Here is a 54,439-nt window from a genome sequence, read left to right as displayed (position 1 = left end):
TAGCGCGAGGGTATCATCTGTCACCTCGATCCCGCGTACACAGCGTTGGGCCTGACCGATCAGATCATCACTGAGGATCAGGCTTTCGAAACAGAAACCCAGCAACGAGGCGTGCATGCCCGCCGCTTCGTACACCATGTTCAGACCGGACAGACCCGCCATCACGTTTGAACACATCTGTTCCCAACCGGCCTGCATGTCGGGAAGTTTCGAATCCGATGCCCCTGCGGCCGCACCGCCGGGCAGGTCGTAGAACCGGTGCATCTGTGCGCATCCAGCCGTCAGAAGGGCCTGTTCTCCAGACCCGATGGACATCGCGCCTGTCCGTAGGTCCAGACCAAAGGGCCAAGTGCCAAAAACGGCTGGTGCTCCGGGACTTACGGCGTTTACGTAAACCAAACCAGCAAGGCATTCGGCGGTTGCCTGAGTGATAGCTCCGGCTATTGTCGAGGGCGCGGTGGCACCGGCCATCCCAGCCGAGAGCAGCAGAACAGGCATTCCGGCCTTGATGCATTCCTCCATCACTTCGCAGCTTTCCGTTGCGAATTTCATTGGCGGAACCACAAAGCAGTTCGAATTCGATACAAAAGGCCGCTCGCGGTACTTATCCTCACCACCCGCGATCATATAGATCATCTCCATCGCGGGCGCGACGTGGCTGGGTTCCGTGAACGAGGTTCCGATGTGTTTGAAAGTGCCGGAACAGCTGGCGTAGATCGTGTTCAGGTCCATTTCCAGATTGTCCGCGATGTCGCGGCAGACCATAGGGCGCTGAACAAAGTGAATGTTATCAAGTTGTTGACAGATTCGCGCGGCATCGTGCAGGTCCTGCACAGTTGAATCGCGGTATTCCCGTCCGTGTACGTCGACCATAGACACGGCAGCGCCCGCAGTGCCGTAATGAACCTTGGTTCCCATCAGCTCGAGATCGGTTTTCCCGTCGCGACTGTAGAGTGTGACCGAGCGGTTTGCTTTGGCGATTGTATCTTCGACCAGCGCACGCGGAAACCGGATGCGTCCGTCGTCGCCAAGGGTGCAGCCGGCGCCCACAAGGTAGTCGATGCCGCTTTGCGGGGCATCCGCCAGCCCAATGGTTTCAAGCGCGGTCAGGGCGGCCTCATGAATGCGTTCAATCTGTGCCTGCGTCAGAACATTCAGAACGCCGCCTTCCATTCCAGAGCGTATAGGGCGCAAATGGTCAGGCAGGGCTGAGGCTCGGGCGGCACGGCGTGCAGCGCGGCCACCGCTGCGTGAAGTGTTGCGGGATTGGTCGTTCATTTCAAAATCCGGTCGTTGTGTGATGCGTTGGGGTGAGGGTAATCCCCCTTACGGTCGCCCCCGCGCGGCACGGCCACGATCCGCACCGATGGTGCGGCTAATCAGGCTGATCTTCCAATCGTGATCTGTCATGTGGCCTCTCAACAACTTCTCAATGCTTTCCAAAATGCTGCGACACAATCTGTCCTGTTTACGACCTTTGTTGGAATTTGCTGACGATTGTGCCGGTAATCTGCCGAGTGGAAGAGTGTTGGTTAGATTTTCTCCCGTTTTGGAAGAATTCTGTTATACTGCATTCACTTACTTTTGAGCGTTACGCTCCTGAAATTGAATTCTGAAGGAGTGGATCACAGATTAGAATTCGTTTGCGTCTTTGGATCGAAACAAGAGCGACATAGCTTTGAACCCGTGTGCAAAACCTCTTTCTGTCCTGTTTGCTGCGACCTTCATCGCAAGCGCAAGCCCGGTATCGGCCGAGGATTGGACAGGTGGGTATGTCGGCCTTAGCTTTGGATATGCAGATGCGGACGGACCGGGGGGTGCCAGCGGTGACGATACCGTTTTTGGGGCGCATATCGGGTATGATCAGGACTTTGGCAACTTTGTGCTGGGGGGCGAGTTTGAATACAACCGCCTCTCTCTGGATTTAGGGTCAACCCAGGGTAGCCTGGACAGCATGACTCGTCTGAAGCTGCGCGGTGGATACGATTTCGGCAGCGCTCTTGGGTATGTGGTTGTCGGCGCGGCGCGCGCCGAAACCTCGGTCGATAACGACACCGCAGCCGTTTACGGCATTGGCGTTGCCTATCCGATCGGCGAGAATTTTGTTATCAGCGGCGAGGCGCTGCGTCAGGATTTCGACGATGTCACCCGGTCCAATGGCCGTCTGGATTCCAACGTTTTCAACCTGCGCACCACGTTCCGCTTTTGAACTCTATTCAGCTGCGTGGCGCTTTGCGAGCTGTTCGGCAAATGAACATAGCGTTCTCAGGGCACTCGCAAAACGATCATCATCAACCGTCATGGCCACCCGAATGTGCCCAGCGGCGGCCGCCCCAAAGCTTTCGCCCGGCATGACGGCAATGGCGTGCGAATCGAGCAGAGCGTTGGCAAACCCTTCCCCTGACAATCCGGTCTTGCGCACGTCCAGCATCAGGTACATCGCACCTTGCGCCGGCACCAGGCCAACGGTGTCCTGCGTCTGAAGTATCTTCATCGCCATCGACCGCCGTCGGCGGAACGGGGCGGCGATCTTCTCCTCCAACTCGGACCCTGCGGTCAGCGCAAAACTCGACGCGTCCTGAATGAAGCCCGGCACGCCGTAGGTCGTGTGGGTGGCCAGGTTGATCAGATGGGTGATGACTTCTTCTGGACCGACGATCCAGCCACAACGCGACCCCGTCATGGCATGAGATTTGGACATGGACCCTACAACCAGCGTCCGTTCCTTCATGCCGGGTAACGCGCGCGGCGACAGGTGTTCGCCTTCCCAGACTTGCGTGTCATAGACCTCATCTGAAATCAGCCAAAGTCCACGCCGTTGGCAAACTTCTGCGACTGCTTCAAGTGACTGACGGGAATAGACAACTCCGGTCGGATTGTTGGGTGTATTGATCAAAAGCGAAACGGCACCGTCAGCGGCAGAATCAATCCTTTCGGCGCTGGGTTGAAAGGCATCTTCTGCCGCGGTCTGAACCGCGCGGGCAACCGCTCCGACCCCGCGAATCGTGCCCGGGTACGTGGCGTAGTAGGGATCGAGGAACAGGCCTACATCGCCCGGATCACAGACAGCCATATGGGCTGCAAACAAGGCTGATTGCCCACCGGGGGTGATCAGAACATTGTTGCGCGTTGTGGGTACACCCGTATGCGTTTGCACACGTGCAGCGACCGTATCGCGTAAAAGATCCGTGCCGGGCACCATGGCATAGCCGGTGTGCCCTTCACGGGCAGAAAGATCCATCGCATGTAGGATCGATGGATCGGTCCGAATGTCATGTTCGCCAATCGTCAACTCGGTGACGGCCTGACCTTCGCTCAGCATCCTTCGGGCGCGATAAAACACGTCCCAGCCGTCGCTGCCACCGCCGGTGATCTGCGTGATGCGTTTTGACAGGTTCATTGGACCGCTCCCGGATTGCCTTTCGCTGAATGGGGCAGAGCGGCACGCCTTTGTCAATCAGCTTCGCGGCGGCAAGGTCGCCTGCAGCTTTTTTGTTAGCGATGCGCGGACAAGGTCGTAAGAAACGGTCAGTCGATGCCGCAGTTCCTCAGCCTCTGCATCGAACGGAAGGCGGACCCAACTGCGGTGGAAATATGGGGCTTTTACGCCGACACCAGCGTCGATGACCATCTGAGCCGTTTCCACGTCCGGTGTTTTCACGGACACCCCATCATTTGCGATGCCAATACAGGCGAACATCTTGCCACCGACTTTCCATGCATCATGGCCGCCGCCCCATGGGTCAGAAAGCTCGGCCCCCGGGAACTCTTGGCAAATGGAGTTGATGTAGTCGCGGTCCATATCGGGGACTGTGCCCGAGGGGGTGCGCAAACTCAATGCTTGGCTTGGACCTGATCCCGTGCTAACCGATGCACATGAACCCGGTGACCTGCATCATTATCTGCTGCATTACCTGCTGATTTATCAAGCGGGCCGGTTTCTTTCGTTTTCATCCCTGAGACAAGTTGCTAAGCCCGCGCCAACGCGCAAGCACATGCTGTTTCTGAGGAGCCCGACCGATGACGACGATCAAGCTGCACAACACGCGGACGCGGACGAAGGAAGACTTCGTGCCGATCGACCCTGAAAATGTGCGGATGTATGTCTGTGGTCCGACGGTCTATGACCGCGCGCATCTGGGTAACGCCCGCCCGGTGGTGGTGTTTGACGTGCTGTATCGTCTGCTGCGCCATGTTTATGGCACGGATCACGTGACCTATGTGCGCAATTTCACTGACGTGGACGACAAGATCAACGCCACCGCGCTGGCGCGTAAACAGGCGGGCGCGGAAGGCTCGTTAGAGCAACTGGTGCAGGAGCGTTCCGATGAGACCATCGGCTGGTATCTGCACGACATGGGTGCTTTGGGAACTCTTGAACCCAACGAGATGCCGCGTGCGACCCAATACATAGACCAGATGATTGTGATGATTGAGGGTCTGATCGCAAAGGGCCATGCCTATGCCGCCGAAGGCCATGCCCTGTTTGCTGTCGACAGTTGGAAAGAAGGCTATGGCAAGCTGTCGGGCCGTTCGGTCGATGACATGATCGCAGGCGCGCGGGTCGAGGTGGCGCCCTACAAGAAGAACCCGATGGATTTTGTGTTGTGGAAACCCTCGACCGACGAACTGCCGGGTTGGGACAGCCCGTGGGGGCGGGGGCGTCCGGGCTGGCATATCGAATGCTCGGCCATGAGCTATGAGTTGCTGGGCGAGAGCTTTGACATTCACGGCGGCGGCAACGACCTGATGTTCCCGCACCACGAAAACGAGATCGCCCAGAGCTGCTGCGCGCACCCGGAAGGTGAGTTCGCGCGATACTGGTTGCACAATGAGATGCTGCAGGTCGAAGGTAAGAAAATGTCCAAATCTCTGGGCAATTTCTTCACAGTGCACGATCTGTTGGAGCAAGGCGTGCCGGGTGAGGTGATCCGGCTTGTGTTCCTGCAGACCCATTACCGCAAGCCGATGGACTGGACCGAGAAAAAGGCGCGAGAAGCCGAAACGACGTTGCGCAAGTGGCGGGCGCTGACAGCGGGCGTCGAGCCCGCCGCCAGCGCGGCACCTGAGGTGATCGCAGCGCTGAGCGATGATCTGAACACAGCAGGTGCCATGACCGAGCTGTACCGTCTTGCCTCGGACGGTGACGCAGCGGGTCTGTTGGCGAGCGCGCAGTTGCTGGGGCTGTTGCTGCCAGAGATGGGCGCCTGGGCGGACACGGCATCTGTTGACCTGACTGCTCATGCGGACCGTTTGGCGAATGCACGGGCGTCAGCCATGCAGAACAAGGATTTCTCGGAAGTTGACCGCCTCAAGGCCGCATATGTTGCCGCAGGGCTTGAAGTACGCATGAGCAAGGAAGGTGTGGAACTGGTGCCCGGTGCGGGGTTCGATGCCTCCAAACTGGAGGAGGTTTGATGACCAAAGAACGCTTCTACCTTTACGACACCACCCTGCGCGATGGGCAACAAACGCAGGGCGTTCAGTTCTCGACCGCCGAAAAGGTGCAAATCGCGCAGGCGTTGGACGCTTTGGGTGTGGATTACATCGAAGGTGGCTGGCCCGGTGCTAACCCAACCGACAGCGCGTTTTTCGAGGCTGCGCCTAAGACCTCGGCCCGTTTGACGGCGTTTGGTATGACCAAGCGGGCAGGGCGCTCGGCTGAGAATGACGATGTGCTTGCGGCCGTGATGAATGCGGGTACGCAGGCCGTTTGTCTGGTGGGCAAATCGCACGATTATCACGTGACCCATGCGTTGGGGATCTCGCTTGAGGACAATGTCGAGAACGTCCGCGCCTCGGTTGCACATATAGTGGCACAGGGTCGCGAAGCGCTGTTCGATGCCGAGCATTTCTTTGATGGCTACAAGGACAATCCTGATTATGCGGTCGCGGTTTGTCGCGCCGCGCTGGACGCGGGCGCGCGGTGGGTGGTGCTGTGCGACACCAATGGTGGTGCTTTGCCGTCCGAAGTCGGACGGATTGTGTCAGAAGTGATCTCGGCAGGGCTGCCCGGTGATCGGTTGGGTATTCACACCCATAACGATACTGAGAACGCGGTGGCTTGTTCCCTTTCTGCGGTCGAAGCAGGCGCGCGGCAAATTCAGGGTACGCTGAACGGCTTGGGAGAGCGTTGTGGCAATGCCAACCTGACGGCTTTGATTCCGACGCTGCTGCTGAAGGAACCCTATGCTTCTCAGTTTGAGACCGGAGTTAGTCTGGATGCTCTGGCAGGGTTGACCCGCATCAGCCGGATGCTGGATGACGTTCTGAACCGGGTTCCCAGCAAACAGGCGGCCTATGTGGGGGCCTCGGCATTCGCGCACAAGGCGGGGCTACATGCCAGTGCGATCCTCAAGGATCCGTCGACCTACGAACATGTTGAGCCTGCAAGTGTGGGCAACTCACGCATCATTCCGATGTCGAACCAGGCCGGGCAGTCGAACCTGCGCAAACGTCTGACCGAAGCCGGGCTGAGTGTTGAGGCGGGTGATCCCGCGCTCGGTCGGATCCTTGAACGGATCAAAACGCGCGAGGCGGATGGGTATTCCTATGACACCGCACAAGCCAGTTTCGAACTTCTGGCGCGGGACGAACTGGGGCAACTTCCCGAGTTCTTTGAAGTCAAACGCTACAAGGTCACGGTTGAACGGCGGAAGAACAAGTACAACAAGATGGTCAGTCTGTCCGAAGCCGTTGTTGTTGTGAAAGTGGATGGCGAAAAGAAACTGTCCGTCAGCGAATCCATGGATGACTCTGGCAGCGACCGGGGCCCGGTGAACGCCCTGTCTAAAGCCTTGGCCAAGGATTTGGGGCGGTATTCGCAAGTGCTGTCAGATATGCGGCTGGTCGACTTCAAGGTGCGGATCACACAAGGCGGGACCGAAGCGGTTACGCGCGTCATCATCGACAGCGAAGACGGGCAGGGTCGGCGCTGGTCCACTGTGGGCGTCAGCGCGAACATAGTCGACGCATCGTTCGAAGCTTTGCTGGATGCGATCCAGTGGAAACTAGTGCGTGATTGCGACCCGCAGAAGGCAGCGGCTGAGTGAGCGTGGTCTTTGACGACGACGTCAAAGCCTGTGCCGCGCTGGTACAACGGGCTGATCCTGACCGATTCCGTGCCGCAATGGCAGCCCCAGTGGCGGCCCGCGCCCTTCTGTTCCCGATTTATGCGCTGAATGTCGAAGTGGCGCGCGCGCCCTGGGTCACACAGGAACCGATGATAGCCGAGATGCGGCTGCAATGGTGGCGCGATGCCCTACAGGAAATTGCCGAAGGTACCACCGTTCGACGGCATGAAGTTGTAACACCTTTGTCTCGTGTGCTGTCGCCGCATCTGGCTGGCGTCTTGGATGAATACGTGGCCGTAAGGCGTTGGGATATATACCGTGATCCGTTTGAAGATCAGGGACACTTTGATGCCTATATCAACCACAGTTCAGGGTCTTTGTTTTTGGCTTCCGCTCAGACGCTGGGGGTGGCGGATGAAGATGTTCTGCGCGACTTTGGTTATGCGGTCGGTGTTGCAAACTGGCTTCGCGCGATCCCCGAACTGGAAAACAGGGGGCGAGTTCCCTTGTTGGATGGCACTCCTGATGGGGTGCGTGCCCTTGCACAAACTGCGCTGGAGCGATTGAACAAGGCCAGAGCAAACCCGGCTGCGATTTCTGCCGAAGCCCGTCCAGCACTGACCGCAGGGTCGCTGGCGGGCTGGGTGTTGAAACAAGCTGCTGCGCGGCCTGAGCGTGTTGCGTCTGGCACTTTGATACCGGGCGAAATGCGGCAACGCTTGTCCCTGATGTGGACGGTCAGCAGCGGGCGCTGGTGATCAGGCCCGTTCCGGGTCGGCGGGACGCAGCACCAGCCACAGCAACGCGCCGCCCGCCAGCGTGAGAAGTGGCACCATAGCCAGATTCACGGCCGTCCAGCCTTCGATCGCAGAGCCGCCCGAGCAGTTCATCAACCCGCCTGAGGCCAGCGAAGCCAATGTGACACCTCCGAAAACCAGCAGGTCGTTCAGGCCCTGCATCCGGCCACGCTCTTGCGGGTCATGCGAGTCTGCCAGCATCGTGGTTGCGCCGATGAAGCCAAAGTTCCAACCGACGCCCAGAAGAACCAGCGCGAGGAAGAAGTTCCCAAGTTCAACCCCTTGCAAGGCAACAACCCCGGCGCTTGCCAAAATGGCAAGGCCCAGCGCCACGATCTTCTCAACCCCGAAACGGGCGATCAGATGACCGGTAAAGAAACTTGGGATGTACATGGCCAACACATGGCTTGTAACGATATCCGCTGCGTCGTTGGCCGAGAATCCACACCCAACGACGGCCAGCGGGGTCGAGGTCATCACAAGATTCATCAGGGCGTAAGACACCATCGCACAGATAATCGCCACAGCGATACGCGGCGTTTTCAACAACTCAAGCCGAGAACGTCCTTTGGGTTCGTTCTCAGTGGGTTTTGGCGGCGTTGGGATGTCGAGAAAGAAGAACAGGGCAGAGCCCAGAACGTTGATCCCGATCACAGCCAGATAGGTGCCGAGAAACGGGATGACATAGGCCTGAGAGGTGAGTTTCACGATTTGCGGACCAATGATCGCCGCAGCCAAGCCACCGGCCATGACATAGGAGATAGCCTTGGGGCGATAGGCGTCCGACGCTGTGTCCGCAGCGGCGAAACGATAGAACCCGTGTGCGCTCATGTAGATGCCAGTCAGCAGACTGCCGACTAGAAAGACGGGGAAAGACCCAAGGAACAGGCCATATGCGCCCACAAGCCCCCCCAATGCGCCCGCAGTTGCACCGACAAGGAACCCCGCGCGCCGGCCCCAGCGCTGCATTATGGCTGAGATCGGCGTCGCCGCCAGCATGGATCCCAGAACAATCAGGGAAATGGGCAACGTCGCAAGGCACGGGTTCGAGGCCAGCGACTGGCCTGCCAGCCCGCCGACAATGAACATCATCGGCATTTGTGCGCCCAGAACGGCCTGTGCGGCCACCAAAACGGCCACGTTACGCTTGGCCTGACGGTCATCTGGAGCTGTTGAGGTCATTGTCATGGGCGAATGGTTATCGGCTAAGCGTTTGGGGCACAAGCGACTTGCATCTGCGGCACATGCGCCTAACGTGCCGATGAACGCCGAGCAGGGAGGTCGCATGTCCGAAGGTCGTATTATCGAAACCAACGATTGCGTGGCAGAAGGGGCCGAATGGTTGGCTCAAGCCTGCCCGCGCATGGCGTATGCGATCGAACAGACTGGCCCTTTGCCCCTGCGCCGCCGTCCGGATGGCTTTGCGCAATTACTCAGTGCAATTGTCAGCCAGCAGGTCAGCGTGGCATCGGCGCGTGCGATCTGGAAAAGGTTGCAGGACGCGAAACTGACCGGTCCGCGCAAGATCATGTGGGCCACGGATGAGGATCTGCGCGCTGCGGGCTTGAGCCGCCAAAAGATCCGCTATGCAAGGGCGCTGGCTGAGGCGCGTATTGACTTCAAATCGTTGCGCGAAGCGTCTGACGCCGAGGTTGTTGAAACTTTGACACAAGTGTCCGGCATCGGCGTCTGGACGGCCGAGATCTATGCAATGTTTTCCCTGGGCCGCGCCGACGTGATCGCACCCGGCGATCTGGCGCTGCAAGAAGCCGCGCGTGTCCTCTATGACCTGCCCAAACGCCCGACGGACAAGGAACTGCGCCAATTGGCCGAAGCGTGGTCACCCTGGCGGTCGGTTGCGGCGCGGGTTCTGTGGGCCTATTACCGGGTTGATAAACAAAGAGAAGGGATCAGATGACACGGGTTTTGAATGCGCTGAGGAAAGAGCCTGTTTCGGGTGACACGCGATCAGTCGTGGTGTTCGTGCATGGCTATGGCGCAAATGGCGCTGACCTGTTGGGGTTGGCCGATCCGCTGGGCGAGCATCTGCCTGACACACTGTTTGTGGCCCCTGATGCGCCCGAGCAGATTCCGGGAATGCCAAATGGGTTTCAGTGGTTCCCGATTCCGTGGATTGACGGCTCGTCCGAAGAAGAAGCGCGCCGTGGCATGGAAATGGCAGTTGAAGACTTCAACGCTTTTCTGGACGCCCTAATGGTGGACGAAGATGTGCTGCCCGAGCAGGTTGTGCTGTTTGGCTTCAGCCAGGGCACGATGATGAGCCTGCATGTTGCACCACGCCGCGAGGACCCGGTTGCGGGCATCGTCGCCTTTTCTGGCCGGTTGCTGGAACCTGATCTTTTGCCCGACGAAACTGTCAGCCGGATGCCGGTCCTGCTGGTGCATGGAGATGCGGATGATGTCGTGCCGCCACAATCGCTGCCCGAGGCCGCCGAAGCCCTGCAGGCTGCCGATTTCAAAGAGGTCTACGCTCATGTCATGAAAGGTACCGGCCATGGCATTGCCCCGGACGGGCTGAGTGTCGCGCTGGCCTTCATGCGCGACAAGCTGAGTCTGTAGGCGTGATTGCGGTCCGGCCGATGATGCCTGAGGATGTGGCCGCGTCGTGCCGCATCCTCAACCAGATAATCGAGATCGGAGGCACAACGGCGTTCGAAGTTCCATTTTCGGAACCGTTGTTCGCGCAAAGCTATCTGAAGGGCGCAGATAGAATCTGCTGCAATGTCGCGTTGGATGATCAGGGCGAAGTTGCGGGCTTTCAATGGTTGGGTACCCATGACACGTTGCCCGGGTATTGTGCTGACATCGCAACATTTACACGGCGTATCCCCGCACTGCGCGGAGCCGGATGTGCGCTGTTCCATGAAACGGCTAAAGTGGCGGCCTCGCTGGGATTTCGAACAATAAACGCGACGATTCGGGCAGATAATGTTCCGGGTTTAAGCTATTATGAAAAAATGGGTTTCCGGGATTACTCCGTCGCTTATGGTGTCCCGTTGCGCGACGGCACGCCCGTGAACAGAATTTCAAAACGGTTTGAACTGGGCTAGTCCCACAAGTGGCCTTCGGCAAACTCGACTGAGTTTCCAGCCGGGTCACGCACGTACAAAGACCGTGCACCGCTGGGCCAGTCAAATTCGGCGTCCACGGGGATGTTCCAATCCAGCAGGTGTTTGCGCATGGCCGCAATCTCATCGCGTGACAATACAAGACACACATGGCCGGGGCCGCGCGCACCATGAGGTGGGACAGGCATATCAGGGTTTAGAGGCGGCTGTTCTGTTTGGTCGGGGTTAAAGATCAGCAGGACCGACCCGCCAATGCGAAAGAAAACATGGCGATTATCGACACGCTGTATCCGCTCAAGATTCAGAATCTCGCCGTAAAACTGTTCCGCAGCATCCAGATCGTCTGCGTAAAGCGCTGCCTCCAGTATGGCAGAAGGGGCAGGTATATCTGGCGTGAGTTTCATGCCCCAAGTGTAGCAGAGCAGGGCAGGTTTTGTCACCGGCGCGGGCGACGGTCTCGTTTGCGCTGAGGCGCGGCATTCAGCGTCGGCATCGGCAGGCTGTCCCATTGACCGGGCTCTAAATCATCCAGGGTCCAGTCTCCGATGCGATAGCGGATCAGGCGCAGGGTCGGCAGATCCACCGCGGCTGTCATCCGCCGCACCTGCCGGTTCTTGCCCTCGCGGATGGTCAGTTCCAGCCAGCTGTCGGGAACGCTTTTACGCTCTCGGATAGGTGGAATGCGAGGCCAGAGCCCCTCGGGCTCATCAATCTGCCGTACCTTTGCAGGGCGCGTCAGACCATCCTTCAACTCAACCCCGTTGCGCAACGCTTTTAAAGCTGCCTCATCAGGGTTGCCCTCGACCTGAACCCAATAGGTCTTTGCCATCTTGTGCTTTGGATCAGATATCTGGGCTTGCAGTTTTCCGTGATCAGTCAGCAGCATCAAACCTTCGCTGTCACGATCCAAACGACCAGCGGGATAAACGCCGGGCAGGTCGATGAAATCGGACAGCGTGCTGCGCGGGCTTTCGGCATTGGCGCGGTCGGTGAACTGCGGCAGCACGTCATACGGTTTGTTGAAGCGAATGAACGAGGACATGACCCGCGCATAGCCCGAAGGACGCACCCGACGCAAGCTGTGGATAAGTGTCACGTACCTGTCACAGATTCGGCTTACCCAGTCTGCGACATATTGTGGAAACTCAGGGCTTGTCAGAGTTTTAACACGATATATAGTTATCTTAAGGCCGGGGCGGGTGCTCCCCGCTCTGGTGTCACAAACGGGCAGCTGAGAGCGAGGAGCGATTCTGTGATGGACGGAGATTTCAGGACCGAATTTGTAAGAGAGCCGGGTATGCTCAAACAACACCCGGCCTTGGTTTTGAACGCCGATTACCGCCCCTTGTCCTACTACCCGCTGTCCTTGTGGCCCTGGCAAGAGGCGATCAAAGCGGCTTGGCTGGATCGGGTCGACATCGTGGCCGAATATGACGAGGTCGTCCGAAGCCCGAGCACCGAGATCCGAATACCCTCGGTCGTTGTATTGAAAGACTATGTAAAACCCAGAAAGCGCGTGGCCTTCACGCGCTTTAATTTATTTTTGCGGGATGAATTCCGCTGCCAGTACTGCGGCAGCCGCGATAACCTGACATTTGACCATGTGGTGCCGCGCGCGGCAGGCGGCGTGACCAGTTGGCAGAACGTGGTGGCGGCCTGTAGCCCCTGCAACCTGCGTAAAGGGTCCAAATCGCTGCGTCAGGCGGGGATGACATTGCGCAAGCCGCCACGTCAACCTGATGCTGAGGCGCTGCGCAATATCGGGCGGAAATTCCCGCCGAACCATTTGCACGAAAGCTGGATCGACTTTCTGTATTGGGATGCGGAACTGGACGAGTTTTAAGCGCGCGCCCGCCAGGCCGCGATCCAGATCAGCATCAGCACAGCCGAGGCGATGGCATTCCAGCCTGCCATCGAGATGCCGAGCATCTCCCACGGGATTTCGTCACAGCGCACCAGTGGCGCGTTCATGATCTGATCGAACAGATCGTCGTTGCTCAGTCCGCTGATATCGCCCGACGTACATGTGCTGGGGCCTTCCCACCAGCCTTGCTCAACACCGGCATGAAAGGCCCCGATGGCACCCGTTGTTGCAGCAGCTGCTGCGCCCAGCAGCGGCAGGATACCAAATCTTGGCAAGGCCAGCGCCGCCACGCCAATCACAACAGCCACCGCATGGGGGTAACGCTGCCAGATGCACATTTTGCAGGGTGCAAGCCCGCCCAAATACTGGAATCCCCACGCGCCCAAAAGCAGGGCTGCTGAGCCAATCGTGGCGAGGGCCACAAGTACGGATTTTTTTGTCATAGATATTTAACCGCCACGAACCCGCCAAAAAGAAGGATGATGAACAGCGTGAACATAAGGCCCAGACGCTTTTCGATAAAGTCCCGGATCGGCTCGCCGAAGCCCCAAAGCAGGCCGGCAACCAGAAAGAATCGCATGGCGCGCGCCAAAATCGACGTGGCGATGAACGTGCCCAGCGGCATTCCGGTCCAGCCGGACATGATGGTGATGACCTTGTAGGGGAAGGGCGTCACACCCGCGGCCAGCACAGCCCAGAACCCGAAATCGTTGAATCGGGTGTTGAATTCTTCCATCGCGTGCGCCTTGCCCATGGATTCTAGAATGGGCTGACCGATGCTTTCATAGAAGAACGCGCCAATCGCATAACCCAGCATCCCGCCTAAAACCGAAGCCACCAGCGCAACGGTTGCAATCAACCAGGCGCGTGACGGGCGGGCCAGAATCATCGGGATCATCAGGACGTCAGGGGGAATCGGAAAAAACGAGCTTTCAATGAAGGCGACAATGGCCAAGGCCCACAGGGCATGAGGGTGTTCGGCCAGACGAATGGTCCAGTCATAAAGCGATCGTAACATATACAGTACTCAAATCCCGTTTGCGGCCCCAAGAAGGCAAACCATGCACCTGACGGACCGTCAACCGCCCAGATTGAAACAAATGGAATATGGGATGTTTTTTGCCTCTGGACCTTCCTGCGCTTGGGCGCTAATCCAGTGTCCGTGGCCCAAGTGGCGGAATGGTAGACGCAGGGGATTCAAAATCCCCCGCCTTCACGGGCGTGAGAGTTCGAGTCTCTCCTTGGGCACCACATTTTCTGTGAATCTGGTATTTGTGTTTCGCGATCAGGTGGTTGCGTCGTTTTGTTGGCATGGCTTTTGATGCTGCAGCCTTGAGACGCGCGACTATTCTGCCTTGCGAATACTTGGATACAAAAACGAAACGGCGACGATCTGGCGTGGTTTTCTACAACGCCTGAAAACTGAGTGGTCCAAGAAAACGAGTCAGGGGAAATGGGAAACAATTACGGCGCTGCGCTTCAATTGTTCATCGCAAGATTTTAACTTCATGGCCAAAGGCGAAGCCGGGCATATGCCTCAAACCTTGTTCTGATACCATTTCAAAATGAAGACCCGAATGGCCGATGCAAGGCCAGTTTCAGGATCGCGCTCAACATCAATTTCAGCGGCCAAAACATTGATCGGAAGTCTTTTTTCAGCCGCTATGTCGCGGAAAGCTCGCCAGAATTCATCTTCAAGCGACACGGATGTTCGGTGCCCCTTGAGAGTCAGAGAGCGTTTGATTGGGCGGCCGCTCATTCGTCTAATTCGCGCTTGTCGAGGTCACGCTTCAGCTTGTCCTGTTCAAACTTGGCGATTTCTTTCTCGGCCTTGGTGCGGCCGAATGCGACAGCATTCTGATCCGCGCGGGCTTTCTTTTCAGCCCGCGCTTTTTCTTTACGATACCGGTTCAGGTTAACCGGCTTGCCCATCAGTCTTTTGGACCAATCATCTGCTCGGGGCGGACGACGGCGTCAAAGGTTGCTTCGTCCACAAAGCCCAGCGCGATGGCCTCTTCCTTGAGGGTTGTGCCATTCTTATGCGCCGTCTTGGCAACTGTTGTGGCGTTGTCGTAACCGATAGTCGGCGCCAGCGCTGTGACCAACATCAGTGATTCCTTCATCAGCTTGTCGATGCGCGGTTCGTTGGCTTTGATGCCCATCAGCATCCGCTCAGTAAAGCTGTCAGAAGCATCGCCCAACAGCTGGATCGACTGCAGCAGGTTGTAAGACATCATCGGGTTGTAAACATTCAGCTCGAAATGACCCTGGCTACCTGCGAAAGTCATCGCGGCGTTGTTGCCCATCACGTGGGCGGCGACCTGGGTCAACGCTTCGGCCTGTGTGGGGTTTACCTTGCCGGGCATGATCGACGAACCGGGCTCGTTCTCGGGCAGAATCAGTTCGCCCAGACCCGACCGCGGGCCCGAGCCCAGGAAACGAATGTCGTTGGCGATCTTGTAGCAACTGCCCGCAATCGTCGCCAAAGCGCCTGACAGGAAGACCATCGCGTCATGGGCGGCGAGTGCCTCGAACTTGTTCGGTGCGGTGACGAAAGGCAGGCCGGTAATATCAGCCATGTGGCCTGCGACGGCCTCGCCCCAGCCGTGTTGGGTGTTAAGCCCTGTACCAACTGCGGTACCGCCTTGCGCCAGCTCGTAAATCCCAGGCATGGCTGCATGAACACGGGCAATACCCTGGCGAATCTGATGGGCGTAACCGCTGAATTCCTGTCCCAGCGTCAGAGGCGTCGCGTCCTGCGTGTGGGTCCGACCGATCTTGATGATGTCTTTGAACTCTTCGGCCTTGTGTTCCAGCCCCGAGGCAAGTTTCTCGAGCCCCGGAAGCAGCACGTCACGCACGCTGGTCGCGGTGGCCACATGCATGGCGGTAGGGAAGGTGTCGTTCGAAGATTGACCCATGTTACAGTGGTCGTTCGGATGCACCGGGTCTTTTGAACCAATCACACCACCCAGGATTTCGATGGCGCGGTTTGCGATGACCTCGTTCGAGTTCATGTTTGACTGCGTGCCCGAGCCGGTCTGCCAGACAACCAGTGGGAAGTTGTCATCAAACTTGCCCTCGATCACTTCACCAGCGGCTTGAATGATCGCGTCGGCAATTTTTGCATCCAGTTTGCCGGTGGCTTTGTTCTGCATTGCGCAGGCTTTTTTGATCACGCCCAGCGCGCGGACGATGGCGACGGGCTGTTTTTCCCAACCGATGGGGAAATTCATGATCGAGCGCTGCGTCTGCGCGCCCCAATATTTGTCGGCAGGAACCTCAAGCGGGCCAAAGCTGTCGGATTCGGTGCGGGTCTGAGACATCTGTCACTCCGTCTGGTATGCAGTTGTATGCCGTTTAGCCGCAGCAAAGCCGTGACGCAATCGGCCAGTTGCGCGCACCTTAGCCAGAGGCGTCGCAAAGGTATAGGTGGCGGGGTGCGTCACTTTACTTAAGAAAGCCGGGGAAAGTGCCATTGTGCGTGGGTCTCTGTGAGCTACAATAAGAAGGTGAACGCCGTGGAGGACAAGATGCCAAATTTCCATCGTATTGCGCTTGCAAAAGCCGTCACGATCTTTGCCATTTGCGCATTGTGGCTGTCCGTTTTCAGCGATTCTGCACGGGCTCAGGACATTGCACCTTTTGTGGGGGATTATATTGGGTCTGCTAACGTCGTGGATGCTGATGGCACCTCAACCCCTCGGGACATGAGCGTTTCCATTGTTGAAACCCAAAATGGGTTCAATGTCAGTTGGCGGACCACGACCTACAAGTTGGACGGGCGCGTCAAGGAACAGAAGTTTTCTATCGACTTTGTGCCCTCGGGCCGCGGGGATTTGTTTTCGGCCGCAATGAAGCGCAATGTCTTTGGCCACGAAGTGCCGTTGGACCCGATGAAAGGGGAACCGTTTGTCTGGGGTCGAATCGTGGGGGATACGATGACCGTGTTTTCTTTGTTCATCGATCAGGATGGCGGGTACGAACTGCAGCAATTTGATCGAACGCTTGCAGAAGGCGGGCTGAACCTGTCCTTTTCGCGTTTCATAGACGGTGTAAAATCCCGGTCAGTCGAAACATTTCTGCAAAAGAAATAACCCCGCGCGCGGCGGGGTTGATGTGGTTATTTCCGGAAGCTGTCGAGTGAAACCACGTCTGCGTCGTGATGTGGCTCTTCTTCTTCGACTTCTATCGACTCTTCCATGATATGATCATCGTCTAACTCACCCTCGGGGCTTTCAAAGCGCAGGCCAAATTCAACAGACGGATCCACGAAGGTCTTGATCGCGGCATAGGGGATGTACAGCGGTTCAGGCGCGTCGCCGAAATTCAGGGTTATGGCAAAACCGGATTCGCCGACTTCAAGGTTTTCGAACCAGTGCTGCATGACGATAGTCATTTCTTCCGGATACCGTTCACGCAACCAGTCAGCGATGTCTACACCGTCCTCGCGCGTGTCGAAGGTGATAAAGAAATGATGCGCTCCGGGTAAGCCGGTTTCGGAAACATCCGTCAGCACTTTCTTAATGAGCCCGCGCATGGCGGAGTGCATCAGGTTGCCGTAATCGATGCCTTGCGACATGTGTGATCCTCAAAAGTGGTTATGCCCAGCATAGGGCTTTTGTTCGGAAACGAAAGGGCAGGTATGGCCGGATTGATCATATAGTGTGTGCGGCCAGCCCGGCGACAGACATCAGGGCCAACACGGTGCCCATCCCCAATTTCAGTCTAAAAATCAAGGCCCCAGCCAGAATAGTCAAACCCAAAGCGGTGAAATCCATTTGCGAAAGTTGCGGCGTGGGTATTGCCAGTGGGCCCCAGGATATGTGGGGAACTGATTCGAATAGAACGTTCAGGGCAAACCACACGGAAAGGTTGAGAATCACTCCGACAACAGCAGCGGTGATGCTGTGAAGGGCGGCCGACAGGCGCGGTCGCGCAGCCAGCCGGTCAAGGTACGGGGCGGCCAGGAAGATCCACAGGAAGCACGGCACAAAAGTTGCCCAAAGAGCGACCGCGCCGGCCGCCAAAGCCAGGCCAAAGCCTCCGCTCAACTCTCCCGCAAGCATTGCGACAAACTGAGTGACCAGAATCAAAGGGCCGGGTGTGGTTTCCGCAAGGCCCAATCCGTCGATCATCTGGTCAGTGCTGATCCAGTGATACTGATCCACAACCGTCTGGGTCATATAGGCGAGTACAGCATAAGCACCACCAAATGTGACGACGGCCAACCGTGCGAAAAACCAGCCCAAATCGCTCAGCAATTGGTGTCCGCTTATGGTCAATGCAACCAAGGGACCAAGCCAAAGAGGTAACCAAACAGCGATGGTTCGCAGGGATGGCTTCAGGTGCGACGGCTGGTTCGGCTCATATGGTTCCGTCGGGCCTCGGAAAGTCGCGTATCCCCAAAATGCGGCCGCAAAGATGATCAGCGGGAAGGGGAGGTTCAGCAGGAAAATGCTAAGGAATGAGAGTGCGGCGACGACGTAGTGGTCTTTGTCCGTCAAAGCTTTGCGCGAAAGGTTGCGCAGCGCTTGCAAGACAATCACGATGACTGTTGCCTTGACGCCGATGAAGGCCGATTGCACCAATGGAAGGTCTCCAAACGCAGAGTAGAGCGCGACCAAAACAGCGATGACTATTGCGCCGGGCAAGACAAACAAGCTGCCAGCGATCAGCCCCCCGGAAACCCCACGCAAACGCCATCCGGCGTAAGTGGCCAATTGCATGGCTTCTGGACCCGGCAGCAACATGCACAGTGACAAGGCACGCAGGTAGGTTTGCTCATCCAGCCATGGTCTGCGTTCGACCAGTTCCTGATGCATCAGAGATATCTGCGCCGCTGGTCCGCCAAAGGACAGCAACCCGATCCTGCCAAAGACGCGAATTAACTCTGGGACCGAGGGCGTCACGGAACCGTTCATGCTGTATGGCCCAAAAGCTCAGACTGGTTCCAGAATTTGGAAGTGTCGAAGGCAGCCAAAAGCACTAAGACTTGCTGTTCAATGTCGGGTGGCCAAGTCACAACATTTAATCCTGCAAGTCCCGAAAGATGCGAAACTTGCGGCACCGCCTTGGGGTGTTCGCATTTGGACCCCTTGGCGCTTGCTAACGTGCAAGCGCAATTGGGGTCAAGATTGCTTTGGGTTCAGGCCCAGTCCAGACGTTGACCTGTCATGCACACGGGCAGTGTGTCGGATGGAAATTGGCCTAACTCTTCAAAGAACGAGATGAAATCAAAGTGATTGTAGGCCTCAACCATCTTGTCGCCTTTGAACCGCGCCATGACCTGTCCCGTGACCTCCAAAGGCGCGCCGTTGTCGGCGCGGAAGGTGCGAACATTCAAAATCGCTGACACCCAATCCCCGTTTTCGATGATCTTGGGCAGTTCAACCTTGATGTCGCCCAGGATATGGCGGAACGCGGTGACCAGGTCGCGGAAATCATCTGCACCAACTTGCATTTCGGGGATCAGCCCTTCGGCCATCGTTTCCGGCGCAAAATATTGATCGATTGCCTCGGTATTTCCGTTTTCCCAAACTTCGGAATACCACGCCCTGAGTATCTCTGAATTTGTCATCCCAGCTCTCCTGTCCAAGTGAGGGCACGATGACAGGCAGGAATGAACAAACTCTGAATGTGCCCTAAAAAAGGGAATAAGGTCAGACATGTCAGGTAATAATGCAGGTTTCTGTTGCCAGGTACCTGCGAACCCCGCCTTACGCGGCTAGGCGCAAGGGCTTAGATTTCGGTCTTGTTACTGCTTACGCAGCAACTGCAACCGGAGCACGATTGTCGTTTGCAATTGTACTAGTTTCGCCGATAACGGTGGCAGACAGCCGAGACAAAGCTAACCCCTTTAGACGTTCGTCGATCCTGTTTCGGCCCCAAAATCCCCAAACGAAGGATGGTTGGTGGAGCCGCCGGGTACCGCCCCCGGGTCCGATCCGCTTATTACGAGCGCGTTTATGTCCATAGTCCCGAAGGACATTCCATATATAGGTGAGGTGATGGTTAGATGCAAACTCAGATTGCACCTCAATCAACCCAATAGTCTCAGTTGGTTAGGTTGTTTTATTAAAGTTTGCAGCAATCAGCCAAACGGCCAGAACCAGTTCGATTCCCCCAAAGATCATCGCCTTGGCCAACGGCGGATTGTCCAGCGCGACCGATACAAATCGGCCTAACGCTGCCCCCGAATAGACGACGCCCAGCATGACATAGGCCATCGGATTGTTCAGCCAGATAACGGCGATTCCGGTGACGACAAACAGACCTCCGACCGAGGCGCGCATCTCTGACAAGCCCATCGTGCTGTTGGTCGGGGCCAGATCAAGAGCCGAGGCAGTGTGGGCCGGGGCCAGAAACCCAAACGCGCCAAACCCGATAGTCAGCAACGCAGCAATCACGTTCAGAGTTGTGACCATTCCGGCCCCCTTATGGTTCACGCCGCGTAGGCGGCGTCAAAGAAATCACGTTCCAGTTCGACTGCGCGATGGAACAATCGCGTGACCTCGGCCTGTTCAGCCGCATCCAACGTCGGCCAAACCTTATCCAGCTGTCCACGCAGATATTCGACCACGCTTTCAAACCCTTCGCCCGCATGTAGCGTGATCCATTCGGCAAACCAGAAGGGCAGGTTGTCTTTGGGTGGGTTTTCCGGGCTGGCCCAACTCAGATAGACCCATTCGGCCACGACCAGCACGGCCAGCATGTTCTGATAACGGCCCGAGGCCACGGCCTCGGCCATCAGGTCCTGAAACGCCCGTGTGGCGGGGGTGGGTTCTGTGCTGGGTTTTGTACCCAAAGCGTCCATCGCGCGCAGGAAATAAGTGTTCTCGGGGCCTGTGATCACCGCGAGAAACTGCGCCGCTGGTACGCTGTCTGCAAGGGTCGGAGCGTGCGCGATGGCACTGGCAAGCAAGCGCACAAATCCGTCCACGAACTGATAATCCTGTTGAAGGTACCAGCGCATTTTGTCCTCGGGCAGGGTGCCGTCGGACAGCTCGCGCGTAAAGGCGTGGGAGGTGGCGGCTTGCCAGTCATCACTTCTGCCCAGACGCAGCATTTCAGTCGGGCGGGTTTGGTCCAGCATTCGGAAACTCCGTTTTTGTCTTGCCGCAGACAAAGCGCGTTTCAAATCAAAGTACAAGATCAACCAAGCGCTGACCAAAGACCAAGGCCGCCAACCAATATCAGACTTAGCGCCCAGATGAGCTCAAGATTGAACCAACTGCGCGACAGAACCTGCAGGCCCAGCCAACGATAGACGGCAAAAGCCAGCAGACCTCCGCCCAGAACCATGGCGGCTGTGTGCAGCGCGGCGACACCCAGAACCAGTAGTGTGTTTGTTGTCATGATCTGGGATATCGCTTGATGGCCAGCGTCCAGTTCATCTACGGCACACAGCCCCAGATAGATCGGAACCAGCATCAGGGCGGCCCCATGCGCAAGGGCCACCAGAAACGACCATAGAGCCAGTTTGCTGGGGGGAATCCTTGACAGAAAACGGGGATGGCGGCGGGTGATTGCGATGAACAACCCCATCGCGATGACGATCAGCGCGGCACCAATTCGGATTTCCTTTTGATAGTCGACCAGAACCGCCATCAGCGCAAAGGGCAGCAGCACTCCCAACATGGCCACAAAATGCCCGCCCGCCAAAGCCGCCAGTGCTTGCCAAAGCGCGGATTGGCGCTGCTCCATCAGCGCGGAAGAGACCGCCAGCGGCCAGCCCATGCCAGGGTTCAGGCCGTGATAGGCGCCGCTCAGAACAACGGCCAGCCAGAGGCCAGCCGTTGATGTCATCAAAACGTCCAACTCAGACCGAGGGGTAGCAGAAGCTGTCGGTTGAACAGTCTCCGCCCTCTAGCCGGATTTGGTGGCTGCGGTAGCCGTCGGGGAACTCGACCCAGAAATTCGGATCCAGCGTCAGTCCACCGCTCTCTCCAACATCGGCCTTGACCATGGCCGCGCCGCCTTCGCCCGGATAGAATTGATCGTCCCAGGTGGAATAGAGCGAGTTGGTCCAATAGACGCGTTTGCCGTCACGGCTGATTTCAACCATTTGCGGACCGTAACCAAAACTCTGGCCATTTGGATGCTTGGTTTTCTTAACGATCCCCCCGATTTCAACCATACCAGCCAGCTTGGGGTTCATTGGGTCCGACACATCGTATTGATGCATCTCACCGGTGCCCCAGCACGAGACGTAGAGGTATTTGTCATCCAGGCTCAGGTCGATGTCAGTGACCAACGGTGGCACCGCCGAAAACCCTTTGAGCAGATCTGGCAGATCATCGGGATCGGCTGGTTGCGGATCGATGGTGATGGTTTTCTTGGCCTCGAATGTGCCGTCATCATTGCGCCACCAGGTGAAGATCGCACCTTGAAGGTTGGTGGTATCTACAACAACCCCACAGAACCCGTACTGCTTGACCGGGTCATGGGCCGGGCGGATTTCCAGTGCCATCTGGTGGTTTTCACCTAGATCGATGGTCTGGATATTGGTCCGGTTACGCAGGTTCCAGAAATGGATGCGGTGACCGTATTTGTTCGAAAGCAAGTCTTCGGCCACTATCCCGTTTTCGAACTGAGGCGGCAGACCCCATTCAGAACTGACCATGTAATCGCGCGGCAGGTTCCACCAGAAATCATAATGCTTGTCCTGCACACCGCGCTCGATCTCATAGCGGCCGATGATCTCAAAGCTCTCACAATCCATAATGAAGATGCCCGGAGGACCATCAGTGCCGTCCGCGCCACCGCCGCCCAGCGTGCTGACATAGATACCCTCAGGCCCGCAATGGATTGTGTGTGGGCGGGAATATCCAGTCTTGGCAAAGACTTCTTCGGGTTCGATGATCTTGTGAATCTTCGCCTCAAGTGGGTTTTTAACGTCGATGACGTAAATCCGGCTGGATCGAATGCCGGGGATGATCAGATAGCGCCGCTCCAGAAAGGCGTGCCCGGTCAACGGTGACAGGGCGGACGAGCAGGCATTCCATCCGAAATGGTGAAACTCATCTCCTTTCTCAGGCATGATCACCTGATGAACTATTTTTCCGAAATCGTCGGATGTTGGATCGACATTCACAACCGCCAACCCGTCTGGTTGCGAAAAATCCGGGCTAAGCATCAAGGTGAAAGCAAGCGTTTCAGTAGGCCCCTCCATCGCGAGCTTGGCGGATGGGTAAAAGGTTGGGTCCGGTCTAGTGTTCATAACGTCCTCCCGTAAGTCATTGATCTTCAATTCGTATTGAGAGTTCCGGTCTTGGCGCCGGATGACATTCTGCCTGCTCGTCTTCCTTTCGTTGCCTGAGCGCGCATTGGGCGCTTAAGCTGGTTTGCGTTTACGCTCGGCCACGTCCTGCGCCAATTGGCGGGTGTAGTGTTCCAGATCGTTCAGCGCGGCGTCCACGGTTTCGGCGTCCTGCGATTCAAGCGCGTCAACTATTCTGCTGTGCAACGCTATGATTTCTTCACGAGACCGCGCGGTGAAAGTGATCATGTTCATCAGGGGTTGCATCGCCTCGACCGCCCCCGCCAATTGATACGACAGGACAGGGTTTCCAGCCCCATCCACCAAGGCACGGTGAAAGGTCACGTCAGATGCACAAAACGCTTCGTCAGTCAGACCCGGTTGAGATTGACGAAATATCTCGGCCCGCATGGTGGCCAATTGATCTGCGGTGCGTCGCTGCGCGGACAAAGGCGCACAAGCTCTTTCCAAAGCATAACGCGCCTCGCAAGCGGTATCAAAGCTGACCGCGTTCATCGACAACAGCAGGGTCGAGGTTGTGACCTGCTGGGAATAGGCGTCTTCAAAACTCAGCCGATTTACAAACGCGCCGCCCGATGCCCCACGCTGTGTGCGGATCAGGGATTGCGCCGCCAATCGTTTTAACGCTTCACGCACGGTTGGACGCGACACCTGAAATTGTTCTGACAACTCGGCCTCAGACGGCAAGCGGGCATCCACGATCAACTCACCTGACACAATCGCGTCCCGAATGGCTTGAGCGATCTGAGCGGACAGGTCAGCGGTTTTCCGGGGCGCGGTTTTCATGTTCAGAGGACCTTGGGCAAATTTTTATTTGTCTGACATTTAAAAGTCTGACATTTGAAAAGCAAGGGAGTTGAGTCGGGAGGCCGAAGTGAGTCGTACGTGGCTGCGCAGCGGAATGTGGCTGGGCTTTTATGTCCTGATCCTGTGGGCGTGGTGGGTTATGTTCTCGATGAGCCGGGACATGGACCTTGATCTGATAGGTCGCCCCGGACCCATGGGACAGACCATGGCGGCCATGGATCCGCGCATGGACATGTATATGCCCATGGCCGAGTTCGGGCCGTTGTTTTCAATGTGGGCGATCATGATGGCGGCGATGATGCTGCCGACACTTGTACCAACCCTGCGCAGCTATGATGACCTAATCCGCAGCGCAAATGGTAGCCGCGCAGGCTGGCTGGGCGTTCTGGCGGGGTACTGGTTCGTTTGGGTCGGATTTGCGGCTCTGATCACCGGGATTCAACTGATTTTGCTGTTTGGCGGTGTGGTCGATATGCTGGGCATCGCCAAGTCTGGCTGGGTTGCGGGCGGATTGATGATCGCAGTGGGGGCCTTTCAGTTCACCCGCGTGAAAGAGGTCTGCCACGGCGTTTGCCATGCTCCGATGACCTATTTTCTGGGCCATTGGAAAACCGGTTTCGCAGGCGGTGTTCGCATGGGTTTGGGCCTGGGCGCGTTTTGCGTGGGCTGCTGCTGGGGTTTCATGGTGCTGGGATTCGTGGGTGGTGTCATGAGCTTGTTGTGGATGGGTCTTGCAACACTGTTCATGGTTTTGGAAAAACTCCCACAAATCGGGCACGCGATAACGCGGCCTATGGGGTTTGCACTGATTGCGGGTGGTCTGGTCCTGCTCGTCTATCCAGTTAGTTACGGAGGTTAAGCCAATGGCAAAAAACAGAAAACCAGAAGCTGATCGGTTACCTATCAGTCAACGGATCGACAGCCGGATGCCTAACCCCAAGCGGCGCGAAATGAGCCCAACGGATTGGTCGATCAAAGGCGAATTGATCCTGAACTGTTCGTGCGATGTTTTCTGTCCTTGCGTGGTGTCGTTAGGTGCGCACCCTCCGACCGAGGGCCATTGCCATGCCTGGATGGGCGTCATCATCGATGAAGGGCATTACGAGGGCGAAGATCTGTCGGGGCTGAATGTCGGTCTGTTGGTCGATATTCCGGGCCGAATGGGCGAAGGCCAGTGGAAAGTGGCGGCTTATGTAGACGAACGTGCCAGTGGCAAGGCGTATAACGGGCTGCTGCAAATCTTCAGCGGGCAGGCGGGCGGAACCACCGGGCTGTTCACCATGCTGGTGAGTGAGATCATCGGGGCCGAGCGCGCGCCCGTTCAGATCGAAAGAGACGGCACCAAGCGCCGCATCATGATTGGCCGAAAAATACAGGGCGAGATTGAGATGCTGGGCGGTAAAGACCCAGAGCATCCCGTCATGGTGTCGAACTCGAAATACTGGATGGGCCCCGATATTATTGTGGCCCGCGGCACCAAGTCCAAAGTACGTGACTATGGCCGGGTCTGGGACTTTGGCGGTAAGTCGGCCGAGATTTGTCCAATTGACTGGCATGGGCCCAAGTAATGATCTCCGGTGCATATGCGCGTGAGTTGGCGCAATACAATCATTGGAAAAACAAGCAGTTGGCGGAGTTTCTACAAGCATTGACTCATGAGGAACTGGTCCTTGAACGCGGAGCGTTTTTCGGGTCGATCCTGGGAACAGCCAACCATTTGCTCTGGGGGGATTGGATCTGGATGTCTCGCTTTGAAAAGGCAGATGGACCGGAAAGCAACATTCACCGAACGGGCGGTGGAATTCATGAAAGCGTGTATCTGTGCCCCGACCTGTCCGCATGGCTGCCCCTGCGAGAAAAGATTGACGCCCGCATCATCCGATGGGCTGACAGGTTGGGGGATGAACCTCTGACGGGTCCGTTCACGTGGTATTCAGCCGCGAAAGAGGCTGACATTACTTTGCCTTATGCGCGCTGCGTCATCCATATGTTCAATCATCAAACTCACCACCGGGGACAAGTGCACAAGATGCTGACCGAGGCGGGATCTGAAGCGCCGGTCAGCGATCTAGTCTTCATGCCGCAGGAGGATTGAATGCCGCAAATATCTCCTTCGCGCCGTCTGAGGCGCACGCCATTCTCGGATGGGGTCGAAGCTGCTGGGGTCAAAGGATATACGGTATATAACCGTATGTTATTGCCTACTGTTTTCGAAAGCGTTGAGGCTGACTATCGGCATTTGAAGACCCATGTGCAGGTGTGGGATGTGGCCTGTGAACGGCAGGTCGAACTGCGCGGGCCGGATGCTGCTCGGCTGATGCAGATGCTAACCCCGCGCGATTTGCGGGGGATGTTGCCGGGCCAGTGTTTCTATGTGCCGATCGTTGATGAGACCGGTGGAATGCTGAATGATCCGGTGGCCGTGAAACTGTCTGAAGATCGGTGGTGGATTTCGATTGCTGACAGTGACCTGTTGCTATGGGTCAAAGGGATCGCCGTCGGATACCGTTTGGATGTGTTGGTTGACGAGCCGGATGTATCTCCGCTTGCGGTTCAGGGCCCCAAGGCAGATGAGCTTATGGCGCGCGTTTTTGGCGACCGCGTTCGGGACATCCGGTTCTTCAGGTTCGATATGTTCGAGTTTGAGGGGCGCGATCTGGCAATTGCGCGTTCGGGTTATTCCAAACAGGGCGGGTTTGAAATCTATGTTGAGGGCAGCGAGATCGGCATGCCCCTTTGGAACGCGTTGTTTGCAGCAGGCGAAGACCTTCAGGTGCGCGCTGGCTGTCCGAACCTGATCGAACGGATCGAGAGCGGTTTGTTGTCTTATGGCAATGACATGACCGACGACAACACGCCGCACGAATGTGGGTTGGGCAAATTCTGCAACACCAACACCGCAATTGGGTGCATTGGGCGCGACGCGTTGCTGCGCGTGGCGAAAGAGGGGCCGATTCAGCAAATCCGACCTATCGCGATTGCGGGCGACCCTGTTCCGGGTTGTGATCGACCCTTGGGCCTTTACGCGGACGGAAAGTGGGTTGGGCAGGTAACGTCGGCCGCCTGGTCACCGGATTTCAAGACCAATGTGGCTATTGGAATGGTGCGGTTGAGCCATTGGGATGCGGGAACGGAACTGGATATCGAGGTGCCGGGCGGGATGCGGCGCGCAACTGTGCAGTCGCATTTCTGGATTTAACACGAGGGTTGGGGGCGCTGCCCCCGTCGCTGCGCGACACCCCCGAGGTATTTTGGGCCAGGTGAAGGACTGGTCTGGTCAAGGTAACACGAAAGGATTTGAGAATGTTCAATGCGTTGGTGATGGACAAGGACGAAGAGAGCGGCTTGGCGAGTGCATCGGTCAAGCAGCTTTCATTGGATGATCTTCCACATGGAGAGGTCACCGTGGCGGTGGAATTTTCAACCGTGAATTATAAGGACGGTCTGTGCCTGTCACCCAAAGGGGGTGGGCTGGTGCGAGCTTATCCGCATGTGCCGGGTATCGATTACGCCGGTACGGTCGAAGCCTCGTCAGAAGAGCGATACAAACCCGGTGACAAGGTCGTTCTGACCGGTTGGCGTGTGGGCGAGGCGCATTGGGGCGGCTATTCTCAGAAAGCCAATGCGCGGGCGGACTGGCTGGTGCCGCTGCCCGACGGGCTGGATGCACGTCAGGCCATGGCTGTGGGTACGGCTGGGTTTACGGCCATGCTTGCGGTTATGGCGTTGGAAGATCACGGGCTGACCCCGGATCGGGGACCGGTTCTGGTGACGGGCGCTGCAGGTGGTGTTGGGTCGGTGGCCACAGCCATTCTGGGCAATCTGGGGTACGAGGTGGCGGCTGTGACCGGGCGCCCCGAAACCGGTGATTATTTGAAATCGCTTGGCGCGACAACGATTGTGCCCCGCGAAGAGTTGAATGAAACCACCAAGCGCCCGTTGGAAAGTGAAACCTGGGCTGGCTGTGTAGACGCAGTGGGCGGAGATATGTTGGCGCGTGTTCTGGGGCAGATGAAATACGGCTGCTCGGTTGCTGCCGTCGGTTTGGCCGGAGGCGCGGCCCTGCCTGCGACTGTGATTCCATTCCTATTGCGGGGCGTGAACCTGTTGGGCATCGACAGCGTGATGCAGCCTTACGACAACCGACTGCGCGCGTGGCAGCGGATCGCGACCGATCTGCCGATGGACAAACTGGAGGCGATGGTTCAGCCAGCCGCTTTGTCAGATCTTCCGCAGCTTGGTGCGGATATTCTGAAGGGTCAGGTCAAAGGTCGCGTTGTTGTTGATGTTAACGCCTGAAGTTGACGCGTACTGTATCCTCGGGCGGGCGTGCCTGGCCGAGGATCGGATCGGAGTTGGTACAAAATGGTCGCAACACCTCTGGCCATTGATACAATTCCTGACCATGATTGCTATACATCCCAATTACGATGGCGTAAGACCCATCCAAAGAGTACCTGAAAACGGGGAGTGAGCAGCATGTCTGACGACTTCGAACTGGACACCGATGATCTCAAGCGCCGCATGGATGGCGCCATGGCCAATCTGAAAACTGAATTTGCCTCGCTGCGTACGGGACGGGCTTCGGCATCTATGCTCGAGCCTGTCATGGTTGACGCCTATGGCTCACTGACTCCGATCAACCAGGTGGGGACGGTGAACGTGCCCGAACCGCGGATGGTGACTGTAAATGTCTGGGATAAGTCATTGGTTGGTAAAGTGGAAAAGGCCATTCGCGAAAGTGGGCTTGGTATCAACCCTCAGCTGAATGGCACAATCATCATGTTGCCGATCCCGGAACTCAACGAAGAACGTCGGCGCGAGCTTGGCAAGGTTGCGGGGCAATATGCGGAAAGTGCTCGGGTTTCGATCCGTAACGTGCGCCGCGACGGTATGGACCAGATCAAGAAGGCCAAGGCGGACGGGATGTCGGAAGATGACCAGAAGCTTTGGGAAAGCGAAGTTCAGGATCTGACCGATGACATGATCAAGGCCGTCGACGCCGCACTTGAGACCAAGCAATCTGAAATCATGCAGGTCTGAGCTGGTTTGATGCCCAAAGATCCCCAAACCGATCCGGTTTCCGGCCCGCGCCACGTCGCTATCATTATGGATGGCAACGGTCGTTGGGCACAGGCGCGTGGCCGTCCCAGACTGTTTGGTCATCACGCAGGTGCACGGCGTGTCCGCGAGGTGGTAGAGGCCTGCCCGGGATTGGGGATCAAATATCTCACAGTGTTTGCGTTTTCGACCGAGAACTGGAAACGAACACAGGTTGAGGTCGCGGGCCTGATGAGCCTGTTTCGTCGATACATCATCAAGGAAACCCGAACTCTCGCCGACAATGGAATTCGCGTGCGGTTCATCGGTGATCGGGTCCGTCTGGATTCAAAACTGACCGAGCTGATGGATTCTCTGGAACAGGAAACGAAGGACAACGACCTTGTTCATTTGACCGTAGCGTTGAATTACGGTGGTCGGGATGAGGTTGCACGCGCTACTAAACGGCTGGCGCGTGATGTTGCCGAAGGGCGTTTGAAGCCTGAAGAGGTAGATGAAGAAACGCTGCCTAAGTATCTAGATACGCGCGTTCTTCCGGATCCGGATCTTGTTATTCGTACCAGTGGCGAAGCGCGGATCTCTAACTTTCTTTTGTGGCAGTCTGCGTATTCGGAATACGAATTCATTGATACACTATGGCCGGATTTCACAGCAGCCGAACTGGAAGCGTTGTGCCGCAACTACGGCTCCAGAGAGCGTCGGTTCGGAGCGGTGCTGGCATGAGCGAAGGCCGATGGTCTGACCTGACAGCACGGGTTCTTTCTGCTGCGGTTCTGGTTCTGATTGGCGCGGTCGAGGTATGGCTGGGCGGTATCTGGTTCGAGATTTTTATCGCGGTGGCCTGTGGTCTAATGACCTGGGAACTGGTTCGGATGATTGAGCCGAACAGCCAGAGCACGGGAATTCAGTTGGGCATCCTGACAAGCGCTGCGGTTCTGCTCAGTTATCATGTGCCACCGCTGTACACATTGCCTGTTGTTGTCGCGCCTGCATTGGTGGGTATGGGGCAGATGAGCCGGTCGAAAATTCTGTACGGGCTGTTTGCAGTTTGGATCGTCGGGGCCGGGTTGGGTTTTATCTCGATCCGCGAAAATTTCGGCTTTGGCTGGATGGTGTGGTTGATCGCCGTGGTCGTGGCCACGGATGTCGCTGGTTACTTCGTCGGCAAAACAATCGGCGGTCCCAAGTTCTGGCCCAGGGTCAGCCCGAAGAAAACGTGGTCGGGAACCGCAGGTGGATGGGCTGCAGCGGCCTGTGTAGGGATCGCCTTTGCAACCCATGCCGGTTTCGGATTCGCCTTTGTCGTTGTTTCGGTGCTGGCTTCAATGGCAAGTCAGATCGGTGATATTATCGAAAGCGCGGTCAAACGTAAGTTTGGCGTCAAAGACAGTTCAAATCTGATCCCGGGCCACGGTGGCTTTCTGGATCGCTTCGACGGCATGATGGGCGCTGCGTTGTTTGTTCTGATCGCAGGGCTGATTTACGCGCCAGGTGGGATGTAATGCGCAAAGTAACTGTTCTGGGGGCCACAGGATCGATTGGGCAAAATACAATTGATCTGATCGCACGCGCGCCAGACGACTACGACGTCGTGGCTCTGACCGGTGGTGCGAATATTCAGCAATTGGCCGACGATGCGCGCCGCCTTGGGGCCAATCTGGCCGTGACAGCGCATGAAGAAAAGTTGGACGACCTGAGCAGTGCACTTGCAGGTAGCGGCGTGGAAGTGGCGGCTGGGTCGCGTGCCATTGCCGAGGCCGCGGCGCGCCCGGCGGACTGGGTTATGTCGGCCATTGTAGGTTCAGCGGGCCTTGCGCCGGGGATTGAAGCGCTCAAACAAGGGGCGACGCTGGCGCTTGCCAATAAGGAAACGCTGGTTTGCGCCGGGTCATTGGTTCTGGAAACAGCCAAGGCCCATAACGCGCGGTTGCTGCCCGTCGACAGCGAGCATTCGGCCGTGTTTCAGGCACTGGTCGGTGAAGACATCGATGCGGTCGAGCGCGTGATCATTACGGCAAGCGGCGGAGCCTTTCGGGACTGGCCGCTGGAAGATCTGGCCAATGCAACGGTTGAACAAGCGTCCAGCCACCCGAATTGGGACATGGGCCAACGCATTACAATCGACAGTGCGTCCATGTTCAACAAGGCGCTGGAAGTCATAGAAACCAAAGAATACTTTTCGGTCTCCCCGACGCAGATCGAAGTTGTGGTGCATCCGGAATCCATCGTGCATGCGATGGTTGGATACCGGGATGGGGCGGTGATTGCCCATTTGGGCGCACCCGACATGCGCCACGCCATTGGCTATGCCTTGCATTGGCCCCAGCGCCGCAACCTTCCTGTGGAACGGCTTGATCTTACGAAACTGGGCCAACTGAACTTCAAGTCGCCGGACCTAACACGGTATCCTGCACTGAAACTGGCATGGGATGTCATGGATCGCGGCGGTTTGGCGGGCTCGGTATTCAATGCTGCAAAAGAACGGGCGCTGGACCATTTCATTGCTCGTCATATCTCATTTACGGATATGGCCGATGCAGTTGCTGCCGTTCTCGACCGATTTGATGCATCAGACGGCCTTATTGATGCCGAGATGACCCTTGATAACGTGCAGAAAACGGACCATTTGGCACGTCAATGGGTCGATGACACCGTGGTGGAACGAGCAGGATAGAATTTTGGACGTACTTTCGCTGATCCCTCAATTTGGCAATCTTCTTTGGACGATTGTTGCCTTCGTCATCGCCTTGTCGGTCATCGTGGCCGTGCATGAATACGGCCACTATATCGTGGGCCGGTGGTCGGGCATCCATGCCGAAGTGTTCTCGATCGGGTTCGGTCCGGTCCTGTGGAGCCGCGTCGACAAACGAGGCACGCGCTGGCAGATCGCGCTGCTCCCATTTGGCGGATATGTGAAATTCCTGGGTGACGCCAATGCTGCGTCTGGCAAGGATGAAGAGGCGATGGGTGAAATCGCCACCCAAAGCCCGGAAGAGTTGCGGCGCACCATGCACGGAGCCCCTCTGTGGGCGCGGGCTGCCACCGTGGCGGCTGGACCGGCGTTCAACTTTGCCATGTCCATTTTGGTTTTCGGCATGATCTTCTGGTCTCAGGGCGTGTCGCGCGAACCCTTGACCGTGGCCTCCCTACAGCCTTTGCCGGGAACGGTACAGGAACTGCAGGAAGGTGATGTGATCACCGCAATCGCTGGTATTCCGACGCCGGACTACGATGAAGAAGGCGCCTGGCAGGATTTCATCGACGCGTTGCCGGTGCAACCGGTTCTGGATTACACGGTCATTCGCGATGGACAGACACTGGACGTTCAGGCCCCCTGGATGTTCCCACCGCTGATCCGTCAGGTTGCCCCGCGCAGTGCGGCTATGGACATTCAGTTAGAGCAAGGTGATGTGATCACCGCCGTAAATGGCGAACCGATCTTTGCTTTTGATCAGCTGAAGGATTTTGTCGAAAGTTCGGATGGGCGCGTTTTGCTATTGAATGTATGGCGGGACGGCTCGGATCTTGAGTTCGCGCTTGCCCCACGCCGTACGGATGAACCAAAGCCGGAAGGCGGGTTTGTCACACATTGGCGGATCGGGATCATCGGCGGCATGATGTTGGAGCCCGCCACCGAGCCCGCCGGTTTTGTGGATTCACTGCGTGGCGGCGTCGTTCAGACCGGCCGTATCATCGAAGGGTCTCTGTCCGGCATGTGGCACATGATTACGGGAGCGATCAGCACCTGTAACATTTCCGGGCCAATCGGGATTGCTGAAACCTCGGGTGCAATGGCCAGCCAGGGGGCGCAGAACTTCATCTTCTTTATCGCGGTCCTGTCGACGGCTGTCGGTTTGTTGAACCTGTTCCCGATTCCGGCCTTGGATGGCGGTCATCTGGTATTCTACGCGTATGAAGCGGTCGCCGGAAAACCACCCAGTGATGGCGCGCTGAGGATTCTTATGGGGCTGGGGATCACTATCATCCTTACGCTCATGCTGTTCTCGGTCAGCAACGATCTGTTCTGCTGAATGTGGCGGTTGGTGCAAGTTTAGGCCGCATTCCTGCCTCAATTCATGGCTATACTTTTTGCGTTGAAAGGGTACCGCCATGACCAAAGCGCTTAAAAGATCGTACCAGGGGTTCAGCTTTCTTTTCATGCTGAACCGTGACGTATTGTTGAGCTTTGCCATGACAGCGCTGGCGTTGACTGGCGCAATGTATCTGGCCGGGGTTTATCTGGCCGGATTCTGATTCTCACCGAATTGCAGAAAGCTTGCTGTGCGGCGTCGCGCTGGAATGCTTCTATTTCGCCTTTTGACAAGCTCATTTAATCTCGTTACTCAGCATTAAAGTCTTAAAATTCTGGGTAGAGCACAAAATGACTGACAGGCGAGACGCGGGCACATCCTGCGGGGGGCAAATGCCGACAAACAATATTTTGTGGCAGGCGCTAACGGTTCTTTTCCTTTTTGTTGCGGCGTGTTTGGTGGCTTTTCCGAATGCAGCACAGGCGCAGAACTTCACGATCAATTCGTTTCAGGTGGAAGGCAATCGCCGGATTGAAACGGGCACGATCATCGCCCGAACCGGAATCGAACCTGGGCAAACAGTCAGCGCTGGTCAGATCAATGATGCCTATCAGCGTTTGCTTGACAGTGGTGTATTTGAAACAGTCGAGCTGACGCCGCGTGGCACGACTCTGGTGATCGAAGTTCAGGAATATCCTACGATCAACCAGATCAGCATTGAAGGAAACGCACGCGTCAAAGACGATGTTTTGCTGGACGCCATCGAGTCTGAACCGCGCCGAGTCTTTACCCCTCAGGCGGCGGAAGCAGACGCCGACCTGATCGCCGAAATTTATTCTGCGCAAGGCCGGGTCGCGGCAACAGTCATCCCGCGGATCATCCGCCGTAGTGACAACCGCGTCGATCTGGTTTTCGAAGTATCGGAAGGCACCACCATCGAAGTTGAACGCGTCAGCTTTGTTGGCAACCGCGCCTTCTCGGATCGCCGGTTGCGCCGTGTTCTCGAAACCAAGCAAGCGACGTTCCTGCGGACCTTCTTCCGCAATGATACATTTATCGGCGACCGCATCGAATTCGACAAACAGGTCATTCGCGATTTCTACCTGTCGCGCGGCTATGTCGATTTCCGCGTAAACAGCGCCAATGTGGAATTCACCCGTGAACGCGACGCCTTCTTCTTGGTGATGAACGTCACCGAAGGGCAGAAATTCTCGTTCGGCAAGATCACAACAGTAAGTGAAATCCCCGGCGTGAATGCGGCTGAATATCAGGATGCACTGAAGATCAAGCCGGGCGTGACCTATACGCCCTCGCTGATTGAAAACTCGATTGCGCGTCAGGAACGTCTGGGCGTCAAACAGGGCGTGGACTTCTTGCGCGTCGAACCGCGCATCACGCGCAATGATCGCGACCTGACACTGGACGTGGAATTCGTTCTGACAAAAGGTCCGCGCATCTTTGTTGAGCGGATCGACATTGAAGGCAACACCACCACGCTGGACCGTGTCATTCGACGTCAGTTCGACACTGTAGAAGGCGACCCGTTCAATCCGCGCGAAATTCGTCAGGCGGCCGAGCGGATCAATGCTCTGGGCTTCTTCGCCACCGCAGATGTCGAGCCGCGCGAAGGGTCTTCGCCCAGTCAGGTGATCCTAGATGTGGATGTTGAAGAACAACCGACAGGCTCGCTCAGCCTTGGTGGTAGCTACTCGGTCACGGACGGTTTCGGGATTGCAATCGGCCTGAACGAATCCAACTTTTTGGGACGTGGTCAAAACCTGGGTTTGACCATTTCAACCGCGCAGGACTCTGAGCAGTATGCCATAAGCTTTACAGAACCCTATCTTTTGGGCCGCAAGCTGCGTTTTGACTTGGGGTTGGGGCTGTCGGGAACGAACTCTGGTTTTGCCAGCTATGACACAAGCTCGCTGTTCTTCACGCCGCAGCTGACCTACGCCATCGGCGAGTTGTCGTCACTGCGCTTGCGCTATGGTTGGGATCGCAGCGAAATGACCCAACAGGACAACGAAACCAACGGCGCTGTCATTTCGTCCGAAATTGCGCAAGGCAAAAGAACCTCTAGCTCGTTGGGTGTATCTTACGTGTATGACAGCCGACTCGGTGGTCTGGATCCGAATTCCGGTGTTCTGTTCGAGGTTGGCGTTGATGCGGCCGGTCTTGGAGGAGACAACAAGTACTTCAAAACCACAGCGCGCGGTATCGCACAAACCCGTGTTTGGAACGAAGAAGTCGTGCTGCGGGCGACCATGGAATTGGGCGCACTGCATTGGAGAGGCAACGACTTCAGCCGTACTGTCGACCGTTTTGTATTGGGCCCGAACACCTTCCGTGGCTTTGAGCCCGCTGGTATTGGCCCACGTGACTTGTCCAACGGTCAGGACGATGCCATCGGCGGCAACTACTACTGGGTTGCCCGGTTCGAAACCGACTTCCCGCTTGGCTTGCCAGAAGAACTGGGCCTGCGCGGTGGTTTGTTTTATGACGTCGGTAACCTCTACAACATCGACGATGTGAACACGGCAGGCGCAACTATTGTGGGTGCGAGCGGATCGATCCGCCATGTGATCGGCATTTCGGTTCTGTGGGACACGCCGTTTGGGCCGCTGCAGTTCAACTTCTCTCAGCCTCTCAAGAAAGAGTCCTTCGACAAGGAACAGAACTTTGACTTTACCATTCAGGCTCGGTTCTGATCCCAGATGCTGAACATGCTCGTTAGTATAGCACGGGGCCCATTACGGGCCCTGTGTGTGTTTTCGGCCCTTATGATGCCGCTTGCATTGGACGCGCAACAACTTGGCGTGCCGCAGGCCAGCGTCGTTACGCTTTCCAGCGAAGAACTTTTTGCCGACTCGGCTTTCGGGCAGCGCGTTCTGCGAGAGATCGAGGTTGAAAGCGCTTTGTTGGCAGAAGAAAACGAACGGATTGTGGTCGAGCTGAGCCAGGAAGAAAAGGAACTGACGGAACAGCGCGCGACCTTGCCCGCTGAGGAATTCCGCCCGTTGGCCGAGGCTTTTGACACTAAGGTTCAGTCCCATCGAGAAGGCCAGCGCGCCAAGCTGGACGCATTGGCGCGGCGCAGCGAAGAAGCGCAACAGACTTTTTTTGAGATCGTGCGCCCAATTCTTGTTGATCTGCTGCGCGAGTTCGGTGCCAGTGTGATGATCGAACGGTCGAATGTGGTGGTTAGTACGACAGACATTACCGAGGCTGCGATCGCTCGCATCGACGCCGCAATCGGTGATGGCAGCACGCTGCAAGAAGGCAATGGCGAATAGGGTCGCTTGCTCTTGGAATGCGGTATTGTTAACCACGCGCAAAAGAAACATCCAAAACGGGATACCTGATCAATGACCACGGAAACCAAAAGCGCCGACATTCAGCTGATCCAAAGGATCTTGCCGCACCGCTATCCGTTTTTGCTGGTCGACAAGGTCGTGGACATCTCGGGCTATCAGTCGGCGCGCGGCATCAAGAACGTGACCATGAACGAGCCGCACTTTCAGGGGCATTTCCCAGGCACACCGATCATGCCGGGCGTCACAATTGTTGAGGCCATGGCCCAGACCGCAGGTGTAATGCTGGGTGTTGGCATGGACGTCATCGACACCGAGCTGCTGATCTATTTCATGAGCATCGACAAGTGCAAGTTCCGTCGCAAGGTTGTACCCGGTGACGTTCTCGAGATGCATGTTGAAACCGTGCGCGGCAAAAAGGGCGGCAAGCTGTTCAAGTTCAGCGGCAGGGCCACTGTTGAGGGCGAAGTGGCGGCCGAGGCCGAATTTTCGGCCTATGTAGATTGGGACATGGAAAAAACGACATGAGCGGAATCCATCCCAGCGCAATTATCGAAGAGGGCGCGCAGATCGGGCAGGACTGCTCGATCGGTCCATTTTGCTATGTGGGTGCGCAGGTCAAACTTGCGGATCGGGTTGAACTGAAATCCCATGTGGTCGTGACCGGTGACACTTCGATTGGTGAAGATACTGTTATCTTCAATTTCTCGGTGATTGGTGAAATTCCTCAGGACCTGAAGTTTGGTGGCGAAAACACCTGTCTGGAAATTGGTCAACGTAACCGGATCCGGGAACATGTGACGATCAACACCGGTACCGACGGTGGCGGCGGTGTGACGCGGATTGGCGACGATTGCTTGTTTATGGCGGGCGTTCACGTGGCGCACGACGTGCAGATCGGCAACCGGGTCATCATGGTCAATCATGCAGGAGCAGCCGGTCACTGTATCGTGGAAGACGATGTGATCGTCGGCGGCATCTCGGGATTGCATCAATGGGTGCGCGTCGGGCGTGGCGCGATCATCGGGGCGCTGACCATGGTGCCCAAAGACGTTATTCCCTACGGTCTGGTGCAGGCCTCACGTGGTGAGCTGGACGGCTTGAACCTTGTAGGTCTTAAACGCAAGGGTGTTTCGCGCGAGGATATCTCGGCGCTGCGCGCGGCCTTCAAGGAACTGTCCGAGGGCGATGGAACCTTCATGGACCGCGCCAGCCGGATCGGCGAAGGCAATGAAAGTGATTACGTGCAACGGATCGTTGATTTTGTCACCGGCCACAGTGATCGCTCATTCCTGACACCAGGGAAATAAACCCATGCTGGCGTTGATTGCGGGAACAGGGGCATTGCCAACCGAAGTTGTGGCTCAACTCGCAGACCGACCTTTGATCTGCGCAATGGAAGGGTTTCCACCTGACGATCTGACCGTGGATATACAATTCCCGCTGGAACAGCTGGGCAGCTTCATTGCCGATCTCAAGGCGCGGGGCGTGACGCAGATTTGTCTGGCTGGTGCGGTTCAACGCCCGCCCATCAACCCAAGCCGCATTGACGCTGCGACCCTGCCGTTGGTTCCGGTGATCCAAAAGGCGATCATGTCCGGGGATGACGGCGCGTTGCGTGCGGTCATCGGAATCCTTGAGGATGCAGGGCTGCAAATGCGCGCCGCACATGACATTGCGCCCGGTTTGCTTCCGCCTTTGGGCTGTCTGACGGATACGCAACCCTCCGAGGCTGACATGGCCGACGCCGACCGTGCGGCTGGTATTCTGCGCGCAATGGGGGCTGCCGATACCGGACAGGCATGTGCGGTCTCTAAAGGTCAGGCGCTTGCGATAGAAGGGATATTCGGCACTGCCTGGATGCTGAAGTCATTGACCCAACGACCAGACGCGGGTGGAGGCATACTGTTCAAAGGGCCCAAACCCGATCAAGACCGGCGCGCCGATCTGCCTGCCATCGGACCCGATACCGTCACAGACGCGGTCGCGGCCGGGTTGTCCGGGATCGTATTGGAAAAAGGCGGGGTGCTTGTCCTGGGGCAAGAGCAGGTCATCGCAGAATGTAACCGTCTGGGTCTGTTCCTTTTCATCCGCGAGCGGGCAGCCTGATGCGCGTCTTTCTGGTCGCCGGAGAACCTTCGGGCGACCGGCTGGGTGGCGCGTTGATGGAAGGCTTGAAAACTCTGGTCCCAAATGTGGAATTTGACGGGGTCGGTGGCCCGTTCATGGAGGCACAGGGCCTCACAAGCCAGTTCCCTATGTCTGAACTGTCGGTCATGGGGCTTGTCGAAGTTCTGCCGAAGTTCTTTCACCTCAAGCGTAGGATATCCGAGACTGCGCAGGCCGTTCTGGACACGAACCCAGATGTGTTGATCACCATCGACAGCCCGGATTTCAGCCTGCGAGTTGCCAAGATCGTAAAGGCCGCAAGCAACACCCGCACGGTTCACTATGTCGCCCCAAGCGTCTGGGCCTGGCGGCCGGGACGGGCCGACAAGATGGCCAAGGTTATAGACCATGTTCTGGCACTGCTTCCTTTTGAGCCGCCGTATATGGAACGTGCAGGGATGGAGTGCGACTTTGTCGGCCATCCGGTGGCCAGTGAACCGGTTGCCACTCGGGACGAGATCGCCGCATTTCGGAGCCGTTTTGATCTGGGAGACGCGCCGATTCTTCTGGCTTTGCCCGGATCACGTCGGGGAGAGATCGAACGGCTTGCGGAGTCCTTTGCTGGCGCATTGCGGCTGTTTGCCAAGGACCATCCGGGCTACCGCGTGGTGATCCCGACAGTTGGTGCGACAACGGACCTCGTCAAAGAATTGGTCACGGACTGGCCCGGAGACCCGGTTGTGCTGGACCCACGCCACGAAGACGCGGATCAAGCACTGGCCAACAAGCGTTCCGCGTTTGGCGCGGCCAGTTTGGCGCTTGCGGCGTCAGGGACTGTGTCACTTGAGCTTGCTGCGCAGAATACGCCGATGGTCATTGCCTACAAACTCAACTGGCTTACACAGAAGATGGCCGAACGGATGGTCAAACTGGACACCGTAACGCTGGTCAATCTGGTGTCAGATACGCGCGCGGTGCCTGAATGTCTGCTGGATGACTGTCTACCCGAAAAGATCGCCCACGCCTTACACAATGTGATCAACGCCCCGGATGCGCAGCAGCTTGCCATGAGCCTGACCATGGACCGATTGGGCCGAGGTGGCGAAGCCCCCGGTCTGCGGGCAGCACGGGCTGTAGTGGACAGAATGCAGGTCCACTATGCTTGATCATGCGCTGTTCGCGGTGTCTGCCGGGATTGCGATGGTGTCCACCAATCTCGACAATCTGGCTGTCTTGCTTGGCCTGATCTTGGTTATGGAGCAACGCCGCGCCATTTTAGGTTTTGCGGTCGCACAGACTCTTGTTCTGACTCTGGCTTTGACCGTGGCGTTGGGGTTGAACCAAAGCGGTGTGCCCTTCTGGATTGGGTATCTGGGCATCGTACCATTGGCATTTGGCTTGCGTGGTATTTGGAAGCAATTTCGGGAAGAGGAAGTGGAAGAGGCAGAACCGAAAGGTGCCGTAACCTCAGTCGTCACACTCTTCCTGAGCCTTTCGATCGACAGTTTCGCGGTGATGACCCCATTGCTTGCAGACTCAGCGCCCACGTATCGCATTGCGGCGCTGGTTGGCGCAGTAGCGGCCGCCGCCGGTCTGGTCGCTGTTGCGACATGGGGGGCGCCCCGCGCCAAAAGCCTCGGCCCTCGTGTCGCACGTCTGGATCGGATCGCTCCTTACATCATGGTCTGCGTTGGACTTTACATTCTCTTTAACTCGCCCACAGATATTGTGTAGCGGGTTCAAGACGCGCCCGTGTCGCGCATAAGTGATCTCAGCCCGGTTGTTGCAGCGGCGTGGGCCTGAGATATCTTGATTGAAAAAGGAGCTTAGCCATGACCCGCATTCCCCCGTTGTTGGATCATGAGATGACGGAAGAAGCACGCGCGTCCCGTGAAGCTTTGGGCGCGTATGGCCCGTTCGACAATTGGGCCCGCGTGGCTGCCTATTGCCCGCCCGTTCTGGACCATGTCACCGGAATGCTGACCACGTTGCGCGAACAGCAGAACCTGCCACGCCGCGCACTGGAATTGGCGATGGTAACGGTGTCAAAGCTGAATGCTTGCGACTACTGCGTTTCCCATCATACGCCGCTGCTAACGGTCGCGGGCCTTAGTTCGGAAGGGGCTGCGCGCCTCCCGGATGTCGAGGATCATCCTGAACTGGATGCCTGTGACAAGGCTGTTGTGCGTTATGCCGAAGCCGTGACAACACGGTCCGGTCGTATGCGGGACGCCGAAGTGTCTGACCTGCGAGAATGGTTCAGCGATGCACAGATCGTTGAATTGACCTGGCGCATTGCGTTGTGCGGAGCGTTCAACCGGTTCAACGATGCGCTGCAAATCCAGATCGAGTCTGAGGTCGAACCTGTATCGGCTTAGTATCCGCGCCAGATCCAGCCGCCGCCAAAAATGCGGCTACCTTCACTTGCATAAAACACACAAGCCTGACCCGGAGAGATGCCTTCTTCCGGCGTCAGCAGTTCAACTTCTGCTGTTGTGTCCGACAGCGGACGAATGATGGCTTCACGCGGCGGGCGGGTTGAACGAACTTTGACCTTCAGGTGCCATTCATCGCGCGAGGTAAAAGGTTCATCGCCCAGCCAGTTGATTTCGCGCACCGGTACAACACGGGTGGCCAGCATCTCTTTGGGGCCGACAACAACCTGTTTCTTGTCGACGTCCAGTTTGACGACGTAAAGCGGTTCGCTCAGGCCACCGATGCCAAGGCCGCGCCGTTGCCCGATGGTGTAATGGATCACACCGTCGTGCTGCGCTAGAACGCGGCCATCGGCGTGTACGATTTCGCCGGGTTCCGCTGCACCGGGGCGCAGCTTTTCGATGACACTTGCGTAGTTGCCATTGGGTACGAAACAGATGTCCTGGCTGTCAGGCTTGTCCGCAACGGACAACCCGTATTGCGCCGCCATTTCACGCGTCGCGTCTTTGGACGGCAAGTGGCCCAGAGGAAAACGCAGGAAGTCCAACTGTTCCGGCGTGGTCGAGAACAGGAAATAAGACTGATCGCGGTTCGCATCCTCTGCGCTGTGCAGTTCCGGCCCATTGGGGCCCATCTTGCGCTGGATATAGTGACCGGTGGCCATGCAGTCGGCCTCGAGATCTTTGGCAGTCTCCAGCAGATCCTTGAATTTTACCCGTTCATTGCAGCGAATGCAGGGCACAGGGGTCGCGCCCGCCAGATAGCTGTCAGCAAATTCGTCGATCACGGCGTCTTTAAAGATGTTCTCATAATCCAGGACGTAGTGCGGAAAGCCGCGCTCCTCGGCCACACGGCGCGCGTCGTGGATATCGATCCCGGCGCAACATGCGCCTTTCTTGGCCAAAGCCGCGCCGTGGTCATAAAGCTGCAACGTAACCCCAACGACGTCATAGCCCTGATCCGCCAGATAGGCCGCCACAACCGAGCTGTCGACGCCACCGGACATCGCAACAACCACCCGCGTTTCCGAGGGCGGTTTAGCAAAACCAAGCGAGTTCAGCGGGGTCTCGGTATCGAGGGCCATGATCAGTTCCGTTTCGGGTTAAGGAAGACCGCCGGAATATAAGAAAATTCTACACATTCTCAAGGGGCGGTTTCATGCGGTCTTAAGTAGCCTGATGTCAGTAACGGAGCAGGAAGAAAAGGGTTGAAAGATGTTTTTGCACAAAGTTGAGGGCCCAAGGTCCGTGACACTGCCCGATGGGTCCGTTTTGACACGCGCAGATCTGCCGCCTGCAAATACACGCCGCTGGGTGGCCTCACGCAAGATTTTGGTCGTGCGTGGCGTGCTTTACGGCCTGATCGGCTTGTCTGATGCCAAGAAAAAGTACGGGATCAGTGATGAAGAGTTCAACAGCTGGGTGTCTCTTGTTGCTGAACATGGTGTCGAGGCGTTGAAGGCCACCGCTTTAAAAAAATATCGACAACCTAAGGGAGAGTGTGAATAAATGATTCAACGGTAACGTCAGATTAACCATTCTTGTTCAGGTTTAATTTTAATTGGAATTGTTGACCGAATTGGAGCAGTGAAAAATGCGCGTACTTCTTGTCGAGGATGATCCGACCACGTCTAAAAGCATCGAATTGATGCTGACGCATGCAAACCTGAACGTTTATGCTACGGATCTTGGCGAAGAAGGCATCGATCTGGCGAAACTCTATGATTACGATCTGATTTTGCTGGATCTGAACCTGCCGGACATGAACGGGCACGAGGTTCTGCGTCAGTTACGCATCGCACGTGTTGAAACACCGATCCTGATTCTTTCAGGGGCCGACGATACCGAAAGCAAGATCAAAGGCTTTGGTTTTGGTGCAGATGATTACCTGACCAAACCCTTCCACCGGGAAGAGCTGGTGGCGCGAATTCACGCCATTATCCGCCGGTCGAAAGGGCATTCGCAATCTATCATTCATACCGGTCGGGTTGCGGTAAACCTGGATGCCAAAACCGTGGAAGTGGATGGAAAAACTGTTCATCTGACCGGCAAAGAATACCAAATGCTCGAACTGCTCAGCTTGCGTAAGGGCACGACCCTCACCAAAGAGATGTTCCTGAACCACCTCTATGGCGGCATGGATGAACCTGAGCTGAAGATCATTGATGTGTTTATTTGCAAACTTCGCAAAAAGCTCAGCAATGCGACAGGCGGTGAGAATTATATCGAAACCGTCTGGGGGCGTGGATATGTGCTGCGTGACCCGCAAAGCAACAGTTTGGAAGAGACACGGATGGCTGTCGGCCTCTGATTTGAACCACCTGTGCTGTCGGCGGTCCGGGGCAGCACATTGCACTCACGGCTCAGCACGTCTGGACCTGGCCATGACCTCGCCCTATCACTGAGGTCCAAGAACGCGTGACAGGGCGAGGCCATGAGCAACTCAATCTCCATTTCTGATCTGACCGAAGACCAAGCACGCGCCGAACTGGCGCGTCTGGCGGATGTGTTGTTGCGGGCAAACACGCTCTATCACGGTGCAGATGCACCCGAGATCTCGGATGCCGAATACGATGCACTGAAACGCCGCAACTCAGAAATTGAGGCACGATTCCCTCACCTTAAACGTGATGACAGCCCGTCGGAGCAGGTGGGTTCTAAGGCGGCAGACGGGTTTTCGAAAGTCACGCATGCTGTTCGAATGATGTCTCTGGGCAACGCCTTTGATGATGAAGACGTGGCTGATTTCGACAGATCCATTCGAAAGTATCTTGGCCTAAGCGCGCAGGAGCCCCTGTCTTTCACGGCTGAACCAAAGATTGACGGTCTATCGCTGTCTTTGCGGTATGAAAAAGGTCTGCTGGTGCAGGCGGCCACACGAGGGGACGGTGAGGTCGGCGAGAACGTGACCGCAAATGCACGCACCGTCTCGGATATTCCTCAGCAATTGGACCACGCGCCTGAAGTTCTTGAGGTCCGCGGCGAGGTCTATATGTCTCATGCTGATTTTGAGGCACTGAATGCCCGGCAAGCAGAGCGGGGCGGAAAGCCATTTGCCAACCCGCGTAACGCAGCGGCCGGATCTTTGCGTCAATTGGATGCGGAAATCACGCGATCCCGTCCCCTGAAGTTCTTTGCTTATGCCTGGGGTGAAGTGTCTGAGCCTTTGGCGGGCACGCAAATGGAAGCGATTGATCGGCTCAGGTCGCTTGGGTTTTCAACGAATGATCTAACCCGTCTGTGCGCAACAACCCAAGACATGTTGGAGCATTATCGGGATATTGAAGCGCAACGCTCTACCTTGGGCTACGACATTGATGGGGTTGTCTATAAGGTCAACGATTTGTCCCTTCAGGCGCGCTTGGGGTTCCGCTCGACCACGCCGCGATGGGCCGTTGCGCATAAGTTTCCTGCTGAACTGGCCTGGACGAGGTTGGAAGCAATCGACATTCAGGTCGGTCGCACGGGTGCGCTCAGCCCTGTGGCTCGGTTGCATCCGGTGACTGTGGGCGGGGTCGTGGTATCCAACGCCACACTGCATAACGAAGATTATATCGCTGGGCGTGATGCCAAAGGCGGTACGATACGCGACGGCAAAGACATTCGTGTTGGCGACTGGGTGCAGGTCTATCGCGCGGGTGACGTGATCCCAAAAGTGGCAGACGTAGACTTGGCGAAGCGCCCCTCTGATGCTCAGCCCTTTGCCTTCCCGACGCTCTGCCCCGAATGCCACAGCGCGGCGATCCGCGAAGAAGGTGACGCGGTGCGCCGCTGTACGGGTGGTTTGATCTGCCCGGCGCAAGCGGTGGAAAAACTCAAACATTTCGTGTCGCGAAAGGCGTTTGACATCGAAGGCCTGGGCGCAAAGCAGATCGAGATGTTCTACGATGATCCGGTGCTGTCTATTAATTCCCCTGCGGAAATCTTTACGCTTGAACAGCGTGACAAGGGTAATCTTGCCCGGCTGAAAAACCGGGACGGGTGGGGGGAAACCTCGGCCGGAAACCTGTTTGCAGCGATCGACGAAAAGCGAACCATTCCGTTTGCTCGGCTATTGTTTGCTTTGGGTATTCGCCATGTGGGCGAGGTTGGCGCGCGTGATCTGGCGTTATATTACCGCGAGTGGGATGCCATGGCACAAGCGCTGGATGCTGCGCGCCCGGCGGCTTTGGCGCAACGCCAAGCTGATGAGGCAGAAGACGCCGAGCGGGCCGCAGCACTGGCTGAAGGTCGTCGTGCCCGCGTCAAGGAAGTGCGTGATGCAGCGATTGTCGCAGCTCGCGTACCAGCAGAGGCCAATGCCGCATGGTCCGATCTGATCGGTATCGATGGGATCGGAGCAACGCTTGGGCTGTCTCTGTCAGATGCGTTTGCAAATGCGGAAGAGCGGTGCGCATTTGATACACTGCGGCAGGAGTTGACCGTTATCGCACCCGATGCACCTGCGTCCGACAGCCCGGTCGCAGGCAAAACGGTTGTTTTCACAGGAACACTGGAAAAGATGACGCGCGCCGAAGCCAAGGCCAGGGCCGAAGCTTTGGGTGCAAAAGTGTCTGGCTCTGTCAGCAAGAAAACCGATATTCTGGTTGCCGGCCCCGGAGCCGGGTCGAAGGCGAAGAAAGCGGCAGAGCTTGGGATCGAAACGTTGGATGAGGATGGCTGGCTGCAGCTGATCGAAGGCGCATGAGCGGACGGCCTGAACAGCTTTTCCCGCTGTTTGCGGGTTTGGAAACACTTGAGGGTGTTGGTCCCAAAACCGCGCAGGTTATGGCGCAGACCGGCGTAGAAAGCCCGCGCGATGTTTTGTTCGGGTTGCCATATGCGGTGGTTGATCGGCGCAGGCGCGACACGATTCAGGTTGCTGACCTGCCGGCTACATTGACTGTTGAAGTCACTGTTGGCGCTCATCGTCCGTCGCGCAACAAGGGCGGAGCTTATCGCGTTCATGTCGAAGACAGTCAGGCCGATTTCCAGTTGGTCTTTTTTCATGCGCGTGGAGACTATTTGAAAAAGCTGCTTCCGCAGGGATCGCGCCGGGTAATTTCAGGCAAGTTGGAATTGTTCGACGGCATGGCCCAGATGGTGCATCCGGACCATATATTGCCGGTCGAACAGGCCGGAGAGATTCCGGAATTCGAACCTGTCTATCATTTGACACAAGGGCTGACCCAGAAAACGGCGTTCAAGGCCAGTCGCAGCGCGTTGGCACGCGCGCCTGAGCTTGAGGAATGGATCGACCCCGCGCAGGTGGCCCAGCAAAAATGGCCGGATTGGGCTTCGGCCATTCACGCCGGGCATAACCCTCAGGGGGCGGATGACGTCGCCCCATTTGCGCCCGCGCGGCAGCGTTTGGCGTATGACGAATTGTTTGCACATCAGTTGACCCTGGCATTGGCCCGTCAACGAGAGCGCAAATCCCGAGGTATCGTCAGCGTCGCGACCGGAAGATTGCAATCCAAGGTGCTGGCCAGCCTTCCGTATCGCCCGACCGGCGCTCAGAGCCGGGCGATTGATGAAATCGCGGCTGATATGGCATCTGAATCCCGCATGAACCGTTTGCTACAGGGCGACGTTGGTGCAGGTAAGACACTGGTGGCGTTTATGGCACTGCTGATCGCCGTCGAAGCCGGTGGGCAGGGTGTGATGATGGCCCCGACCGAGATTCTCGCGCGTCAACATCTGGAGGGGTTGCGCCCCCTTGCGGAAGAGGCCGGGGTGGTTTTGGAACTGCTCACCGGACGTGACAAGGGAGCCGAGCGTCGTGCCAAGCTTGAGGCGCTGAAACAGGGTAATATTCAGATTCTGGTCGGCACTCATGCCGTGTTTCAAAATGACGTGGAATTCAAGGCTCTGCGCTTGGCTATCGTGGACGAACAGCACCGATTTGGTGTTCGGCAACGGATGGAACTGTCGGAAAAAGGGCAGGGTGCGGATGTTCTGGTGATGACGGCGACACCGATCCCGCGCAGCCTGGCGTTGGCGCAATACGGGGACATGGACGTCTCGGTGCTGGACGAAAAGCCGCCCGGGCGAAAACCGATCAAAACGGCGATTGTCAGCACGCAGCGTATGGACGAGGTCGTGTCGCATCTGCGCCGCGCGATCGAAGAGGGGCGGCAGTGTTACTGGGTTTGTCCTTTGGTGGATGAATCCGAGGTTTCGGACCTGACCGCCGCCGAAGATCGGTTCAAACGGTTGCGCGCTATTCTGGGAGAAGGCGTGGTGGGGCTGGTCCATGGTCAGATGCCACCCACCGATAAAGACGCTGCCATGAGCGCCTTTCAGAACGGTGACACCAAGGTTCTGGTTGCGACAACTGTGATCGAAGTTGGGGTCAATGTTCCCAACGCAACGATCATGGTGATCGAACGGGCCGAGATTTTCGGGCTTGCACAGTTACACCAATTGCGAGGGCGCGTGGGGCGTGGCGACGCAGACTCGACCTGCCTGCTGATGTACCAACCGCCGCTCAGCGAAGGTGGGCGCAAACGGCTGGAGGTTTTGCGCGAAACCGAAGATGGGTTCCGCATTTCCGAAACCGATCTTGAGATGCGCGGGGCCGGGGATCTGATCGGGACCGCGCAGTCCGGCCTTCCTAAGTTCCGTATCGCTGATCTTGAACGTCAGGCCGGGTTGATGGCTGTCGCCCAGTCGGATGCGCGGGCTTTGCTGAATGCGGACCCTAAACTGACGTCGGAACGGGGCCGCGCCGCGCGTGTTCTTTTGTGGTTGATGAAACAGGATCAGGCAATCCGTTTAATTTCAGTAGGTTAGACTAGATGTTCTGAAAAGTTCACAAATGTTCTCAAAAAGTTCTTTACCGACTCGGGTAAATGTGAGAACAAAAGGTCAACAAAGGATTAAAACTCTGACCGGAGGTGACCCTATGCTGACCCAGATCAAGACCGCTTTCAGCCGCGCGCAATCGACCATCCTGCAGGATGCGGTTGGCGTGATGTCTCTGGTCGTGATCCTGATGGTCGCGTTGCACCTGCCCGTTGGTTTTTAAGACTTTCTGCCTGCGATCTCGTGCCGAAAAAACCGCGCTGTCATCCCCATTTCAGTCAAGGGTGACCTGCCTGTCCCAAACCCCTTGAGGGGCCATGCCTCGGCCCCGCGCGGTGAACCGGACCCCACGCGAGACACGCAATGCCTGCCGCCGCCCTTTCGCCCGGAAGGTGCGGCGGTTTTTTTTACAGCTGTCCGGTTTTGAAAATCTCAAGCAGCGCGGACAGAACAGAGTTGACCGCAACCGAGGCCAGGATCATCCCCATGATACGGCTGATGATCGCCGCGCCCGAGTGCCCGATCCAACGGATGATCGGCTCTGCCAGAAGCATCAGAAAGAACGCAACCAAAAGCACCGAAAGCATCACCAAAGCGGTGATCCCCTGATCGGCAGCGCTGTAGCGGTGATTGTCTGTCAGGATGACAATAGCCAGCATCGCTCCGGGTGAGGCCAAGGACGGGACCGCCAATGGGAAGATTGCCGGGTTTTGCTTGTGGTATTTGTCTTCCAGATCGTCTTCCGCCTGACGTTGTTCTATGTCCTGCTTGCTTTCGCCAAAGATCATGGTCAGCGCAAAGAGGAACAGGATGATGCCACCCGCGACCTGAAAGGAATTCAGGCCGATATCCAACGCTTCGATAAGCAATTGCCCAAAAACGAGGAAGAACAACAAAACCCCGGCACTGATCAACGATGCCAGTAACGCGGTCTTGCGCCGGGCTGCGGCGCCTAGGCCCGCGGTAACAGCGATAAACACGGGAATTGTGCCGATCGGGTCGATAACGACCCAAAGCGTTACAAAATGCTCAAGCAGATTGTCCAAACCCATCCCTCCTAAAACCTGATCAGAGGGGTAACGGGTTTACCCTAGTTTGCCAAGTTCACGCGCAATGCGCCTGTTCGGCCTGTGCCAGCGCTTCGGCTGTGGCGTCCAGCGCCAACAGGATTGATGCATGCCGGTTCTTGTAGTCCCGTGCGGGCATCAGAACTTCCAGCCCGTCAAACGGTGCATCCGGGGCGGGGCCGTCTTTTTTCAACATGCGCGTCAATTGATCGCGCGCGGCTTCAACCTGAGCACGCGTCGTACCAATGATGGCGTCCCCGACAACTGCTGCCGATGCCTGACCCAAGGCACAGGCTTTTACGTCCTGACCAAAGGCGCTGACCCGACCATCGTCAACCTTCACATCCACAGTCACAGTCGAACCGCACAATGGCGAGCGTTTCTTTACCGTCGCATCCGGGTTGTCCAGCCGGTCAAGATGCGGAATATCCGCAGCCAGCGCCAGGATGCGCCCGGAATACAGCTTAATCAGGTCGTTCTCGCCGCTCATGGCTTTCCCTCGTCGTGTGTTCCTCATACATAGTGGCCAGCCCACCGGATGCAAAAGGTTTTTGAGATGACTGATCCCGTCGTGTTCGATCCATCGACGCTGAAATATAATGAAGCGGGCCTGATCCCGGCCATTGCGCAGGATGACGCGTCAGGCGAAGTCCTGATGATGGCCTGGATGAATGCTCAGGCCGTTGAAAAGACACTGGAAACGGGCAGGGTGACCTATTGGTCGCGCTCTCGTCAGTCTTTCTGGATCAAAGGCGAAACCTCGGGCCACGTGCAGGAGCTGGTGGATTTTCGGATCGATTGTGACCGCGATTGCCTGTTGGTTCTGGTACGCCAGACAGGGGCTGCCTGCCACACCAACCGCCGGACCTGTTTCTATACTGCTGTTCGTGATGGCACTGAAACTGAACTTATGGCCCCGATGGAATAAGAGTAACGGTCAAAGACCGACCAAGCGCCGAATGTCTGCAGGGCTGTGGCCTTCGGCCCTGTATTTCGAAATCGCACGGGCATCGTCCCGTTTCGCCAGGCGTTTGCCGGTTTCGTCGCGGATCAAATCATGGTGCAAATACGCAGGCGTGGGGAAATCCAGCAATGCCTGCAACAGAACGTGGATGCGCGTGGCTTCGAACAGATCCTGCCCCCGGACCACATGAGTGATGCCTTGCGCTGCGTCGTCAAGGACAACGGAGAGGTGGTACGATGTCCCCATATCACGGCGGGACAATACAACGTCGCCGATTGTGTTTATTAACTCATCGGGGGTGAAAGTGATGGTGCCCGTTTCACCATCAGGCCCTGAACCAAGTTCGATGAACTGAAATCTGGACTGGTCGTGGATCGCTTGACACGCCTTGGCAATGTCCAGCCGTAGTGGCTCGTTCCGTGGTCGAGGATGCTGCCTTAAGTCTTTGTCCTGATGAGCTTTTCGACACGTTCCGGGGTAGATTATTCCGTCAGGTCCGTGCATTGGAGCGCCTTCCTGCGGAGCACTGGCAGCGGCGGCAATATCTTTTCGGTTGCAAGTGCAGGGAAACAAGAAACCCTGTCCCCAAAGACGATCTAAGGCCTGGTCATAGACCCCCATACGGTCCGACTGACGCACAACCGGCTTTGGCCATGTCAGGCCAAGCCATGTCAGTTCGTTATAGATCTGATCCTCCCAATGCTGCCTCGAGCGAGACTGATCGATATCTTCGATCCGCAGCAGAAACTGACCACTTTCAGCTTTGGCTATGTCGCTGGCCAGCAACGCGGAATAAGCGTGTCCCAGATGAAGTGGCCCGGTTGGAGAAGGCGCGAACCGCGTCAGGAAAGTCACGCTTTTTCCATAATATACACGTCAGAGTTAAGGTTAATTCCGGGTAGATGTGGCCCGTATTCACGAAATAGCAAACGTGCAGCCCCCATGTCGACCCAATCGGTGATGCGGCACGTGTATGTGTTATCTGCCAGCGCGTGATCGTTCAGAGAAAACGCAAACAGCCCACTTTTGGGTAAAGCGTGCATCAACACGTCGATTGTCGCTGCCGGGGCTGCGCCTTTACCGATGACACCAATGGCTGTGACAATCGAATATGCACCACGCTTGAGCGGGGCTGGTTTGGTGATATCAAAGCCGGTCAACGCTCTGTAAACACCTTTTGCCTTTGCTTCTTCCAGCATTTTGGGGGTCGGGTCCATTCCGTCGATAAGCTCGAATCCGACTGCGCGCAAAGCCTGACCGGACAGTCCGGTTCCGCATCCAAAGTCCAGAATTGGGGTTTCAGGGTGGGGGTGGGCAGACCACAAAGCCGCCGCCACACGAGTGGGCGTGACGTATCCGTGATCTTCGACCTCTTTATCATAGGTCGCGGCCCAATTCTTGTAGTGCGATTCTGTCTCTTGTGGGGTGTCGAGGCTGTAAGTGCTGTCTAGGAACTTGTCGGTCATAAAAGCATGCTAGGCCGAGACAGCATTGTGCGTCCAGTCAGCAGTGGTCCAACCAGGTTTGCCATTCGGCCTTGGCCCTGTCGGTGTAGGCTTTGTACCGGTCCTTGCGGCCGCGCCGTCCGCCTTTCAGACCGTCGACGGGGCGGAACAGACCAAAATTCACATTCATCGGCTGAAACGTCTTAGCTTCGGCCCCGCCGGTTATGTGGTGGATCAAAGCGCCCATTGCGCTGTCCTGCGGGACGTCCGGCAAGTCACGCCCCAGAATCTCAGCCGCAGCTAGACGCCCGGCCAGTAGCCCCATCGCGGCGCTTTCGACATAGCCTTCAACACCGGTGATCTGTCCAGCAAACCGGATGTTGGGTTTAGATTTCAACCGCATCTGCGCGTCAAGCAGTGTGGGCGAGTTGATGAACGTGTTGCGGTGAATGCCACCCAACCGGGCGAAACTTGCGTTTTCCAGGCCGGGGATCATGCGGAACACGTCGGTCTGGGCACCATATTTCATCTTGGTCTGGAAGCCCACGATATTGAACAGGGTGCCCAAAGCATTGTCGCGGCGCAGTTGCACCACGGCATGAGGTTTCACGTCCGGTGCGTGTGGGTTGGTCAGGCCAACCGGCTTCATTGGACCATGGCGCAAGGTTTCGCGCCCGCGTTCTGCCATGACCTCGATGGGCAGGCAGCCGTCAAAATAACCAGCGGTTTCCCCTTCATGGAACTCGGTCTTGTCGGCGGAAAGAAGCGCGTCGATAAACGCCTCATACTGGTCGCGGTCCATCGGGCAGTTCAGATAGGCTGTGCGCTCTTCCTCGGTCTCGCCTTTGTCATAGCGCGACTGCATCCAAGCCTTCGACATGTCGATGCTTTCGGCGTAGACGATGGGCGCAATGGCATCAAAGAAGGCCAACGCCTCAGCGCCTGTTTCCGAGCGGATCGCTTCGCCCAGTGCAGGCGAGGTCAGCGGGCCGGTTGCAAAGATCCATTGGCCGCCATCGGGCAGGGTGGTCACTTCTTCATCCGTGACCGAAACACGCGGATGGGCGTGGAGTTTTGCGGTGACGCTTTCGGCAAAAGGATCCCGATCCACCGCCAGCGCGCCTCCGGCGGGCAGGCGATGGGCGTCGGCCGTTGTCATGATCAACCCGTTGGCAGCCCGCATTTCCCAATGCAGCAGGCCCACGGCGTTCTGTTCGTCATCATCTGATCGGAACGAATTCGAACACACCATTTCAGCCAGGTTTCCGGTCTGATGGGCAAAAGTGCCAACCGTGGGGCGCATCTCGTGAATCACCACATCGACGCCTGCCTCAGCGGCTTGCCATGCGGCCTCGGACCCGGCCATTCCGCCGCCTACAATATGCAAAACTTGTGTCATGCGCTGCCACATAGGGCAGACCACAATCGGGCGCAACTCGGGCGGTACAAAATTGCCAAATTTACAGGAGGGGTCTTGGGGTCGCCGCTGCGGGAATGTCAGCGCTGGTGAGAGAGACCAACTGGAGGGACCTTCCGCCCACGGCGACCCAAAAGTGTCCTGAGGCCTCAGCCTCGACCCAGCTTTGCCACAGAGTCGCCGTTTTGAAAAGTGCTAAAATCAAAACAGTGGCAAAAAATGTGCAAAATAATTGCCTCATTGGGTCCAATTTGGGGGGCGCTTTTCGATAAAGGCGGAAATGCCTTCTTCTGTGTCCCGGTGCAACATATTCTGCGCCATTACCTCTCCGGTATAGGTGTAGGCCTGATCCAGGGGCATCTGAAGTTGTTGATAAAACGCTTCTTTTCCGATTTTCACGGCAACGCCAAGCTTTGAGGCTACAAGCTCAGCCAATGCATTGGCCTCATGTTCAAGCTGCGATTCCGGGACGACGCGGTTGATCAGTCCAAGCTCTGCGGCTTTTTCGGCTGAAATGAACGCACCCGTCGTCAGCATCTCGAAAGCCTGCTTTCTGGGGATGTTACGACTGAGCGCCACCATCGGAGTCGAGCAGAACAACCCGATATTGACCCCGTTCACGCCAAAACGCGTACCCTCGGCTGCAACAGCCATGTCGCAGGTCGCAACCAGCTGGCACCCGGCGGCGGTGGCGATGCCATGGACCTGAGCGATAACGGGTTGAGGAATCGATTGGATCGACATCATCATCTGGGCGCAGCGCGCGAACAAGCCCTGGAAATAGGCTTTGCCACCGTCTTCGGACTGACGTCCGGCTGTCATTTGCTTCAAATCGTGCCCGGCACAGAAAGCTTTCCCAGCGCCTGACAGGATTACTGCGCGGATGGATCCGTCATCGCGCAAAGCGTCAAGTTCATCCTGAAGCGCGGCCAGCATCTCTTCGCTCAGCGCGTTCAAGCGTTCGGGCGCGGTCATTGTAAGCCGTGCCACCGCGCCAGTGTCGTTACGTTCCAGAATTGCCATCTTGCCCTCCGATCCCAAGTTGGGCCAACTCTAGGTCGGGAAGAGCAGGAGGGAAAGTATGGCTTTGGCAATGAACCGGGATGAACTGTCGCAATACCTAAAAGAGGTGTTTCCCCAGGTGCATAAGGACTTCGTTGTCGAAGAATTGGCCGAAGAAAACATTACCATGCGCCTTGTGGTGCAGGATCGGCACCTGCGCCCCGGAGGTACGGTTTCAGGCCCGTCCATGTTCGGTTTGGCCGACGTCAGTGTCTATGCAATGATTTTGGCGCGAGTGGGGCGGCAATCTTTGGCGGTGACGACCAACAGTTCATTGGATTTTCTTCGCAAACCTACAGGTGGCGCTGATCTGATTGCGACATGCCGATTGCTCAAACTGGGTCGAACATTGGCCGTCGGCGATGTGTTGATTTTTTCTGAAGGCATGGACAAGCCGGTTGCGCGGGCGGCAATGACGTATTCCATTCCACCTGCAGGCTCGGCCGCGGCGCGGTTCGGCTAAAAATGGCCGGGGACTGGCCCCGGCCCAGGAAGAGGTCCCAAAAATTGGGACTGGGGATTGTTCAGATCTGCCAGAAGTAGCGCTTTACTTCACGGTCCGCCTGCATGCGGGTAAGGCCAACGTCTTTCAGCAACCTATCATCCAGATTCCCCAAATTGACCCGACTGCGGCGGCGGCGTTCCCATTGAGTGACCGCAGCCGCAAACCGCACGGCCAGCACAGCGATCAGCGGCAGCCGAGGGCTGGCGTTCAGCAGCATAAGGGCGGGGTTGTGCATTGTGCGTGTCATCTCAGAGTTCCTTTCAAATTGTATTGACACAAAGCAGTAACGTTCGGTACAAGAGATTGATACATTTAATATTGTGTCAAAAGC

62 protein-coding genes, 1 tRNA gene and 1 other RNA gene (1 of these 64 only partly in view) are annotated in these 54,439 nt (G+C 56.9%); 36 read left to right on the top strand and 28 right to left on the bottom strand.

Annotated features, from left to right (window positions below):
* A protein-coding gene (locus GS636_RS02230) for a trimethylamine methyltransferase family protein (protein WP_171668288.1) crosses the window boundary here: on the bottom strand, nt 1–1,278 show its 5' portion. It extends 267 nt beyond the left edge of the window; 1,278 of the gene's 1,545 nt are visible here — the first part of the coding sequence; the start codon lies at nt 1,276–1,278; its stop codon lies off the left edge, out of view.
* 400 nt (nt 1,279–1,678) lie between these two features.
* On the opposite strand from GS636_RS02230, the gene GS636_RS02225 reads away from it, so the two are divergent.
* The gene (locus GS636_RS02225; RefSeq protein WP_253284711.1) at nt 1,679–2,209 is read left to right on the top strand and encodes an outer membrane protein; all 531 of its coding nucleotides are present in this window, start codon (nt 1,679–1,681) and stop codon (nt 2,207–2,209) included.
* A 3-nt stretch (nt 2,210–2,212) separates the two neighbouring features.
* On the opposite strand, the gene GS636_RS02220 is transcribed toward GS636_RS02225, so the two are convergent.
* Complete coding sequence (locus GS636_RS02220; protein WP_171668287.1) at nt 2,213–3,400, bottom strand: pyridoxal phosphate-dependent aminotransferase; 1,188 nt, start codon at nt 3,398–3,400, stop codon at nt 2,213–2,215.
* A gap of 57 nt (nt 3,401–3,457) precedes the next feature.
* Nucleotides 3,458–3,802, bottom strand: a complete 345-nt coding sequence (locus tag GS636_RS02215; protein ID WP_171183643.1) for an MmcQ/YjbR family DNA-binding protein — start codon at nt 3,800–3,802, stop codon at nt 3,458–3,460.
* A gap of 218 nt (nt 3,803–4,020) precedes the next feature.
* On the opposite strand from GS636_RS02215, the gene cysS reads away from it, so the two are divergent.
* The 3 genes from cysS to GS636_RS02200 are packed head-to-tail and all read left to right on the top strand — an operon-like array spanning nt 4,021 to nt 7,831.
* On the top strand, nt 4,021–5,418 hold the full coding sequence (gene cysS, locus GS636_RS02210) for a cysteine--tRNA ligase (protein WP_171668286.1): 1,398 nt from the start codon (nt 4,021–4,023) through the stop codon (nt 5,416–5,418).
* The gene (gene cimA / locus GS636_RS02205) at nt 5,418–7,052 is read left to right on the top strand and encodes a citramalate synthase (RefSeq protein WP_171668285.1); all 1,635 of its coding nucleotides are present in this window, start codon (nt 5,418–5,420) and stop codon (nt 7,050–7,052) included. Before cysS ends, cimA begins: the two co-directional genes overlap by 1 nt.
* 2 nt (nt 7,053–7,054) lie before the next feature.
* Complete coding sequence (locus GS636_RS02200) at nt 7,055–7,831, top strand: squalene/phytoene synthase family protein (RefSeq protein ID WP_171668318.1); 777 nt, start codon at nt 7,055–7,057, stop codon at nt 7,829–7,831.
* Here the strand turns inward: GS636_RS02200 and GS636_RS02195 are convergent, their stop codons facing one another.
* On the bottom strand, nt 7,832–9,058 hold the full coding sequence (locus GS636_RS02195) for an MFS transporter (protein WP_171090209.1): 1,227 nt from the start codon (nt 9,056–9,058) through the stop codon (nt 7,832–7,834). It lies immediately after the preceding gene.
* A 97-nt stretch (nt 9,059–9,155) separates the two neighbouring features.
* Here GS636_RS02195 and GS636_RS02190 point away from each other — a divergent pair, with 97 nt between their 5' ends.
* From GS636_RS02190 to GS636_RS02180, 3 genes are read left to right on the top strand one after another with little or no spacing between them, the layout of a single operon-like run.
* The gene (locus tag GS636_RS02190) at nt 9,156–9,788 is read left to right on the top strand and encodes a DNA-3-methyladenine glycosylase (protein ID WP_171668317.1); all 633 of its coding nucleotides are present in this window, start codon (nt 9,156–9,158) and stop codon (nt 9,786–9,788) included.
* A complete protein-coding gene (locus GS636_RS02185) occupies nt 9,785–10,450 on the top strand; it encodes an alpha/beta hydrolase (RefSeq protein ID WP_171183335.1) in 666 nt (221 codons plus the stop codon). The genes GS636_RS02190 and GS636_RS02185 overlap by 4 nt, the downstream gene beginning before the upstream one ends.
* A gap of 2 nt (nt 10,451–10,452) precedes the next feature.
* Entirely contained in the window at nt 10,453–10,941 is a 489-nt protein-coding gene (locus tag GS636_RS02180; protein ID WP_371808681.1) for an N-acetyltransferase family protein, read from the top strand.
* Here GS636_RS02180 and GS636_RS02175 read toward each other — a convergent pair.
* Nucleotides 10,938–11,363 carry a VOC family protein gene (locus tag GS636_RS02175; protein ID WP_171090205.1) on the bottom strand — a complete coding sequence of 142 codons (426 nt, stop codon included), beginning with the start codon at nt 11,361–11,363 and terminating at the stop codon, nt 10,938–10,940. The genes GS636_RS02180 and GS636_RS02175 overlap by 4 nt on opposite strands.
* A gap of 32 nt (nt 11,364–11,395) precedes the next feature.
* The gene (locus GS636_RS02170; RefSeq protein WP_171668315.1) at nt 11,396–12,001 is read right to left on the bottom strand and encodes an rRNA large subunit pseudouridine synthase E; all 606 of its coding nucleotides are present in this window, start codon (nt 11,999–12,001) and stop codon (nt 11,396–11,398) included.
* A gap of 213 nt (nt 12,002–12,214) precedes the next feature.
* Between GS636_RS02170 and GS636_RS02165 the strand changes: the two genes are divergently transcribed.
* Nucleotides 12,215–12,802 carry an HNH endonuclease gene (locus tag GS636_RS02165; protein WP_171090203.1) on the top strand — a complete coding sequence of 196 codons (588 nt, stop codon included), beginning with the start codon at nt 12,215–12,217 and terminating at the stop codon, nt 12,800–12,802.
* On the opposite strand, the gene GS636_RS02160 is transcribed toward GS636_RS02165, so the two are convergent.
* Both GS636_RS02160 and GS636_RS02155 read right to left on the bottom strand, forming a co-directional pair.
* Nucleotides 12,799–13,266, bottom strand: a complete 468-nt coding sequence (locus tag GS636_RS02160; protein ID WP_171668284.1) for a disulfide bond formation protein B — start codon at nt 13,264–13,266, stop codon at nt 12,799–12,801. The two genes, GS636_RS02165 and GS636_RS02160, sit on opposite strands and share 4 nt — an antisense overlap.
* Nucleotides 13,263–13,841 carry a YqaA family protein gene (locus GS636_RS02155; protein WP_171090199.1) on the bottom strand — a complete coding sequence of 193 codons (579 nt, stop codon included), beginning with the start codon at nt 13,839–13,841 and terminating at the stop codon, nt 13,263–13,265. Before GS636_RS02155 ends, GS636_RS02160 begins: the two co-directional genes overlap by 4 nt.
* Nucleotides 13,842–13,988: 147 nt before the next feature.
* Between GS636_RS02155 and GS636_RS02150 the strand changes: the two genes are divergently transcribed.
* Nucleotides 13,989–14,074, top strand: a tRNA-Leu gene (locus GS636_RS02150).
* A gap of 286 nt (nt 14,075–14,360) precedes the next feature.
* Here GS636_RS02150 and GS636_RS02145 read toward each other — a convergent pair.
* The 3 genes from GS636_RS02145 to fumC are packed head-to-tail and all read right to left on the bottom strand — an operon-like array spanning nt 14,361 to nt 16,149.
* On the bottom strand, nt 14,361–14,582 hold the full coding sequence (locus GS636_RS02145; RefSeq protein WP_171668283.1) for a ribbon-helix-helix domain-containing protein: 222 nt from the start codon (nt 14,580–14,582) through the stop codon (nt 14,361–14,363).
* On the bottom strand, nt 14,579–14,755 hold the full coding sequence (locus GS636_RS02140; protein ID WP_171090194.1) for a DUF4169 family protein: 177 nt from the start codon (nt 14,753–14,755) through the stop codon (nt 14,579–14,581). Before GS636_RS02140 ends, GS636_RS02145 begins: the two co-directional genes overlap by 4 nt.
* Nucleotides 14,755–16,149, bottom strand: coding sequence for a class II fumarate hydratase (gene fumC / locus GS636_RS02135; RefSeq protein ID WP_171183327.1), 1,395 nt, complete (start codon nt 16,147–16,149; stop codon nt 14,755–14,757). The genes GS636_RS02140 and fumC overlap by 1 nt, the downstream gene beginning before the upstream one ends.
* 207 nt (nt 16,150–16,356) lie before the next feature.
* Here fumC and GS636_RS02130 point away from each other — a divergent pair, with 207 nt between their 5' ends.
* The gene (locus tag GS636_RS02130) at nt 16,357–16,920 is read left to right on the top strand and encodes a hypothetical protein (RefSeq protein WP_171090191.1); all 564 of its coding nucleotides are present in this window, start codon (nt 16,357–16,359) and stop codon (nt 16,918–16,920) included.
* A 26-nt stretch (nt 16,921–16,946) separates the two neighbouring features.
* On the opposite strand, the gene GS636_RS02125 is transcribed toward GS636_RS02130, so the two are convergent.
* The 9 genes from GS636_RS02125 to GS636_RS02085 all read right to left on the bottom strand — a co-directional run bounded on the left by GS636_RS02125 (nt 16,947) and on the right by GS636_RS02085 (nt 23,891).
* A complete protein-coding gene (locus GS636_RS02125) occupies nt 16,947–17,405 on the bottom strand; it encodes an SspB family protein (protein WP_171090189.1) in 459 nt (152 codons plus the stop codon).
* A gap of 76 nt (nt 17,406–17,481) precedes the next feature.
* Entirely contained in the window at nt 17,482–18,747 is a 1,266-nt protein-coding gene (gene chrA, locus GS636_RS02120) for a chromate efflux transporter (RefSeq protein WP_171668282.1), read from the bottom strand.
* A gap of 224 nt (nt 18,748–18,971) precedes the next feature.
* The gene (locus GS636_RS02115) at nt 18,972–19,403 is read right to left on the bottom strand and encodes an ester cyclase (RefSeq protein WP_171183320.1); all 432 of its coding nucleotides are present in this window, start codon (nt 19,401–19,403) and stop codon (nt 18,972–18,974) included.
* A 100-nt stretch (nt 19,404–19,503) separates the two neighbouring features.
* Nucleotides 19,504–19,851: a transfer-messenger RNA gene (ssrA, locus tag GS636_RS02110) on the bottom strand.
* Between the two features lie 36 nt (nt 19,852–19,887).
* On the bottom strand, nt 19,888–20,250 hold the full coding sequence (locus tag GS636_RS02105; RefSeq protein WP_171090183.1) for a DUF4345 family protein: 363 nt from the start codon (nt 20,248–20,250) through the stop codon (nt 19,888–19,890).
* Between the two features lie 17 nt (nt 20,251–20,267).
* Nucleotides 20,268–20,918, bottom strand: coding sequence for a TenA family protein (locus GS636_RS02100; protein WP_171668281.1), 651 nt, complete (start codon nt 20,916–20,918; stop codon nt 20,268–20,270).
* Nucleotides 20,919–20,977: 59 nt separating this feature from the next.
* The gene (locus GS636_RS02095; RefSeq protein ID WP_171090179.1) at nt 20,978–21,631 is read right to left on the bottom strand and encodes a hypothetical protein; all 654 of its coding nucleotides are present in this window, start codon (nt 21,629–21,631) and stop codon (nt 20,978–20,980) included.
* A 13-nt stretch (nt 21,632–21,644) separates the two neighbouring features.
* Entirely contained in the window at nt 21,645–23,045 is a 1,401-nt protein-coding gene (locus GS636_RS02090) for a selenium-binding protein SBP56-related protein (protein WP_171668280.1), read from the bottom strand.
* A 114-nt stretch (nt 23,046–23,159) separates the two neighbouring features.
* Nucleotides 23,160–23,891: a FadR/GntR family transcriptional regulator gene (locus GS636_RS02085; RefSeq protein WP_171668279.1), complete on the bottom strand. Its 732-nt coding sequence runs from the start codon at nt 23,889–23,891 to the stop codon at nt 23,160–23,162.
* Between the two features lie 115 nt (nt 23,892–24,006).
* Here GS636_RS02085 and GS636_RS02080 point away from each other — a divergent pair, with 115 nt between their 5' ends.
* The 19 genes from GS636_RS02080 to GS636_RS01990 all read left to right on the top strand — a co-directional run bounded on the left by GS636_RS02080 (nt 24,007) and on the right by GS636_RS01990 (nt 40,805).
* A complete protein-coding gene (locus GS636_RS02080) occupies nt 24,007–24,771 on the top strand; it encodes a DUF2182 domain-containing protein (protein ID WP_171668314.1) in 765 nt (254 codons plus the stop codon).
* Nucleotides 24,772–24,775: 4 nt separating this feature from the next.
* Nucleotides 24,776–25,480: a DUF1326 domain-containing protein gene (locus GS636_RS02075; protein WP_171668278.1), complete on the top strand. Its 705-nt coding sequence runs from the start codon at nt 24,776–24,778 to the stop codon at nt 25,478–25,480.
* Nucleotides 25,480–26,007, top strand: a complete 528-nt coding sequence (locus GS636_RS02070) for a DinB family protein (protein ID WP_171668277.1) — start codon at nt 25,480–25,482, stop codon at nt 26,005–26,007. Before GS636_RS02075 ends, GS636_RS02070 begins: the two co-directional genes overlap by 1 nt.
* The gene (locus GS636_RS02065) at nt 26,008–27,111 is read left to right on the top strand and encodes a dimethylsulfoniopropionate demethylase (protein ID WP_171668276.1); all 1,104 of its coding nucleotides are present in this window, start codon (nt 26,008–26,010) and stop codon (nt 27,109–27,111) included.
* Between the two features lie 104 nt (nt 27,112–27,215).
* Complete coding sequence (gene acuI / locus GS636_RS02060; protein WP_171668275.1) at nt 27,216–28,211, top strand: acryloyl-CoA reductase; 996 nt, start codon at nt 27,216–27,218, stop codon at nt 28,209–28,211.
* A gap of 180 nt (nt 28,212–28,391) precedes the next feature.
* Nucleotides 28,392–28,955 carry a ribosome recycling factor gene (gene frr, locus GS636_RS02055; protein ID WP_171090164.1) on the top strand — a complete coding sequence of 188 codons (564 nt, stop codon included), beginning with the start codon at nt 28,392–28,394 and terminating at the stop codon, nt 28,953–28,955.
* 9 nt (nt 28,956–28,964) lie between these two features.
* Nucleotides 28,965–29,696, top strand: coding sequence for an isoprenyl transferase (locus GS636_RS02050; RefSeq protein WP_171090161.1), 732 nt, complete (start codon nt 28,965–28,967; stop codon nt 29,694–29,696).
* Entirely contained in the window at nt 29,693–30,475 is a 783-nt protein-coding gene (locus GS636_RS02045; protein ID WP_171668274.1) for a phosphatidate cytidylyltransferase, read from the top strand. The genes GS636_RS02050 and GS636_RS02045 overlap by 4 nt, the downstream gene beginning before the upstream one ends.
* A complete protein-coding gene (dxr, locus tag GS636_RS02040; RefSeq protein ID WP_171668273.1) occupies nt 30,475–31,647 on the top strand; it encodes a 1-deoxy-D-xylulose-5-phosphate reductoisomerase in 1,173 nt (390 codons plus the stop codon). The genes GS636_RS02045 and dxr overlap by 1 nt, the downstream gene beginning before the upstream one ends.
* Before the next feature lie 4 nt (nt 31,648–31,651).
* Entirely contained in the window at nt 31,652–33,004 is a 1,353-nt protein-coding gene (rseP, locus tag GS636_RS02035; RefSeq protein ID WP_171183299.1) for an RIP metalloprotease RseP, read from the top strand.
* Between the two features lie 79 nt (nt 33,005–33,083).
* The gene (locus GS636_RS02030) at nt 33,084–33,227 is read left to right on the top strand and encodes a hypothetical protein (RefSeq protein WP_171668272.1); all 144 of its coding nucleotides are present in this window, start codon (nt 33,084–33,086) and stop codon (nt 33,225–33,227) included.
* A 127-nt stretch (nt 33,228–33,354) separates the two neighbouring features.
* Complete coding sequence (gene bamA, locus GS636_RS02025; RefSeq protein WP_171090152.1) at nt 33,355–35,715, top strand: outer membrane protein assembly factor BamA; 2,361 nt, start codon at nt 33,355–33,357, stop codon at nt 35,713–35,715.
* Nucleotides 35,716–35,730: 15 nt separating this feature from the next.
* On the top strand, nt 35,731–36,300 hold the full coding sequence (locus GS636_RS02020; RefSeq protein WP_253762022.1) for an OmpH family outer membrane protein: 570 nt from the start codon (nt 35,731–35,733) through the stop codon (nt 36,298–36,300).
* Nucleotides 36,301–36,372: 72 nt separating this feature from the next.
* A complete protein-coding gene (gene fabZ / locus GS636_RS02015) occupies nt 36,373–36,846 on the top strand; it encodes a 3-hydroxyacyl-ACP dehydratase FabZ (RefSeq protein ID WP_050602398.1) in 474 nt (157 codons plus the stop codon).
* Nucleotides 36,843–37,628 carry an acyl-ACP--UDP-N-acetylglucosamine O-acyltransferase gene (gene lpxA / locus GS636_RS02010; RefSeq protein WP_171668271.1) on the top strand — a complete coding sequence of 262 codons (786 nt, stop codon included), beginning with the start codon at nt 36,843–36,845 and terminating at the stop codon, nt 37,626–37,628. Before fabZ ends, lpxA begins: the two co-directional genes overlap by 4 nt.
* 4 nt (nt 37,629–37,632) lie before the next feature.
* Complete coding sequence (locus GS636_RS02005) at nt 37,633–38,427, top strand: LpxI family protein (protein ID WP_171668270.1); 795 nt, start codon at nt 37,633–37,635, stop codon at nt 38,425–38,427.
* On the top strand, nt 38,427–39,593 hold the full coding sequence (lpxB, locus tag GS636_RS02000; RefSeq protein WP_171668269.1) for a lipid-A-disaccharide synthase: 1,167 nt from the start codon (nt 38,427–38,429) through the stop codon (nt 39,591–39,593). Before GS636_RS02005 ends, lpxB begins: the two co-directional genes overlap by 1 nt.
* Nucleotides 39,586–40,161 carry a hypothetical protein gene (locus GS636_RS01995; protein ID WP_171668268.1) on the top strand — a complete coding sequence of 192 codons (576 nt, stop codon included), beginning with the start codon at nt 39,586–39,588 and terminating at the stop codon, nt 40,159–40,161. Before lpxB ends, GS636_RS01995 begins: the two co-directional genes overlap by 8 nt.
* A 98-nt stretch (nt 40,162–40,259) precedes the next feature.
* On the top strand, nt 40,260–40,805 hold the full coding sequence (locus GS636_RS01990; protein WP_171183288.1) for a carboxymuconolactone decarboxylase family protein: 546 nt from the start codon (nt 40,260–40,262) through the stop codon (nt 40,803–40,805).
* Here GS636_RS01990 and mnmA read toward each other — a convergent pair.
* The gene (gene mnmA / locus GS636_RS01985) at nt 40,802–41,947 is read right to left on the bottom strand and encodes a tRNA 2-thiouridine(34) synthase MnmA (protein WP_171668267.1); all 1,146 of its coding nucleotides are present in this window, start codon (nt 41,945–41,947) and stop codon (nt 40,802–40,804) included. The genes GS636_RS01990 and mnmA overlap by 4 nt on opposite strands.
* A gap of 130 nt (nt 41,948–42,077) precedes the next feature.
* Here mnmA and GS636_RS01980 point away from each other — a divergent pair, with 130 nt between their 5' ends.
* The 5 genes from GS636_RS01980 (at nt 42,078) to GS636_RS22790 (ending at nt 47,871) form a co-directional block, all read left to right on the top strand.
* On the top strand, nt 42,078–42,371 hold the full coding sequence (locus GS636_RS01980; RefSeq protein ID WP_171668266.1) for a DUF1153 domain-containing protein: 294 nt from the start codon (nt 42,078–42,080) through the stop codon (nt 42,369–42,371).
* Between the two features lie 85 nt (nt 42,372–42,456).
* On the top strand, nt 42,457–43,173 hold the full coding sequence (ctrA, locus tag GS636_RS01975) for a response regulator transcription factor CtrA (RefSeq protein WP_171183282.1): 717 nt from the start codon (nt 42,457–42,459) through the stop codon (nt 43,171–43,173).
* Between the two features lie 123 nt (nt 43,174–43,296).
* Nucleotides 43,297–45,549 carry an NAD-dependent DNA ligase LigA gene (gene ligA, locus GS636_RS01970; protein ID WP_171668265.1) on the top strand — a complete coding sequence of 751 codons (2,253 nt, stop codon included), beginning with the start codon at nt 43,297–43,299 and terminating at the stop codon, nt 45,547–45,549.
* A complete protein-coding gene (gene recG, locus GS636_RS01965) occupies nt 45,546–47,636 on the top strand; it encodes an ATP-dependent DNA helicase RecG (RefSeq protein ID WP_171668264.1) in 2,091 nt (696 codons plus the stop codon). Before ligA ends, recG begins: the two co-directional genes overlap by 4 nt.
* A gap of 112 nt (nt 47,637–47,748) precedes the next feature.
* On the top strand, nt 47,749–47,871 hold the full coding sequence (locus GS636_RS22790; RefSeq protein WP_256367922.1) for a hypothetical protein: 123 nt from the start codon (nt 47,749–47,751) through the stop codon (nt 47,869–47,871).
* A 184-nt stretch (nt 47,872–48,055) separates the two neighbouring features.
* Here GS636_RS22790 and GS636_RS01960 read toward each other — a convergent pair whose 3' ends face one another.
* Complete coding sequence (locus GS636_RS01960) at nt 48,056–48,694, bottom strand: MarC family protein (protein ID WP_216602802.1); 639 nt, start codon at nt 48,692–48,694, stop codon at nt 48,056–48,058.
* 58 nt (nt 48,695–48,752) lie between these two features.
* Nucleotides 48,753–49,205, bottom strand: coding sequence for an iron-sulfur cluster assembly scaffold protein (locus GS636_RS01955; protein WP_171090127.1), 453 nt, complete (start codon nt 49,203–49,205; stop codon nt 48,753–48,755).
* 48 nt (nt 49,206–49,253) lie between these two features.
* On the opposite strand from GS636_RS01955, the gene hisI reads away from it, so the two are divergent.
* Nucleotides 49,254–49,643: a phosphoribosyl-AMP cyclohydrolase gene (hisI, locus tag GS636_RS01950; RefSeq protein WP_171090125.1), complete on the top strand. Its 390-nt coding sequence runs from the start codon at nt 49,254–49,256 to the stop codon at nt 49,641–49,643.
* 9 nt (nt 49,644–49,652) lie between these two features.
* Here the strand turns inward: hisI and gluQRS are convergent, their stop codons facing one another.
* From gluQRS to GS636_RS01930, 4 genes are all read right to left on the bottom strand, one after another.
* Complete coding sequence (gene gluQRS / locus GS636_RS01945; RefSeq protein ID WP_171668262.1) at nt 49,653–50,534, bottom strand: tRNA glutamyl-Q(34) synthetase GluQRS; 882 nt, start codon at nt 50,532–50,534, stop codon at nt 49,653–49,655.
* The gene (locus GS636_RS01940; protein ID WP_171668261.1) at nt 50,531–51,145 is read right to left on the bottom strand and encodes a class I SAM-dependent methyltransferase; all 615 of its coding nucleotides are present in this window, start codon (nt 51,143–51,145) and stop codon (nt 50,531–50,533) included. Before GS636_RS01940 ends, gluQRS begins: the two co-directional genes overlap by 4 nt.
* A 37-nt stretch (nt 51,146–51,182) precedes the next feature.
* Entirely contained in the window at nt 51,183–52,523 is a 1,341-nt protein-coding gene (gene trmFO, locus GS636_RS01935) for a methylenetetrahydrofolate--tRNA-(uracil(54)-C(5))-methyltransferase (FADH(2)-oxidizing) TrmFO (RefSeq protein WP_171668260.1), read from the bottom strand.
* A 255-nt stretch (nt 52,524–52,778) separates the two neighbouring features.
* The gene (locus GS636_RS01930) at nt 52,779–53,564 is read right to left on the bottom strand and encodes an enoyl-CoA hydratase (RefSeq protein WP_171668259.1); all 786 of its coding nucleotides are present in this window, start codon (nt 53,562–53,564) and stop codon (nt 52,779–52,781) included.
* 58 nt (nt 53,565–53,622) lie between these two features.
* Between GS636_RS01930 and GS636_RS01925 the strand changes: the two genes are divergently transcribed.
* On the top strand, nt 53,623–54,066 hold the full coding sequence (locus GS636_RS01925) for a PaaI family thioesterase (RefSeq protein WP_171183263.1): 444 nt from the start codon (nt 53,623–53,625) through the stop codon (nt 54,064–54,066).
* Between the two features lie 61 nt (nt 54,067–54,127).
* On the opposite strand, the gene GS636_RS01920 is transcribed toward GS636_RS01925, so the two are convergent.
* Nucleotides 54,128–54,355 carry a DUF1127 domain-containing protein gene (locus GS636_RS01920; protein ID WP_171090112.1) on the bottom strand — a complete coding sequence of 76 codons (228 nt, stop codon included), beginning with the start codon at nt 54,353–54,355 and terminating at the stop codon, nt 54,128–54,130.
* Nucleotides 54,356–54,439 lie beyond the last annotated feature (84 nt).

Source organism: Ruegeria sp. HKCCD4884, from assembly GCF_013110855.1.
GTDB lineage: Bacteria > Pseudomonadota > Alphaproteobacteria > Rhodobacterales > Rhodobacteraceae > Ruegeria.
The sequence above is the reverse complement of the archived record's forward strand: the minus strand, read 5'-3'. Positions and strand labels throughout refer to the sequence as shown.

Bases quoted from the DNA above. Each gene is read 5' to 3' on its own strand.
- GS636_RS02220 (WP_171668287.1), bottom strand. From the start codon at position 3,400: ATGAACCTGTCAAAACGCATCACGCAGATCACCGGCGGTGGCAGCGAC.
- GS636_RS02215 (WP_171183643.1), bottom strand. From the start codon at position 3,802: ATGGACCGCGACTACATCAACTCCATTTGCCAAGAGTTCCCGGGGGCC.
- cysS (WP_171668286.1), top strand. From the start codon at position 4,021: ATGACGACGATCAAGCTGCACAACACGCGGACGCGGACGAAGGAAGAC.
- cimA (WP_171668285.1), top strand. From the start codon at position 5,418: ATGACCAAAGAACGCTTCTACCTTTACGACACCACCCTGCGCGATGGG.
- GS636_RS02195 (WP_171090209.1), bottom strand. From the start codon at position 9,058: ATGACAATGACCTCAACAGCTCCAGATGACCGTCAGGCCAAGCGTAAC.
- GS636_RS02190 (WP_171668317.1), top strand. From the start codon at position 9,156: ATGTCCGAAGGTCGTATTATCGAAACCAACGATTGCGTGGCAGAAGGG.
- GS636_RS02185 (WP_171183335.1), top strand. From the start codon at position 9,785: ATGACACGGGTTTTGAATGCGCTGAGGAAAGAGCCTGTTTCGGGTGAC.
- GS636_RS02175 (WP_171090205.1), bottom strand. From the start codon at position 11,363: ATGAAACTCACGCCAGATATACCTGCCCCTTCTGCCATACTGGAGGCA.
- GS636_RS02170 (WP_171668315.1), bottom strand. From the start codon at position 12,001: ATGTCCTCGTTCATTCGCTTCAACAAACCGTATGACGTGCTGCCGCAG.
- GS636_RS02165 (WP_171090203.1), top strand. From the start codon at position 12,215: ATGGACGGAGATTTCAGGACCGAATTTGTAAGAGAGCCGGGTATGCTC.
- GS636_RS02160 (WP_171668284.1), bottom strand. From the start codon at position 13,266: ATGACAAAAAAATCCGTACTTGTGGCCCTCGCCACGATTGGCTCAGCA.
- GS636_RS02155 (WP_171090199.1), bottom strand. From the start codon at position 13,841: ATGTTACGATCGCTTTATGACTGGACCATTCGTCTGGCCGAACACCCT.
- GS636_RS02145 (WP_171668283.1), bottom strand. From the start codon at position 14,582: ATGAGCGGCCGCCCAATCAAACGCTCTCTGACTCTCAAGGGGCACCGA.
- GS636_RS02140 (WP_171090194.1), bottom strand. From the start codon at position 14,755: ATGGGCAAGCCGGTTAACCTGAACCGGTATCGTAAAGAAAAAGCGCGG.
- fumC (WP_171183327.1), bottom strand. From the start codon at position 16,149: ATGTCTCAGACCCGCACCGAATCCGACAGCTTTGGCCCGCTTGAGGTT.
- GS636_RS02130 (WP_171090191.1), top strand. From the start codon at position 16,357: ATGCCAAATTTCCATCGTATTGCGCTTGCAAAAGCCGTCACGATCTTT.
- GS636_RS02125 (WP_171090189.1), bottom strand. From the start codon at position 17,405: ATGTCGCAAGGCATCGATTACGGCAACCTGATGCACTCCGCCATGCGC.
- chrA (WP_171668282.1), bottom strand. From the start codon at position 18,747: ATGAACGGTTCCGTGACGCCCTCGGTCCCAGAGTTAATTCGCGTCTTT.
- GS636_RS02115 (WP_171183320.1), bottom strand. From the start codon at position 19,403: ATGACAAATTCAGAGATACTCAGGGCGTGGTATTCCGAAGTTTGGGAA.
- GS636_RS02105 (WP_171090183.1), bottom strand. From the start codon at position 20,250: ATGGTCACAACTCTGAACGTGATTGCTGCGTTGCTGACTATCGGGTTT.
- GS636_RS02100 (WP_171668281.1), bottom strand. From the start codon at position 20,918: ATGCTGGACCAAACCCGCCCGACTGAAATGCTGCGTCTGGGCAGAAGT.
- GS636_RS02095 (WP_171090179.1), bottom strand. From the start codon at position 21,631: ATGACATCAACGGCTGGCCTCTGGCTGGCCGTTGTTCTGAGCGGCGCC.
- GS636_RS02090 (WP_171668280.1), bottom strand. From the start codon at position 23,045: ATGAACACTAGACCGGACCCAACCTTTTACCCATCCGCCAAGCTCGCG.
- GS636_RS02085 (WP_171668279.1), bottom strand. From the start codon at position 23,891: ATGAAAACCGCGCCCCGGAAAACCGCTGACCTGTCCGCTCAGATCGCT.
- GS636_RS02080 (WP_171668314.1), top strand. From the start codon at position 24,007: ATGTGGCTGGGCTTTTATGTCCTGATCCTGTGGGCGTGGTGGGTTATG.
- GS636_RS02075 (WP_171668278.1), top strand. From the start codon at position 24,776: ATGGCAAAAAACAGAAAACCAGAAGCTGATCGGTTACCTATCAGTCAA.
- GS636_RS02070 (WP_171668277.1), top strand. From the start codon at position 25,480: ATGATCTCCGGTGCATATGCGCGTGAGTTGGCGCAATACAATCATTGG.
- GS636_RS02065 (WP_171668276.1), top strand. From the start codon at position 26,008: ATGCCGCAAATATCTCCTTCGCGCCGTCTGAGGCGCACGCCATTCTCG.
- acuI (WP_171668275.1), top strand. From the start codon at position 27,216: ATGTTCAATGCGTTGGTGATGGACAAGGACGAAGAGAGCGGCTTGGCG.
- frr (WP_171090164.1), top strand. From the start codon at position 28,392: ATGTCTGACGACTTCGAACTGGACACCGATGATCTCAAGCGCCGCATG.
- GS636_RS02050 (WP_171090161.1), top strand. From the start codon at position 28,965: ATGCCCAAAGATCCCCAAACCGATCCGGTTTCCGGCCCGCGCCACGTC.
- GS636_RS02045 (WP_171668274.1), top strand. From the start codon at position 29,693: ATGAGCGAAGGCCGATGGTCTGACCTGACAGCACGGGTTCTTTCTGCT.
- dxr (WP_171668273.1), top strand. From the start codon at position 30,475: ATGCGCAAAGTAACTGTTCTGGGGGCCACAGGATCGATTGGGCAAAAT.
- GS636_RS02030 (WP_171668272.1), top strand. From the start codon at position 33,084: ATGACCAAAGCGCTTAAAAGATCGTACCAGGGGTTCAGCTTTCTTTTC.
- bamA (WP_171090152.1), top strand. From the start codon at position 33,355: ATGACTGACAGGCGAGACGCGGGCACATCCTGCGGGGGGCAAATGCCG.
- GS636_RS02020 (WP_253762022.1), top strand. From the start codon at position 35,731: ATGCTCGTTAGTATAGCACGGGGCCCATTACGGGCCCTGTGTGTGTTT.
- fabZ (WP_050602398.1), top strand. From the start codon at position 36,373: ATGACCACGGAAACCAAAAGCGCCGACATTCAGCTGATCCAAAGGATC.
- lpxA (WP_171668271.1), top strand. From the start codon at position 36,843: ATGAGCGGAATCCATCCCAGCGCAATTATCGAAGAGGGCGCGCAGATC.
- GS636_RS02005 (WP_171668270.1), top strand. From the start codon at position 37,633: ATGCTGGCGTTGATTGCGGGAACAGGGGCATTGCCAACCGAAGTTGTG.
- lpxB (WP_171668269.1), top strand. From the start codon at position 38,427: ATGCGCGTCTTTCTGGTCGCCGGAGAACCTTCGGGCGACCGGCTGGGT.
- GS636_RS01995 (WP_171668268.1), top strand. From the start codon at position 39,586: ATGCTTGATCATGCGCTGTTCGCGGTGTCTGCCGGGATTGCGATGGTG.
- GS636_RS01990 (WP_171183288.1), top strand. From the start codon at position 40,260: ATGACCCGCATTCCCCCGTTGTTGGATCATGAGATGACGGAAGAAGCA.
- mnmA (WP_171668267.1), bottom strand. From the start codon at position 41,947: ATGGCCCTCGATACCGAGACCCCGCTGAACTCGCTTGGTTTTGCTAAA.
- GS636_RS01980 (WP_171668266.1), top strand. From the start codon at position 42,078: ATGTTTTTGCACAAAGTTGAGGGCCCAAGGTCCGTGACACTGCCCGAT.
- ctrA (WP_171183282.1), top strand. From the start codon at position 42,457: ATGCGCGTACTTCTTGTCGAGGATGATCCGACCACGTCTAAAAGCATC.
- ligA (WP_171668265.1), top strand. From the start codon at position 43,297: ATGAGCAACTCAATCTCCATTTCTGATCTGACCGAAGACCAAGCACGC.
- recG (WP_171668264.1), top strand. From the start codon at position 45,546: ATGAGCGGACGGCCTGAACAGCTTTTCCCGCTGTTTGCGGGTTTGGAA.
- GS636_RS22790 (WP_256367922.1), top strand. From the start codon at position 47,749: ATGCTGACCCAGATCAAGACCGCTTTCAGCCGCGCGCAATCGACCATC.
- GS636_RS01955 (WP_171090127.1), bottom strand. From the start codon at position 49,205: ATGAGCGGCGAGAACGACCTGATTAAGCTGTATTCCGGGCGCATCCTG.
- hisI (WP_171090125.1), top strand. From the start codon at position 49,254: ATGCAAAAGGTTTTTGAGATGACTGATCCCGTCGTGTTCGATCCATCG.
- GS636_RS01940 (WP_171668261.1), bottom strand. From the start codon at position 51,145: ATGACCGACAAGTTCCTAGACAGCACTTACAGCCTCGACACCCCACAA.
- trmFO (WP_171668260.1), bottom strand. From the start codon at position 52,523: ATGACACAAGTTTTGCATATTGTAGGCGGCGGAATGGCCGGGTCCGAG.
- GS636_RS01930 (WP_171668259.1), bottom strand. From the start codon at position 53,564: ATGGCAATTCTGGAACGTAACGACACTGGCGCGGTGGCACGGCTTACA.
- GS636_RS01925 (WP_171183263.1), top strand. From the start codon at position 53,623: ATGGCTTTGGCAATGAACCGGGATGAACTGTCGCAATACCTAAAAGAG.
- GS636_RS01920 (WP_171090112.1), bottom strand. From the start codon at position 54,355: ATGACACGCACAATGCACAACCCCGCCCTTATGCTGCTGAACGCCAGC.